Here is a 57671-nt window from a genome sequence, read left to right as displayed (position 1 = left end):
TCCGGCCTGGATGAGCCACGAGATGTACCAATCCTTACCGTTCGTGATCGAACTACGGGAGTTGCGATATACGGTCGAAGCTCCGGGCCGTAAATCAGGCCCGTTTATCATTGTGACAACATTGCTAGAGCACAAGGGTGACCAGGGTGTTAGCTATGAGGAGATATCCGATCTGTTTAGCTTTCGTTGGAATGCAGAACTTGACATCCGTTCTATCAAGACGTTTATGAATTTAAACTTTGTGAGATGCTTATCGCCCGAGATGGTCAGGCGAGAGTTATGGACGACGCTTCTTGCCTACAACTTGATTCGAACAACGATTTGCTCTGCCGCTTCGCTCTCTGGAAAGCGGCCGCGAGAGATCAGCTTCGTCTGTGCTAGCCAGTACATCCTAGCGAGTTGGCAGGAGGTGACGGCTCATCTTCGCGGCAAGCAACTTGAGCGTTACGCCAGATTTCTCCTCGAGCGGATTGCGAACTGTAAGGTTGGCAACCGTCCGGGGCGGATTGAACCGCGAGTTGTAAAGCGACGCCGCGACCAATACGCGCTGATGACCGAACCCAGAAAACAACTCCAAAAGCGACTCTATAAAGGCGATAACCGATTTGAATGAAACGACTTACGCAAATCGATTACAGTGCCATTCGTGGGTGCCTCTTATTATGCCCTTCCGAAAATGGGTGGGTGCCTGCTATCGGGAATGTTTCGTTGCGTCTTTGCGCCGTCGCGCGAAACCTCCCTCCAAAAGGTGGGTGCCTGCTATCAAAATGTGGGTGCCCCCTATTCCCTTTTTGACGCATGCGTTTCTTGCGTGGATAAGTGCGGCTGTTCTTTTCGCTTTTCCGGGACGACTCGTCAGCTAGAACACACAAAGACAGTTGCCTCAAAAATTACGGGTGCCTCCTATTCAACTCCCCCCTCAAAAGGTGGGTGCCTTCTATTCCCTTTTTGACGCATGCGTTTCTTGCGTGGATAAGTGCGGCTGTTCTTTTCGCTTTTCCGGGACGACTCGTCAGCTAGAACACACAAAGACAGTTGCCTCAAAAATTACGAGTGCCTCCTATTCAACTCCCCCCTCAAAAGGTGGATGCCTCTTATTTCCCCCTTATTTCCCCCATTAGGTGGGTGCCTCTTATTTCCCCCTCTCCAAAAAGTTCACCTATTTGGTTGCATCCCTTCCTTCAATCCCATAAGGTGATGGGATCTACGCCCCGAACTTCTTGGAGAGATCCACCATGTCCAGCACGCTCCGCTGTGAGCAGTTCGTCAGCGACGAAATCTGCCTTGTTCATTGCTACCATCGCTGTGTCCGTCGCGCCTTCCTCACAGGCATCGATGAGCTCACCCAGAAAGACTACACCCACCGCAGAGAATGGATTCGCCAGCGCCTGGAGTCCCTGGCCTCTGTCTTCGGTATCGACGTTCTCCAATATGCCGTCCTATCCAATCACCTCCATGTCATCCTCCGCAATCGCCCCGATGTCGTGAAGACTTGGTCCGACGTAGAAGTCGCCACCCGCTGGCTAAGACTCTTTCCAGGCACCCGAATCCTCGATGTCTTGGCAGAGCCCAACGAGGAGGATGTCCGAAGCGCTGTAGCCAATCCCGAGAAGATCCAAGAGTATCGCAGCCGACTCTCCGATATCTCTTGGTTCATGCGTTCTCTCGCAGAAGTCATCGCCAGGCGAGCCAATGCAGAAGATGAATGCAGTGGCTGCTTCTGGGATGGCCGATTCAAAGCGAAGCGGCTACTCGATGAAGCGGGTTTGCTGGCCTGCGCCATGTATGTGGATCTCAATGTCTTGCGCGCGAACCTGGCCGCAACAATCGAACTCTCGATGCACACGTCGGTGTTCGATCGAATCGAGGCTGCCAAGGGAGCGATGATCGAATCCTCGGCTCTGGATCGTATTCCCTTGTCCCGGGAGGAATCGATCGCGAGGAGGACCAAGATGACGCTCGAGGAGCAGAAGAAGGCTCGTAAGCAGACTGGCCCCCGTCCACTGGTCCCCCGAGACGCCTGGTTGGCCCCTTTGACGCTCGACCCCGAAGTGGACGCGTTTGATCCGCAGGCCAGCACCAATGGTCTGCGCGCCAGCAACCGAGGGTTCTTGACGATGAACCTGGAGGACTATGTGAAGTTGTTGCAATGGACAGCTAAGCAGCAGGATCATCCGCCAGGGAGCGTGTGTCCGGTTCCTGAATCCTTAGAGCCCTTGTTTACCGGCTTGGGAGTGGAACCGAGCATGTGGTGCGACTTGGTGTGGAACTACACCAAGTACTTTGGGACAAGCCGTTGTAGTGGGAATCCCAAGGCGATGATCGCCGACGCGGAGCGGACCCACAAGCGCTGGAGTCGCGGCCAGCGCCAAGCTGCCGCTTGCTTCGCCTAGCGGGGAGCGATTCGCGACAACTGGCCAGTAGCAAGGAGCCAGGAGCAAGTGGCTCCGCTAGCTCCGGTTCCCCACCTTGGAGCCTGAGCCAGAACACTCGCTCTTCAGTCTCCCACCCATCACCCTCCTTCATCTTCGGGGCCGGTTCGCCGCTGCGCCCATCCGAGCCCAATCCCTCCGAATTCCAGCCCCCCAGGCCAATCCCGCCCCCACTTCCATTTCAAAGCCCATGCTCCCCCCGTCCTCTCTCCATTCAAAAGATGGGTGCCCTCTATTGAGGTGCTCTCCAAAAGATGCGTGCCTTCTATTGGAGAAGACAAAAGGTGGGTGCCTACTATTTGATGAGTGGGTGCCTCGGATTTGGTGATCGCGTTTCATTGCGTCTTGGCGCCTTTGCGAGAAGCCTCCCCCCAAAAGGTGGGTGCCTGCTATCGGGAATGATCGGGAATGACTGGCAACTGGCAACGACATAAGGTGGGTGCCTACTATCGGGAATGATTTGAATAGGTGGGTGCCTGCTATTGGGAAATCGGAGAAGACAAAAGGTGGGTGCCTACTATTTGATGAGTGGGTGCCTCGGATTTGGTGATCGCGTTTCGTTGCGTCTTGGCGCCTTTGCGAGAAACCTCCCCCCCATTAGGTGGGTGCGTACTACCGCGCTATCGCGATTAGGTGGGTGCGTACTATCGCGATTTTCATTGGAACAGCAGTTCTTCTCTGCGCACCGGTAACGCTGTGGAGCCATTTATCGACAGACAAAAGGTGGGTGCCTACTATTTGATGAGTGGGTGCCTCGGATTTGGTGATCGCGTTTCATTGCGTCTTGGCGCCTTTGCGAGAAGCCTCCCCCCAAAAGGTGGGTGCCTGCTATTGGGAATGATCGGGAATGACTGGCAACTGGCAACGACATAAGGTGGGTGCCTACTATTTGATGAGTGGGTGCCTCGGATTTGGTGATCGCGTTTCGTTGCGTCTTGGCGCCTTTGCGAGAAACCTCCCCCCCATTAGGTGGGTGCGTACTATCGCGATCGCGCTATCGCGATTAGGTGGGTGCGTATTATCGCGATTTTCATTGGAACAGCAGTTCTTCTCTGCGCACCGGTAACGCTGTGGAGCCATTTATCGACGGCCGTGAGGATTGCGACGATTCCTATTTCCGCCTTACCGCAAAATCATTTGAGTCGCCCGACAATGCTTGTCGTGCGATCTTCGATTGCAATGATTGCGATACCCTCGCGAGCTAAATCAATCCAAAGGCAACCATCGCTTCTGCGACGCGTTTGAATCCAACTATGTTGGCACCCAGGACATAGTTCCCGGTAGCTCCAAACTCGGCAGATGTTTCATAACACGCACGATGTATTTCAATCATGATCTCATGCAATCGTCGCTCTGTGTGTTCGAAGGACCAAGCATCACGAGTTGCATTTTGCTGCATCTCCAGTGCCGAGGTTGCGACCCCACCTGCGTTAGCAGCCTTTCCTGGAGCGTACAACACACCCGATTCCTGGAAGACGCGTACCCCCTCTGGAGTCGTCGGCATATTCGCACCTTCGCTAACAGCAATGCATCCGTTGGAAACCAACTTCTTTGCCGCAGTCCCATCGAGCTCATTCTGCGTGGCCGAGGGCATCGCTACTTGGCAAGGAATATCCCAAATGCTGCCACTTGGGATGAATTTCGCATCATGGTGTATGTCGGCGTATACCGAAATACGTTTCCGTTCCACTTCCTTGATCTGTTTCAAGGTATCCAATTCGATCCCTCTCTCATGGTAAATCACACCTCCCGAGTCGGAGCACGCGACAACGGTCCCCCCCAGTTGCTGGATTTTCTCAATCGCGTAGATCGCGACATTACCAGCCCCTGACACGACGCAAACTTTGCCCGCCAGCGAATCTCCTTTCGTCTTGAGCATCTCTTCTGCGAAGTAAACAGCCCCATACCCCGTCGCTTCCCGACGCACCAAGGCCCCTCCCCAGTGCGGACTTTTCCCTGTAAGAACGCCCGATTCGTAGCGATTGGTCATTCGTTTGTATTGCCCGAATAAGTATCCGATTTCACGTGCACCTACCCCGATATCCCCTGCAGGTACATCGGTATGCTCCCCGAGGTGCCGATGCAACTCCGTCATAAAGCTTTGGCAAAACCGCATCACCTCCGCATCAGTCCTCCCCTTTGGATCAAAATCAGATCCACCCTTTCCCCCACCGATAGGCATACCGGTTAATGCATTCTTGAAGACCTGCTCAAACCCAAGAAACTTGATCGTTCCCAGCAGTACGGAGGGATGGAATCGCAATCCCCCTTTGTAAGGACCTAACACACTATTGAACTGCACACGAAACCCGCGGTTGATCTGCACTTCTCCACTATCATCTTGCCATGGCACACGAAAAATGATCTGCCGCTCAGGCTCGCAAATCCGCTCGATCACCTTGTGCTCCGCATAGTGTGGATATTTCTTGAGAACCGGTCCCAATGTATCGATCACTTCCTTCACCGCTTGATGGAACTCCAACTCCCCCGGATTGCGGCGAACGACTTGTTGATAGATTTCCTCGACCTTCTTCTGAACATCTGGCATGCAATTAACTCGATGGAATGAAACGGTAGATAGTCGCGTTGAAGCGAACTAAAAGATGAACACGAAAACCATTCTTCCTATAACACATCACGTAGAATTCAAAAGGTGATAAGTCACCGATATGACACAGGTTTTCAGAATCGTGCGAACGACCGCACCCTCATTGCCTAAAAACTGAAAACCTCAGTACCCATATGTCAACCGCGATTTCCGCTCGTGCCGCACTGGCGTCCCTACCTTTCATGCTGGCACCGTTAGCAAAGTGCTATCCCAGAAACGCCCTACACCAAAGCGTCCTCTCCGCTGCGAGATCCGACACCACGTCGACATCTGCCGGGGAATTAAACGATCTGCTACCCACGACTGCCTCGTAACAGATCGACTTACTCTCCTCCCACTTCCTAGGTGGGGTTCCGGCCACGGAATGGATTCAACCCATTAGTTGGGCTAGTATCTAGGACTCGATGCGGTTCGGACCTGGTCTCGATGCGACGTATAATGCAGCAATCCACTGATGGAGCCTTCGTCGGGCCTATCCAATTAAGTGGCAGATGACGCAACCTTTTATAGAACGACCTTGCGTATGACACGAATTTCCCAATGTGCCTTGATCCTGCTCGTCTTGAGCTCCATGCCACCTTGTGCCATGGCCCAGGAAGTAACACCGCCTCCCAAGGAACTGGGGCTCGATCCTTTTTACACCAAGTACGTCAATGCGGAGGGCTATCCCATCGTCTCTTCCGAAAAGGTCAATGACTATGCCTTAAAGGAAGCTGCTTACCTCGTCAACATGATGTTGCGTACGCGACCGGACGTTCGTAAGGCCTTGATAGAAGGCGGTTCGAGGCTGGTCGTTATGGCTCACAGTGAATTTACGACCGATTTGCCGGAGCAACGAACTATGACTCCGAAGGATTTCTGGGATGCACGCGCTCGAGGATTGGGCGGATCCCAAACCGACGCGATCTGCTCCTGTGGAGAAGAGAACCTGCTGGCGTTCCCTGGTGATCCCTACTCGAGCGAAAATCTCTTGATTCACGAATTTGCCCATAACATGCACTTACGCGGCTTAATACGCGTTGATCCAACCTTCGATAGCCGCCTCGAGGCATGCTACAAAAAAGCTATGAACGAAGGCTTGTGGAAGGGCAAATATGCATCCGTAAACCACATGGAGTATTTTGCAGAAGGCATTCAATCATGGTTCAACGACAATCGCGAGCCAGATCACGATCACAACCATGTGAACACACGAGCGGAGTTAATCGAGTACGATCCATGCCTCGCCGCTATATGTCGCGAAGTTCTGGGTGACGAAGAACTAAGCTATACCAAGCCACTCGTTCGTTTGACTGGTCACATGTCTGGATACGATCCGTCTACAGCACCAACGTTCGTTTGGCCGGAACGAGTAAAAAAAGCCAAACAAGAAATTCGCGATAAGGTGAAGGAGCAAGGGGATAATCGACGTCAAGTTTACGAGAAATAACCGCATGGAACACCGTCAGGTGCATGGGGCGATATGCAACTACCGACAGATCGACGATCCACTATCCGAGAAGTTGATTCTATTGGTTCCGTTATGGAGATCGTTTGCGCGAGCATGATAACTGAAATCGAAGATTACTTTTCCAAGGGATGCGGACGCTGCAACCGATTTGCGACTTTGGATTGTTCCACACAACGCTGGAGCCCAGGCCTTGAACAGCTCAGACAAATCTGCCTCAGTCTGAATCTGACGGAGACGGTCAAATGGGGACACCCTTGCTACATGCACAGCGGTCGCAATATTGTCATCATTGGGGCTCTTCGGAATGACTTCCGGCTGAGTTTTTTCAATGCTGCTTTGATGAAAGACCCCAAAGGGCTGCTAGAAAAACAGGGGCCGAACACCCAGTACCCCGACATGATCCGTTTTACGGACAACAACCAAGTCCTCGAGAAGAAGCCTGTCATAGAGGAATATTTAGCAGAGGCGATTGTCTACGCCGACCTGAACATTAAGCCCACAAAGCTGAAAACTGAGCTACAACTTCCAGACGATTTCATAGAGGCTCTTGGCGCTGATCCCGAGCTAGCAGATGCCTTCTACCGATTGACCGCCGGACGCCAACGCAGTTACTTGATCAACTTGAATTCCGCAAAGAAACCCGAAACGCGCATTTCGCGCATTGCGAAATACAGAGAGAAGATTCTCGCGGGAAAAGGCGCGACGGAACGTTGAGATCGCCCTTCTCACGCGACGTAGATTTCCACAAAGACACTGATGCTAGTGCGATGTCAAACTACTTGGTTGCTCCCGCTTCGGCAAACTTCGAGATGAAAGTCAGCTCCACGTGTGTCCGACACCATTTCGCCATACTCAGCGACTTGGGCTACTCAGCAACTTGACCTCATTGCGTTGGAAAGATCCTTGGAGGCGATCACGGACCTGACGCGTCAGTCGACCGAAGACGCCCGATACCAGCAGGCCTTTCCACGCATCGAAGGAAGAATCTACCGCATAAAAAAATGTTCATTCCCAGTGCCCATCCCGATTACGATCCAGCTTGAGGCTATGAGAAGGGCGATTTTATTTGGATTCAAGGCTTTACCGACAAAGTAGATGGACACGTCTATCCGGGCCACGGAAATCCGGATCGATTCGCCCTGTACTCGGAATGGCTCGCCAACTTGATCCACGATGCACGCAAGAATCTCTCTTCCCAAAGCTACCATTCGTGATTGGTGTCATGGGGTTCGGTGGTCTCAAAGACCGGTCGCCCGATGTGGTCGCTTTCCGAAAAGCGATGGCAGCACCCGCTGAAATGCGAGAATTCCAAGTCAAAGTCGTCGCGGTACATACAGCCCCTTTTGGTCGGACGAGCTCGGAGAGATCGGCGACATGCGTGACCGCATCAATCAAATGCGATACTCTCTTGAATCAAAACACAAAGATCACCCCAATGCCGACGACCGCATGACGGATGCACATAAGAGGGAGTATCTACCGAGTTTTGAAGACGAACTCATTTCGTCAGAGGAAGTCGCTTTATGGAAACGCGGAGCCTCGAACGCTGGTTACCACTACCCTGGCTGTGCAAAGACCTTCGCGTTATTGGGTACCCCCTTTGCGGAAGCAAGTCTCGATATGCACCCCGTAGATTGAAGGCATCTTCCAAATATCTTTCCCCAAATCGTCATCTCTGACTCCTCCAAACACAATCTTAATAATGCTCCGCCGCGACAATCGCTCACCGATCCACTCTCTACCTTGAAGTCTTACCATTGGGTCAGAACCAAGCCTTGGAGAGTGAATCTAATTGATCGTCATTCTCGCGTTGGATTATGTTTCCAATGATTCAGGATGGTACTTGTTCCCCAAGGACCGAAGCACATTCAATCTTCGCTGCATTAAACGCATCCGGCGCAACACGTTTCTCACTCGGATGTCTCCCGGTACTTGGTCCATTCCAAATATTACATCCACCGCGCCACCACCGTGAATGAAGGCAAACAACTCTTCGATACGCGATTCGATCGCCTTCACAATCGACTTATCCCTATTTCCACCTATCGCGAGCAATGTTCGATCCACAAAAGCTCGTACAGTATTTCTCGAAAGCGCGTTGACTTCGTCGTCGAAGACTTGCTGGACTTGTCCTTGGCACCCCATCCTCCTCGCGTGCTCGACCGAGAGCCTCCTCTTGATCTGCTTGCGCACCGTCATATGCCCCCTGACTTTCGTCACCACACACAGCACCGCCTCAGCAATCGACACTGCGACTTCGGGACAAATGGAAATCTCAAGTGCTACAGGCTTCGAGTTTGGAACGAACGCAAATTGCAGGGATTCAGCTCGCTTCCCGTGCAAAGAAACGAAATCCCTCACAAGCAAGGAACAAGATTCCCTCCATGCCTGAAGAGCGTCCGGTAAACCTAGCGACCTGCCATGTGTGAACGATACCAGGAGAACGGCCCTACCGCCTTGCAAGATTTGCTCTCTCGTCGTTTGTACGGAGGAAACGATATTTCTTACATCTCGAATTTCCTGAACAAACGAGCGACAAGACTCTATATACATTCCCGCTATTATCTTGATCTCTCCGAAAACAAGATTTGCATCAAGTAGTATCTCCGAAAGCTCGTGGTAGGCTGAGGGTCCGGCAAACGGATGATAACCTAAACGATAGAAAAGTTCTTGCCCGCGATGGGTGAGATCGTGATACGCAAATCCACCAACCGTGTTGAGGTACTCTTCGATTATTTCCTTAATGCGTACGCTCGCCCCATCGATCTTTCCGACCTCAATTATTTCATTCGAAAGCTCTATGACTTTGCATTCAAGATCGTTTTCTTCTATCCACCTATGCAGCGAGAGTATGAGGGACTTGAATTCGTCTATCATCACGGTGGTCCCTCCGAGACATGCTCGTCTGGGGAGCTCTCGCTCGCTACCAGAGGATGCCCCATCCCTTTGCTGCGAAGGCCCTCCATTCCGATAGCCATCCCGCCAATGGCCATCCCCGCATTGGAACGACCAGCACTTTCTTTTTCCGCTCCTTCTCCTCGCCCAGCGCCTGTTCCTTTGCCGGCAGAAACCGTCGGCCTAAGAGGTCCTTGATGTGGAATTCGCAGGTCCGGAGAGATAGGCTCCAGATCCAATGCGTCGCGTATGAAGCTTCGCAGCGACACGATGAGTTCCGACAAATGGACCTTGTTCCCCGCAACCATTTCACGAGCCGCATGGGCAGCGAGGTTCACTTGCTCCTCTGTACCCAATAAGATAACGTCCGAGAGCGCCGCCTCCACGGCATCGCGGATACGCCTTCGTCGTTCGGTGGTCACGGCCACCATCGACTGATCCACCTCGATTCCATCGCTACGCGGTTCGAGCATCGGAGCTTCATAGCCACCGTTCTGTCGAATCGATCGAAGATGGGTAGGATCGACACTTAGCTCACCGGTAAAGGACCCGCCCAAGATCTTGTATGCTGCAATGAGCGTTCGGAGACGCTCGTTGATCTGCCTATTCTCCCGCTCACGCCGCCGCTGGATGGTCTGCATCAGCAACAGTCGAATTCCTACCGCAACGACCGATACAAGAACCAACCCCAACAAGGTCGTGAATGCGCCATTCCAAGAACTAAAATCAAAATTTCGCATAGTGGTCCACTGCTCATCGGATCATCGGAACGAAGAATCTCAAAACGTATTCCGCATCAACACCGTCACAGGATTTCGAGGCAACCAACGCCGGTCTGCAATTCTAGCCTCCCAGGATCCATTACCAAGCCACGAGGAACATCGTTCTCATTCGATTCATTCCACGCATATTCTATCCACCCGCAGCGTATCGCATTTACGCTATCAACTCGGTGAACAACAGCCATTCGATCATACCGTTCTGAACAACCCAATGGATGAAAGCGGTAAAATCTCTGTCTGGCGATTATGATCTTTGGAGAAGTATTGAAGAGCACGCCCCGCGTACCTCCTGATCGACAAACCATGGGATTCCACGACTGGCACCACTCGCGGATCTGGAGTTTCTTGATCTGGTCGGAACACAAGTCAACGACGAACGACTGATCCATCTGTCCCAACTCAAAAACTTGAAGAGGTGCGCGCGGACGCACCTGTTTCAGCGGCGGGAATTGCCAAAGCGAAGCAAGCTCGCCCCGGCTGTGAGTTCATCCTTCCCAAACGCGTGGATAGTGGAAGATAGATTTAATCATCCGACGACCATCCATCATTGCCATCGTCAATCTAGCCCGATAGCTGTGAGAAACCGCACTTGGCAAATATCAGTGCACTGAATTTGCGATGTTCAGGTGCTCCCATTCTTGCGGCGGCACTGCAAGGGACTCGAGAGTTCCAACTTCTATGTCACGCCAAGGTTCAATCACCTTACCCATGCGAAGCCCCGATCCTACCACGGCGAGAACTAGTGCATTTTGCGGACTAGCCCCATCGCGGGACACGGGCTGTTTCTCTTCTTTAGGACGGCCGGATCGGCTCTGCAGAAAACCCAGGCTTTCTCCAATTTCGCGTGTGAAAAATCCAAGTTAGGAGAAGTCGCGATAAAAACCAAGGCACTGGCACAACTTTCGCGTTCACATTGGTGGAACCTAACGACGGGGAAGTTTCCCGCGACCAGACATAGCCAACGAGCAAGGTCCCGTCTGCGAAATGGTCACCGTTTTTGGAAGGGAACGCTCCAAGGAAAGGATTGTCGCACGTCACTGCCGATTGGTCACAACGCGCAACGTGGGTGTTGTCCCTGTCCGATTACTATCGCGGATAACTCCAAAACAGAAATCAGAATTACGAACAGACTCCATGAAGAACATTGTCGCAATCCTCCTCGTCACCACATTGTTGAACCATAGCTTAGCTCCATCATCACTCTCCTACGAGAATCGTCGTGAGCATCCCTATTTGGCATCCAGCTCTCATTCCAATTCGCCAGATAAAATCCCATCAAGCATTCATGATTTGACTCGCAAAGCGTATTTGTGGGGCTGGCCTCTGGTCTACCTGACCAATGTGCAACGCGCAGCCGCTTTGATCAAGCGACCAGGTATAAGTGGCGGTGCTCCCGTCGCTCCGGTCAATCGATTGAGCATGCTGACCGAACCTGTTTCGCCCGATTTCAAATCGGTTCCATGCCCTAATCCCGATGTCATCTACGGCTTCTCCATCCTCGATCTTTCTGAGGATGCTGTCGTCCTGCAGGTACCTGATCTATCGGACCGTTTCTGGATGGTCCAACTGGGAGACCATCGAACGGATTCCTTTGGCGAATTGGGATGCATGTACGGAAGCAAACCTGGTTTCTACATGATCGTAGGTCCGAACTGGCGGGGAGTCGCTCCCTCTTCGATTGTCCAAGTATTTCGATCCTCAACCTCGCTCGCTTACCTCATTCCGCGAGTGTTAACGCGATCGCAGAACGATGTGATCAGAGTCCAAAGTGCCCTAAGCGAGATCTCTGTTACTCCACTTTCTAAATGGAGCGGTCAATGGAAAAGGCACGACTGGACGAAACGAAAATGGTACCCAGCTATTGGAGAGTCAACCCGCAGTCGCTGCAAATCTGTCCATCCTGCCACATTCTTTGCCGATCTGTCCAACGTCCTCGATGCCGTGCCTCCACTCGAGGGTGAAGAAACTTTCTACGAAGAGATGCGGTCACTGCTCCACGCAGCACAGCACAACGATGCACTAATGGCAGAGCTTCAAGAGCGGGCTCGCGAGCTGGAATCCACGCTCATCGAACCCTTGTTTGATTTCTCACGAATCAGCAATCCACTCCCAACAGGCTGGACCAGCGTATCGAACGGCGCCGCATTTGGAACCGACTTTGTGACGCGAGCCGCAGTTGCAAAATCGAATATCTTCGTGAATCGAGCCAACGAGGCGAAGTATTTCTATTTGGAAGCAGATGGCCAGGGCGAATCCTTACAAGGTAGCCGAGACTATTCGATCACCTTCCCAAAGGGAGCCCTACCGCCCCATCAAGGCTTTTGGTCGCTGACCGCGTACAACTCCGATCACAGACTAGAGCCTAAGGACCATGCGCCCTACGCCTTGCTAGGATCACCAGACAATCTCTCGTACAACGAAGATGGCTCCCTCACCATCTCGATCTCGCAGCAAAAGAGGCCCTCCATACGGTCCAATTGGATAACGCCTCCTCCAGGACGATTCGTACTCTATTTAAGAATCTACGTTCCGGACGAGCCAGTCCTGAGCGGAGCGTGGGTTCCCCCTTCGGTGGCAGTCGAGCCTACCGTATCGAATCAAGGCCTTCTCGTCTCCGTGACTCCCAATATCGATTCAAACGATGCTCGATAGCCACAGCGAGTGGGCCACCAATCGGAAACCTTGCGAGTTGACTTCCCAACTCTTTCCCATATGTCATTGGAAAAACCCGACGCCGGCTTTATTCCTAGACGCGTAAGTATTCGAACGCGAAGCGTCAGTCCTTCGCGTTGCGATTCTGCGCCACACTCACTGCAATCGCGACATCCACTACGGACAATCCGAATCAATCGACTACTTGGAACCTCCTCGTTTTTGCTTTTCTCGCACCAAATCTATTTCCACTCCAATTCGATCAGCCTTTGCTTTCAGAATTTCGGCATCTGTCCCTCTCGCAGCAATCTTCCACTGTTGCATCACCAATTCAAATTGTTTAGCATTTTCAAGCTTTCGCTCCAACACTTCGATTCGCTCGGAAACGGTGGTTGCTATCTCTATTTCCGCATCCAACAATTCCTCGCGCGCTGCAAACAATTCCTCCGTGGTCTTTGTCGACCTCGCAACGAGCTTATCGATAATTTCAACACGCGCTGTCAAGGCATCGCGACGTGCCGCCAACAAGGACGTCAACTCAGAATCGCTGGAAACCGAACTCTGTGCAATCAAGGGTAAACAAGCAGCGACGCAAAGTATCACGCAGCCACTCGAAATGAAGAGGCCCTGAAATTGTTTCTTCTTGAACATCGACATCTCTAAAGCTCCTTAGTTTAAGTCTGGCACTCGACATAGGATCACGGTCACGAGTCTTGGTTCACCACCATTCGCAATCAAGTAGCCAACGGGTGCATTTGCTTTTATGGCACTTTTGCGGTGTGGTAATCATTGAGATTTCTGAGTTCTTTGACGCGCATCGGATTTCGGTCTTGGCGACTCGTCAAGTTTTGGGAGTGCTTGCTTTCGGTTCCGCTTCATTTCGTACTTGACCACCGCTCGGTCATCATCCCATCTGCCACTCAGTATCGATGATCGGATCGTAAGTATCTTCTCTGCCTTTTGAATTCGCCAAAACGTTCCGCTGTTCTTCATCCGAAGATTGATCACTCGACGTATCGCACTCTCAATCGATCCACTTCCAAGTGGGAGTCCCATCAGCTTGAACTTCGGATAGTCCAGGCGTCCTGCCTCCCCGTGGCTACGAATGTATTCGATGACTCGTTTGATTTCTGATCGATCGGCAGAGGATAGATCCTCGGCCTGACTTAGCCGAGCAGTGAGCACTTCGACAACCTGCGACCATTGACCATCTCGCAATCGACTTCGCAGTTCATTGGAATTCGATGGTTCACTTTCCCCAGCAGCATTCAAAGAACGATCCAAGGGCTGGAGGGCTTTGCCTAGGTTCTCTACGGCGTGGCACACGTCAAGCACTTGATTGACAACCACTGCGGATTCCACCTTCGCTTTAGCAAGTATCGAATCGATCCGTCCCCAGATCCAAGTCGCACCGTCGCTATTGAACGTAATCGTCTTTGCTTTATTGGCTCCCAAGCGATGGAGGTGCATGCTGATTAGTCGTTCCATATAGTCTGCGTCACCGAATGAGCCATCGATCAGAACTCGAACCGCTTCGTCTCTTCGTCCATTGTCATCGTGCGCGTAGATGATTAGCAGTTTTGGTTCTCGCCAATCGGCCTGAAAACGACTGGATCTACGCGTTTCCTTGGAGCGTCCCGCACTTAGCTCGCCTGTGACTTGCGATTGGGTTTTTCCAAAGTTTTCCACAGGATCGATCCATTCCAGGACGCCGCGTGTTCTCGTCCGGCCACCGTCAATTTGCACCGATACTCGCCTTCCAGTGAATTCGCAACCTTGCTTCATATCGCCGCGCTCAAATTGCTCCAGCATTCGTTCCCGGACGGTTAGGGATTCCGATCCTGCGCGAGAGACGATACGGTCGATCGTTGTTCGCGTTAACTGAATACCGTCTCGTTGCAATTCGACGTATGCTTGATCAAGCGATGGGGCCAACGCCACTGTCCGACACACTTTCGATACAAGCCAAGGAGAAACGTTCTCTGAAAAGCCATACTGGCTTAGATCGATATCGAGTCCCGGCGTATGATCTTCGCGACTTGCGGCTGGAGATTTCGGTTGACAGTAGAGGGTAGCTGCGTAGCTGATATGGCCAGCGCCGAGATGGACTTCGACTTGTCGTTCATGTCCAGCTCGCAGCGGTATTGCGTATCCCAATCGTGTTTCCTCGCAACGCTTATCGTGCTCCTTGGAATTCATGGAATTGGCAATCATCCCAGTAAGACACAGCCCCGCTCCGAGGTCGAACAATTCTTTGACCTGCTGTTCGACGAACTCCATTTGCATGGGGTCATTGTTGAGAATCACTTGTAGCTGGGCAATTTTTTGATACGCCTCGGCAAGAAACATCCCCATTGTTTGATTGGGATTATTGACTTCAGGTCCTACGCGGTCGAACACATTCCACCTTCGCATGATCGCCTCCATGTCGTTGGGAAGAAACCCCAATCATCACAGCACGGTAAGCGGTAGTGATCATTATAATGCGAAAGCCGTCGCAACACTGTTTGCTAGCATCAAACCAGGCGTGCTAGCTTTAAACCATAAACGCAAATGCACCCTGGACCAACATTGCACGAGGTACGGCCTTCGAGTGTGCCGCGATTCAGGATGTATTGGTGACGACTAGAGGGAGCAAGGTTCAGGATGATGCCACGATGAAAGCGATGCTGCACCGGATTGTGGCGATGCTGACTCGGATGGCGAGGAAATTCGATGGTGTGGCCTAGTTGGGCGCAACGTATGATGCCGAGATCGATTACGATAACGAGCACCGCTGCGCTGAGCACGAGCACGAATCTCAGACCGAAGAATTCCCAGAACCATGGGATGCAACGGAGCGGCGGTGAGCCTTCTCGTGAGCTCAACGTCAACTCCCGCCGCCCGCTGATCCTTTTCGTTCGCTGCAGATTCGGTTGAGAGGCGCTCCCATGATGGCCCGCATACGTGACATGAAGGCTGAAGCCGCCCTCAAGCGAATTGGCGCGATCATTTCCTACGAGCACGAGTGGGACCGGTCACGAGATTGCGGGTCAGGACTCCCGATGCCTGGTCCTCAATGGGCTCGGAGATTCCTCGGCGATTCGTTTTTCGCCAAGCCTTGCGGTTGCATTATCTATGACTACGTATACCCGATCGAGTACCTTCGCTGGTTGTCCTTCCTTCCAACGCTACGCGAGATTGCAATTATTCAATCGCCTATCGGAGACGCGCTTTGTGAAATCCTTCGCGATCTCCGCAGCCTAAAGAATATTAGCCTACATGGCACTTTGATATCGGATGCGGGGATTGCCCGATTGGAAGTACTGCAAAATCTGGAAACACTTATTGTTGGCGATACTGCCGTTACCCAGAACGGAAGGGACGCGTTAAGATGCCGATTGCCGAACTGCGAGATTGTTGACTCGGTTCCCGTCATGTTTCCGGCAGCATAGAATGCAGCGAACAAACGCTTGCAACCAAGCCCTCGATCAGGCGTTTTGACTTGCGTATAGTCACTTGCTCGGGCTGGATGAATCGACACGTTCGTCGTGATAGGATATTGTGATGAACACTGTTTATGTTGAAACTTCAATCGTCAGCTATTTGCGGCAGAGGCCAAGCTCGCAAGTGGTTGCCGCAGCGCGGCAAATCCTCACGCATCAGTGGTGGAATCAGCATCGAACCAGCTATGAATTGGTTGCGTCGCAATACGTTATTGACGAAGCATCTGCCGGAGACGTTTTGCTTGCGAAAGAGCGGCTCGAATCGCTCGATGGCATTCCATTGCTACCTATCACGCCCGAGGTTCCCCAGATCGCCCAGCGCATCATGGCTTTGGGGGTTTTGCCACCAAAGGCACAGGTGGACGCACTTCACATTTCCCTTGCTGCTCATCACCGGATATAACACTTGTTGACATGGAACTGCAAGCACATTGCAAACGCGAGAATCGTGCCACGAATCCATGATATTCTCACGAATATGGGGATTCCGATTCCGATAATTTGCACTCCCGAGGAGATGCTAGGCGATGAAACCGACGAAAGCTGACAAAACGATTGATGAAATTCACGAAATCCGTTTTGAGATTTCGGATCGGTTTGGAGGTGACGTGTTTGCCATCGCTCAGGATGCGGCTCGCCGACAATTGGAGTCCGATCGTCCTCTGTGGCGCCCCAAAACTACGAACAAACCGTTGCAGCCAAGCGGAGGATCAAGCGTTTCACCAATGGACACTTCCTCTCCCGCCGCTGGCTGAACGTTGGCGTTCTTTGAGGGAGTGGTAAACTGAGCAAGAAAGACCTACTTGAAGCCAAAGTGCTACTTGAAAAAAGCACAATTATCCATTCCGATCATTGCCACCATTACGATGTGTATCTGATGTCGCTGCCAATTGCTGTTGTGACTAGATCGACATACGGCATCGGATTTGGACTGTTGATTGGTCTGTCGCTTGGATTCGGATTTGCTTACGTCACTCGTTCCATTACCCAAGCTATACTTGTTATTCTTTCCCATTTGTCAGAGACTGATACAGACGATTGACCGAATGCAATCCGACACCTGAAACATTCAAAGAGCAATGGCATGCACACCAAGGGCACGGTCGCCCGTTTTTGGACGGTGCATTTTTCTACCTCTCGCCCTGGGAGATGCCGAGTATTGTCCGACAAACCTGTGCCTCACTATTTGAACATTGGCGGCCTCGTCGCGATTGGATTCGACCGTACCGGAGAATACATGTTGACGATCTCCCAGTCAGGTCGCGGCGTTTACCGAATAGGTACTTGGGAACGTCTTGCGCGAGACATCGAGCTTGTTTATGCAGCGGCTGGATCGGCTGCTGGCATCGGTCCGATTGCTGACCTGCAAATACCGGTTTCCGAAATCAACTAAGCAACTGGTGTGGTTGAACTGCCGACTCCTGACAACAAGTTCAATATCCACTACTCCGAAGGCACGGTTACAATTACGTGATCGAAGGGGTTGTTCTCCGATAAAGCTGATGCTGTCGTACCTCAAAGACTATTTTCGGCGCGTGAAACTGAATCGCCTTCGCAAAGTCCATCGGCCCGGCGAAACGATTTCCCGCTTCATTGCGCGAGATGTCAAACGCGAGGTTTTCGTATTGTCCGCTGATGAGATCGAGGCAGGGTTTGTTAGCGCGCGACTACGTACGATCAATGTGCTGTATCTCTCGATGGGCCTCGTGCAGGAAGAGGATTTCGGGCCTGCCGAACGAATCGAGGTCGAGAAACTTTGGGAATGGTCAGGGAAAACCTGGGGCGGACTTCCCGACGGCACATCGATCGTAGATCATACGGAGACTAACTCAACAGACTCCAACACCGTCGGACAACCAAGCGATGCACGCAAGTCGACGGTCGGACGCGAATTTGAATCATAGTCTTTTGGCGGCGACTGCGTGATCGACGACGTTCCACGCCCAGGTTCGCCGAATGTAAACGACTGCCAATTCCGTCAATTGGATCATTGCAGAAGCCGCGAAAACGTCAATTCAAATGAATGCCAAGATACGATACGCTCCTGAAATCTTGTTAGGCTTGCTTCTCGGCGGCTGGTTCCTATTCTGCCTGAACGCGACTTTCCCGGTTCCGGTTGAAACTTGGGTTACAATCTCGGGGATTGTAATTTTTTGCCTTGGGCTTCTATACGGACTCGTCGCGGGCATACAATCCATTGTCACAATACTGAGCAAAAAACGTCGTCAGGCTATCGGAATGGTCGCGCCGATCTTAACGTTACTGATTGTCGTCGTTGCCTGGACCGTCGTGGTCAACACAACTCTGAACGTAGTCCATACACTTCAACAAAGAGCAGAGGCTGAAGGGGCGGCTGTGTCTTCATTCTTGAACCCATGATGGCGAGGAACGAAGGAATGCACCCAAGACGCGTTGGCCGGTCGACTTTGCTAAACTAGATCACTCACGCGACTGGGATATTCCCAACGCAAGCGCAGAAATGTTGCGACACGTCTTTCGACATCTCACATGGATTTCCAATCAGTCGTGCACTCCACGAATGGAGTGCCCCAGTTTTCTGTACCAGGAGTTATGAAAGGTTTGGTTAGGTAGTTGGTAATGGCGTAGCCATCTCGTTGTGGTGGTTCGCTGGAGCGAGCGCAGCGAGCGAAGGCGAAGCTCCACAACGACGCGCGAACTCCGAGGGGGTTAAGTAGCCCAGCGAACTGTGCGGACGCTTCTCGTTGAAGTCGTTTTGCCAAGCCCTCGCCTTGAGTCGTGCATCTTGTTCGCTCAACAGTTCGGTCTGGCTCAGGTATTCATCTCGTAGTTTGCTGTTGAAGCTCTCGCAGACTCCGTTTTGCCAAGGTGAACCAGGCTCGATGTACAGCACCTCGATCCCCAGCGACGACAGCCAACGCTTGATCGCCGCTGATATGAACTCTGGGCCGTTATCACTTCGAATCCGCTTAGGTACTCCATGCATGGCGATTAGCTCCGCCAACGTGTCAATTGCATCCTCACTGGTAATGCTCCGGCTTGCCTTGATACTCAGGCACACCCGAGTGTATTCGTCAACGATGTTCAAGAAGCGAATCGTCTTGCCACCAACCGTCGAGGCTTGAACGAAGTCCCAGCTCCAAATGTCGTTCTTACAGCCCGCAGGCTGCAAGTGACAAGCGTTTGCCTTTTCCCCAGTGGCTCGCTTTAGTCTGCTTTTTCTTGGTACTTTCAAGCCTGCTGCTTTCCAAAGGCGATAGACTCGCTTCACATTGATCAGTTCACCACTGCGACGCAACAACTGTGTGATACGACGGTAACCCCAGCGTGGTCGCTCACGGACATAATCCAATATCTTCTTCGTCAGCCGCGCATCATCATCCTTGGGCTGCCCCACAAATCGCTGCGTCGATCGCGGTTGATCGAGCACTCGACAGGCACGACGTTCCGATACAGAGAACTTCGCTTGGAGCTGTTCCACGGCGGCTCGTCGTGACTCGGGGCTGGTCAGTTTCCCCTAGTGATCTCCTTCAGCATTTGGATGTCCAGTGCTTGCTCGGCAACCAACTTCTTCAGTCGTTGGTTTTCATCCTCAAGTTGCTTCAGCCGCTTGGCTTCCTCGCTCTTCATGCCCCCGTATTGGGATCTCCAACGCGACAAGGTCGGTTCGCTGATCTCGAGGGCCTGTAGTACCTCGCCGACACTCTTGCCCGCAGCGAGCATTGCATCAGCGTCTCGTAGTTTCTTCACAATCTGGTCGGCCGAATGCCGATTTCGCTTTCTCGTCATCAAAGTCCTCCTGCCGTTTGCGGCGATAGACTTTCATAACTCATGGATCAACTTTTGGGGAGCACTCCACGAACATGTAGTCGATAACCTATGGCTTGGTGACCAATCAATTCCTGGGATTGCATGGGATAAGAACACTAATCGTCACTAATCACCACTAATAAGGAGCAGCAATAAGATTGCCGCGGCTTTTGATTAGTGCGAATGAGTGGAGATTAATGTTCCTGCTTGCTCAAGACGCTGATCTTAACATTCTAGCAATGTCCATGTTTGTACTCTATGCGCTTGACTCACTTCTCCCGTTCCCCCTGGGTTCATGTGCGATCGATGAAATGATCTGATAGAATGCGGTCTAGGTTAGAGTTGGTCACTCACTCGTACATTTCGCTCATCATCTACCTGATGTTCCGCAGGGATCGATCCATACGGGAGCCTGTCAGTTCAGAGAAGGCATGAGCTAGCCAACGGATGCACTCAACGTCTCGATCAACCGGCCTCGGGCGGTCCATGCTTTCCTCGCTCGACATGAGTGATCTTTTTCTTTCGTCGCACCCAGCGCAACAGCTTTCCGTGGTAAGGAAATGTTAGAGCCAAGTCCTTGCTTTCCTGGCGAAGAAATGCTCGGCGAGGGAGTATCAATTGCACGAACGATTGGGAAATGATTGCGATACGCCGCGGTGTGGCCAAGGGGATGAATGCCACTGGTTTTGTTCGCGCCTTCTCTACAAACATGCATCTCATTGTCTTCGCAGTGCTCTGTCGTCGAGCTGGGGTCGAAGTGATCGCGAAGGAATAGAAATGATTTCTAGCGAATAGCTGTTTCAGCACCGCAACTTAGGTCGCTTTGTCGCAGCGTATCGATGACAATTGCAGGAGCTCCAGGTCGGTGGTATATTCACGACCGTGGAGAGCGGGCCTGGCCAGTTTGCTGATTCAGTGCTCGAACAAGAAATGACAGTTTGGTGAAAGGGTTTGCGCCAAAAGAGTTTTTAAACGCTTCGGGACGGAGGGTTGTTACTCTCCTTGTTCTGTTGTCTCTTTTTGTCATGTCTCTCCCGATCCCTGTTCCGACGGCTGGGCTCGCTGAGAAAGATTCTGCGCAGCCATTCCCCTGCCAAAACCGACCATGCGGATGCAAAACCGCTGAGCAATGCTGGACCGGTTGCTGTTGTTTCACACCATCTGAGAGGCTCGCTTGGGCCGAAGAAAACGGTGTTGCTCCACCTTCCTACGCCCAATTACCTGCGAGTGACGATACTGCCGGCCAAGGTGGTTTGATTGCTGCCAGTATGGGGCAGATGACTACGGGGTCGGAGGCCAGTTGCTGTGCGTCTCGCAGGCCCTGCTGCGAAAAGCAATCTCTTACCACTGTGCATAAGCCGAAGACGATTGGACTTAAAGTTGGCGATGTCGACAAGGTTGCCATTGCGAAACCCACTGGCGCGAAATCCGGTGGAACTTGTTGTGAAACGGCCAATGCGTATAAGGTTGGCGGCTCCAAGTCAAAGAACTCCTCCGCAAAGCGGAAAGTCGTTTTGGGAATGTTCGCGTTGAAGTGTCAGGGTAAAAGTTCGGTCTTTCATTCGTTACCGTGGGTGATTCTGGCACATGCGCCGAACGAAGTCCTGCTGGGGCCCGAAGCGAGACCAGCTTATCATCCGGCGCCCGTAGAACCTGCACCGGTATACTCCAAGCCGGACACCCCACCACCCAGGCAGATGTTCTCCTGAATTCTTTACGCGCTTTTTAATGCTTTGCGCTACTCGTCTGGCATCGCGCATACCGGCATGGGATTGATCTCGTCTCGGTACGGCATTGCTTTTGTGAAAGACATTTTGCTGCACGCGACATACCTCGCCTTTAGGTTGCTGGTGTCTCGTCGGTGAAGCGCTCTGCGCGCAAGCATTGGATGGATGCGATTCAGCACGGCGCACTTGCGCGGTCACGGGTCCGCTCTCCACAAGACGGTTTCGTATCGCCGCATCAAGTGCGCCGTCTTGAGTCGCTCATCCAGTCTGAAAAGTTTCCCATTCCTAAACAACTTCAAGTTGAGGCGAACTCGACATGCGAATATTTCTTGGGCTAATGATAGGAATCGCGATCGTATTTAGCCGTCGCGATGCGTGGGGCGAGTCTCCATCGGAGATTTACCAAAGACTCGTGATCCCGTTGATTCAATCGTCCAAAGCGAGCAGTTGCTCTGAATGCCATTTTCAGGGCGTCAAGCTGGATGATTTTTTAACCTCTGATCCAAGAGCTTCCTTTGCTTCGCTTAGGTCTCGTGGATGGATTGATATTGAACGACCCTCTGAATCCAAGTTGTTGGAATTCATTGCGAAGAAGCCAGTGCACTCAACAACCATCATGGATCAAGTCCGAAACTCGGAGCTTGAAGCGATCGGCAAATGGATTCAAGCATCCGTAGAGGATCCTGAGTCGCTGAATACTCCTTTACCCGCGAGGAACGATCTGAAACTCGACGACCAATTGATTCGGCACGGAAGGAGGGATCAAGTTCTTTCACGATTCATCGATGTCATCTGGTCACAGCTTGAGCGATGTGCCAATTGCCATTCTCCAGATCGAAATGCGAAGCAAGTGGAAAAAAATGGCGAGACGATGAGCTGGATCGTTCCCAATTCACCTTGGGAAACGCTTCAGTTGCTTGAGGAGTGGAAGTTGGTCGATTTGGAAAAACCGATGGCCAGTTTATTGAAAACAAAGGCATTGGGGCTGGATGAACATGGAGGTGGCGTGAAGTTTCCGTTCGATGGTCAAACAGACCGAGAGTGGGGCAAATTTTTGGAGGACTACGCCGTCATCCGGCGAGGTGGTTACAAAAAGTCAATCGAGATCCCCGCATTTGAGTCCATTCGAACTTGGCGTACGGGGCTTCATTTGCGAATCAAGGAACTACCCTCGCTTTCTGCGGGGCAGTATGCCGTGATCCTGATGCACCGTATCCATTCAGGTGAAAACCTCGATCCTGAGCCGATTGCAATCGGCGAGGGACGGGTATCTCAAGACGGGACCAGTTGGGGGACTTCCATGATTCTCCTGGAACCCACACCCACGGTAAAGCGAAACACCCGTTCAACTGTCGCATGGGACACTCTTTTGTCCGAAGGCAGATACAGGCTGAGTTGGATCGTTTTGGAAAGCTCGCGCAGTTCGCTCCAAGAAATCCTTGCGATGAAACCCACCATGCAAACGGAAATCGGTTCGCTTTGGAAGTCGGGACATAGCAATGCAAAAACGATCTCATTCAAGGAGTTCGACTCGTTAGATGGCGAGAAGTAGTAGCGATTGGCTCAGACAGAAAAAGAACTCCTTGATCATTTACTTAATCGATAGAAATTGAAATGAAACGCATTCAACATAGTCCTAACCCTACACTCCGAACTGCATTTACTCTCGTGGAATTGCTGGTCGTAATCGCGATCATCGGTATTCTGGTAGGTCTGCTTCTTCCTGCCGTGCAGGCTGCCCGCGAGGCGGCCCGTCGCATGCAGTGCAGCAACAGTATCAAACAAATCGCGCTGGCCACCATGAACTACGAATCTGCGTATCGCAAGTTTCCGATGACGGGGACCGTGGATGTCGACTTCTCGGTCCAGGCTCGCATCCTTGCCTTCATCGAGCAGGGAAACTTGAGCAATTTGCTCGACTACTCGAAGCCCGCCTTCTCTGGACCTTTTAACGCGAAGGTTCCCAATCCCCTCTTCGCTCAAGCGTTCGCAACACCGGTTCCCATCTTTCTTTGCCCTAGCGATCCCGCCCCCTCGACAACGACGATGCAAGTAAACGGTTCAACGGTTGCCTATGGTGGGTTGAACTATATGTTTAGCAATGGAAGCGGAACTGGAACCAACTACGACTGGCGCTGGGTAACGGATGGAATCGTATGCCAAAATACATCGCGAGCTTTTCGCGATATTACGGACGGAGCTTCCAACACAGCGATCCTCAGCGAAACTGCCCGTAGCGTTGGAAATGATATGACGCTTCCTGCTGGCATATTACCTAGGTTTCCCTACCAATACACGCTCAATGGTTCGAACGGAGTGAGCTCGGCACTTCAGTCGAGTCGCGGCTTAAAGGCCACGGGTAGCCCGTGGAGTGCATTCGTCGATGCGAGCGGCAATATTTCCAACCCGCAAACCGACGCGATTTGGTCAAGCTTTGGCGGTTGGCGAGGTGGCAACAGCACGGCGATTCGGGGACGTGGAATCTCTTGGGCATTCAATGGCTCGATCAATTCCTTGACGAATGGTTACTACACACCGAACAGTCGCACGCCGGACCTAGTTATCCACCATACAGGTTTCTTTGGTCCGAGAAGCTACCACACCGGCGGTGCCAATGTTGGTCTAGCCGATGGTTCGGTGCACTTTTTGGCGAATGGTATTGATACTGCAACCCACCGAGCTTTGCACAGTTGCAACGGCGGTGAAGTTGTTGGCGAATTCTAGCCATTGATGCCTCCACCCGGGGAAGCAATCGAGGAACAACGCGAAGGTTAGTCCGAAGCGAAGAAGGTCTTTTTCGCTTCCATATGCGGTTATACTCTGAAGACAAAGCGATCCTGTGGTGGCGATCGTAAGAAGGCTATGCTCGATCCCAGAGTTACGACGAGCTTGCTATGAGCGAAAGGTTTGATTGGATGGTTACCCCAGGACAGAGTGCTGCGATCGAGAAAATCGTTCGTGCCCTGCAAAAGTCACAGAGTCTCTTATTCATCACGGGCGCGGGTATTTCTGCTGAGTCGGGGATACCCACCTACCGAGGTATTGGTGGGCTCTACAATGCAGATACCACCGAGGATGGTGTGGCGATTGAAGAAGCGCTTTCCGCTTCCATGCTGGCGAAGAATCCTGCTTTGACCTGGAAGTATTTGGCGCAAATCGGGCTGGCGGTTCAAGGTGCAAAGCATAACCGAGCCCATGAACTGATCGCGGAGATCGATAGAAGCTTTCCGAGGGTTTGGACACTCACCCAAAACGTGGATGGATTCCACCGTGCTGCTGGCTCCAAGAATTTCATCGAAGCCCACGGTAACATGCATTCTCTATTTTGTACGAAGTGTAGCTACACGGAGTCGGTGGAAAAGTTCGATGGGATCGATATCCCACCCAGTTGCCCCCATTGTGCCGCTTTGGTGCGGCCCGACGTCGTCCTGTTTGGTGAGCTGATTGATGGTCCCGGAATAGAACAGCTTCAAAGCGAGCTTGAGAAGGGATTCGATATGGTTTTTAGTATCGGGACAACAAGCGTTTTCCCCTACATTCAGGCACCAGTCTTCATGGCTAAATCGGTGGGGAATGTCACTGTGGAGATCAACCCGAGCGAGACGACTATTTCCCACATCGTCGATTATCGACTAGCCATGCCAGCCGGCGTGGCACTCCATGAAATATGGAACCGCTACTTTGCATCAAACCGATCATGAATTCTTCATCAAAAAGCATCACATCCACAAGCAAGTTCCTCAGCCTCGTACTTCGGCATCAGCCCGATGTTGTAGGCATGAAGCTTGATCCCGAGGGGTGGCTACCGATCGACGAGCTGATTGAGAACGCCAATCGCCAAGGGAAGCAATGGACGCTGTCGCTATTGCATGAAGTAGTTGCGTCCTGTGAGAAGAAGCGTTTTACTCTCAGCGAAGACGGACTGAAGATTCGCGCCAACCAAGGACATTCGGTCCCAAACGTGGAGCTCAATCTTGAACCGATCGCGCCACCCGAGGTTCTTTACCACGGAACGGTTTTCGCATTTTTGGATAGTATCCGCGAACAAGGGTTGCTCAAACGCTCTCGCAATCATGTCCATTTGTCAGCGGATATCGAAACGGCCATGAAGGTCGGAGCTCGGCGAGGGAAGCCCGTCATCTTGACCATTCACTCTGACGCTATGCACGAATCGGGACATGTCTTCTACCTGTCGGCCAATGGCGTTTGGCTAACAGACACTGTTCCTGTTTCGTTTATTGATTTCCCAGAACAAACTTGAGAGGCGACTCTCGCATGGCAGCAGTCGAATCGGTTACCGGTGACTTGCTCGATCAGGAGGTCGAGGTGATTGTCAACGCCTGGAATCGCAATATCATTCCATGGTGGCTCTTGCTGCCGCAAGGCGTTTCGGGTGCGATCAAGAAGCGAGCAGGATACCAGCCCTTTCGCGAGGTTGCTAAGCATGGCCCCATTCCATTGGGCGGTGCGGTTCTGACCGGCGCTGGCCGGTTGCCATTCAAGGGAATCATCCATGTGGCTGGCATCAGCATGTGGTGGCGCTCGTCCGAGTTTTCGATTCGAGAGTCTTGTCGGAACGCAATGGGCATTGCTCGCGAGCAAGGCTACCAATCGATAGCGTTTCCTCTCATTGGGGCTGGTACAGGGGGCGGGGCCATGGAGAGAGTGGAGAAGCTGATGATGGATCAGCTCGGCATGGAAGAGTTTACAGGGAGGGTTGTTATTGTTCGGTACGAGACATAATCCATTCGGAATGGATTTCCTCGTAAATGACCGCTATCGGCGTGAAGATCTTCTTCCTCGACTTCGAACCCTCTGGTACAGCAGCTTGTTCTTTGTTCGAACGATTTCGATCAGAAATCTTACTCAACTCGAGAATTGTAAATCGGCGACGAAATTTCGATCTCGCACATGAGTTGTTCCACTTGTTGACCTGGAACGTATTCCGGGTTCCCGTTTCAGAGAATGCGTTGACTTCGTTAAAGCGTGAGGAGCTATTATCTCGGGGGGGGACGATGGCGAAGCTGAATCACGTGCGTACTTGTTTGATAAAAAGAGCGACCTCTTTATTTCTTCAGCCGACAAGATCTTCTATCGCGTTCTTGGCATCCTGCATCGAGCTGATCAAGGAAATTCGCTTGAAGAGATACTTAGCAAGATCGGACTGACTGCATCGAAACTACCGCCACAGGGTTGTATCGAATTCCGCAAGCGTTGGACCCATGCAGGATTCGAAGAACGACTCAATGGACTTGGCTTCAAGTCATAGTCTGCCACTAAGGGCGTTTGGTGCCGAGCGATCTGCCTGAGGCATCGTAGAAGCGGGTGGTACCGCTGTTGGATTTCTGAGCACGTCCTTGAAAAGCCCCGGAAGAGCTGTAAAAGCGTGTTGAGCTCCCCGAGGTTCTGCTCGTTCCGATACTTCGACCGGATTTGTCATAGAACCTTGCGAGATCGCCGCTTGTTGTCGATCGCTCGACAATGCTACCGCTGCTGCTATAGAAGCGAGTCGAACCGTTTCGACTTTCCACGCGGCCAGTCGATCGTCCTGACGCGTCGTAAACTCTTGCGGAGCCATTGCGAGATTCGATTCTGCCAATCGAGCTTCCACGCTCGTTGTAGAATCGACCTGAACTCGTGTTGCTTTGGCGGAGCATACCATCCGCGGGGTTCTTGCTTTTGTCCTGAGCCTGCAACCGAGTTGGAACGCTTGATAGTGCCGCAAGCACAAAGGCGAGTGCAAACGCGGCGGATCGAACGGCGGCGGGCATCTTTGACTTCTCCGAGTAGAGCAAGAGGGCGGGAATGGAATTGGCGAGCGATGAAGGCGCCGGTGGATAAACAAGATTCTACTCGCTGAACTTCTTAAAACGGTCCACGAGTAGCACCTAGTTTCTGAGATCAGCTTGATTGCTTCCCAGCAACGATGGCAACTGACCGAGAGCGATGGCCCCGAGGCATCTCCACTGTTTTCGAAATTATTCCTCCCACCATCCGCAAAAAATTGGGAAAACGGGACGTATTTCTCGGCAATACAGCAAGGACTCGGCAAGCCAGTGAACGAGGACTCAGGGCACTTTCTGGGCAAATTATAGTTGTCGAGACTCACCTTATAATCCGGTTTGGTGATGGCTCGTCACCGGCAAGGTGATATGGCTGTAATCTCGATGTTGCCCAAATGCCATCCCTCGGTTAGTCTCTTCAGCGGCTTGATTTCTGAGGCGAAACCTATTGTTTATGAATCACACACTCCAGATTGTTCCATCATCTGTCACTCCGCCTTGATGCTGATGCTGATGCTGTTGCGCGTTGAGTGTTCGTGTGTCTTGTTCGTCTGTCACGGCTCTGAACCTGGGAAGTATTGTTCCAGCGAGAGCGGTTTCCATTTGATTGTGAAGGTTTTTTCGTTCGATGCTTGATCTCTTTCGTACCCAACCTAAAAACCTCAAAAATGAACTCCTTTCGGGTTTGACTGTCGCGTTAGCGCTGGTATCCGAGGCGATTGCATTCGCCTTTGTCGCGGGAGTCTCGCCGATCATAGGCCTTTACTCTGCAATCATGATTGGCCTGATCTGTGCTCTTTGCGGTGGACGGCCTGGAATGATCTCCGGCGCAACCGGTGCGATGGCTGTCGTCGTTGTGAGTCTCGTTGCTATCTATGGCATCGAGTACTTGTTTCCGACGGTGATCCTATGTGGATTGCTTCAATTGATCGTCGGATTCGCTCGGCTCGGCGTACTCATTCGCATGGTGCCGCATTCGGTGATGCTTGGCTTTGTCAACGGGCTTGCCGTTGTGATCTGCATGGCACAGTTTGGGAGTTTTAAGACAGTGAGCTCGATTGGTTCCCTGCAATTTATGCGTGGGCCTGCGTTATGGATCATGGTCGCACTTGCGGCGCTCACCATGGCGATCATTTGGCTGCTTCCGAAGCTTACCAAAGCAGTCCCCGCATCGCTAGTCGCCATTCTCGTTGTGTCCGCAATTGGTATCGCCTCCAATCGCTTGCTTCCTGCCTATTTAGCTGCCGAAAATCAAAGTCATGTCGTTACAACCGTAGGTGATATGTTGGCTACGAACTCGAAGGTCGCTGCTGCAAAGGCCGTCTTATCGGAAGGGCAGCATTCGAGAACCAGCTCGCATGACACGGTAGAGATTGCAGCGTTGATGCCGGAGCAAGCGGCTGCAGTTACTTCGGCGATGAACAATATCGACCCTAAGTCAACAAGCATTAGCGCCGGACTACCGACACTGTTTTTTCAATCATTTGCCTTGCCGCCAATGACCCTTGCGACGTTATGGATCATCTTCCCATTTGCCGCTGTGCTTGCCGCCGTTGGACTTGTCGAGTCGCTAATGACCTTGACGCTGATTGACGAGATTACGGAGACGCAAGGAAACAGCAATCGTGAATGCCTCGGTCAGGGGATCGCAAACATCGTCTGCGGTTTGTTTGGTGGTATGGGCGGTTGTGCCATGATTGGCCAATCGCTAATCAATGTAGAGTCAGGCGGACGCGGCAGAACATCGGGTGCATTCGCGGCTTGCTGCTTACTGGCCTTTGTGATGTTCTTCTCGCAGTGGATTGAGATGATTCCTATGGCAGCACTCGTCGGAGTGATGTTCATGGTGATGATCGGAACATTCGAATGGGCCTCGCTGAAGCTCTATCGAAAGGTTCCCTTTATCGACTTCCTGGTGATGGTCATCGTCACGCTGTACACGGCCATCATGCACGACCTTGCTTCCGCTGTCATCCTCGGGGTCATCGTTTCATCGTTGGCTTTTACGTTCAAGCATGCCAAGAACGTGAACGCGGATATCAAGTGCAACGAACATGGTGCCAAGGTCTATCAGCTTCACGGACCGTTGTTCTTCGCCTCGACGACACAATTCAAGGAGTTATTCGATGCCCGGAAAGATCCAGACACGGTTGTCATCGACTTCTACTTTACGCGAGTCTATGACCACTCGGCGATGGAAGCGATCCAGGTCGTGGCGAAGAAGTACCAGCAACTTGGAAAGACAGTACACCTGACGCATCTCAGTGAGGAATGTCGACAGATGATTCGCAAAGCCAAAGACTTGATCACGGTTTCATTCTCCGAAGAGCCGCAATATCACCTGACGACCGATAAGTTTCTGCCACCATCCGAAACCGTTCGAGGCGTGTAAACTGCTGTAAGTTTGGCTCGCAAAGCATGTTGATCCCACGAACAATTCCCATTTGGTATCGCGTGATGCCAAGGGATGAAAGACGGAGACCTGGAAATCACGACGTTCTGAAAGATCAACAGCAGTGTGGGTGTCGTCGATTTGACAAACCGAGCAAGCTCTGCGAACAAAGAGGTACGAGAAAGACAATTTTGTAAGTTTTTTGTGCAATGAGTAGGGGGAAGTGGCGATCTCGCTCGCGGTTTAGGGAGAGTTTCGTTGCTCAACTTCTCTGATACGCTGGGGATCGGACCGCAGTAGGTTATTCGATCAAGCCGGTGTTTAGCCGAGTCGCAAAACACCGGTTTTTTCGCATGCTCAGCGAATTTCGAGCTCTCTCCCCTCGCCCATCATCGGCCTCTAGTAGCTTCTTCACAATCTGGTCGGCCGAATGCCGATTTCGCTTTCTCGCATCAAAGTCCTCCTGCCGTTTGCGGCGATAGAATTTCATAACGCCTGGATCAACTTTTGGGGAGCACTCCACTGGTCCGCTGGCGGTACATACGGATTAGAGGTTGCGTTTCGCTTCCTTATCGCGACTCAAATGGGGTGGTCGTTGCGAGACGGAACGCCTCCATTGTTGCGGTGCGAGATATCGTTGCCATCGGTTGTGAATGTAGTTTTAGCAAAGTGTTTCATTGTCCATTGTTCGATCGCAGTGAACCGTGGCCGATGGATCACCCGATCGTATTGGGTTTCCTGTCGCTGTTTGGTTCGTCGATGTTGGTGGCGCTCAAGCACGAGCGGGAATCTCTGCCAAGCCGTTCGAATATACCCAGGAAGTCGTCAAAGGATACGTCAAGCGATTGCACATCATCGGGTGCAATTAGTGCAATAGAGCCCGACCATGCGTCGGGCGAGCCCGGGAAGTACACAACGATCCATCCATTCGCCAAGCAGTCCGCTTGAAATGCGAGGACACGACCACCGTCCCTTCGGACCATCACGGGACGCAGCGATGGCACGTTTTCATTGCCACCAATCTTGTCCGCTAAGAGATCCTTGAAAATCCCGTATTTGGGAAAAACCTTCATCAGTTGTTTCTCGATCTTCTCCGAGAAACGAGCTCCGATCGCTCGACGGGCCAGCAATCCGGCAACAAAGCATGCGACGAGTAGAAATAGAATTGCGAGGCTATAAAGCACCGCAAATCCGACAACCGAATCAAATGGATTCCACGGTTCGAGGTATTTGTGAACGGTGACGACGACTTGGTAGGTATAAGCCAGCAACACCGCCACGACGGCAAGAGGAAGCAGGAATAGTAATCCGCCCACCGCCGTGGTCTTTGTGAAGTTAAGCGAATTGTTGACCCGGCTTTTCATCCTCGAAGATCCCATGGTTTGAAAAATTGCACATCGGTTGATGCGGAAGTGAAATGGATGGCACCATTCTGATCTAGACTCCAACAACACGGCGTCCATTTCGGACGAAAAGAAAGTAGATTCGCTTCGAGTCTTCGGTTGGCTTTCATCCGCATTGAAGGATCAGCCAAGCGTGCTCGAACTTACTGTCCCGCAGATCACCCTCGAGAATCCAGAAGTAGATTGTGCCGACGTCTCCCCACATCATGGAGGCCGCGTCGTCCGAATCAATCTGAAGCAGAAGTTTCCAATCTTTCGCGGTTTCCTCCAGCGATGCCCGACGAGGCTCTTCATACCCAGTCGAGTTACCACAATATAGGCCGTGAGTGACTAGCTGACACTCGAGTTCCATCGGAGTCTGTACGCAGTCCGCGTGACCACCGATGCGATGATTTGGCCCAATTGATTTTGAATGATACGCTGCGAAGTACTCAAAGAGCTTATCTCGCTCTGAATCGGACAACTCGGGTTGGTAGTGAATCGACCAAGCATCTGGAAGATTCATGGAAGGTTCAAACTCAATACGGCAGCAATCAAACAGCCCCATTTCCGGGGTATCCGTCGGTGCCTTAGTTCGAATCAGTTTGTCAGGCGGTAATTCGGTGAAGAAAACCAAGGCACTGCCCCGATCTTGTGGATCAAATCCCCAAGTGCGTTGTTCGCTATCGTAGAAGAATAGTAAACTTCCCCTGGGAGGAAGTGGAAGATCAATCATCCCGAAAGGGACTTCTTCCAATTGAAGTTGAGCAATATAAGAGAGCGGCGAGCCTTTGTAGCGGGGCCAACTAAAATCGGGGGGAACATCAGGAACGCCTCCTATGCGACTAGCGCCAATGGGAAGCGTATCCATCTCGGATCGCGTCGATTTCATTCGCAAGGAACGGCGAACCTGCGCTTTCACCCTGTCGGGAAGCTTATTGAATGCGTTTTCGTCCACTATGAGTTCTTTCAAAACGGCTGTATGCCGCCCTTGAGGCAGCGGAATCAAGTGAATCGTTCGTCAGGCAACCGTCGATATGTTGCGGGGGCGCAATACTTGGAGAACGCCCTGCGTCCGTGTTGGATTATATGTTTCAAGCCCCCTACGCGCGCTAGGACATTTGAGAAAGTCAGTTTACCACATGGCGACTTTGAGGAGCATGGACATGCTGGACAGGAAGGGGGCGGCAGTTGGGGGTCCTGACTCGATTACACGCAACGTCTCCATTTGAGCCCGTCGGGGAGTTCGTTTGGCCCAAATAGGAAATGAAGAACGCGACGATTCGCTGTAATACGGGATCTTGAGGAAGCGTGAAGCAAGAGAGGACGCATGGCTATAACACCGCCCTTTCGCACCGTTAGTTCTGTGTCTTGTGATGTGAGGCGGAGGTTGTCGATCTGTTCGGGCATGAGTGTTCCTGCGCCGTGCGAGTCGGAAATGACTCTGAGTGGACCATTGTCTGAGGTCGAATCGTCAACGTGAAAACGAATGGCGATCATATTCGCCAGCAAGTCGTCAGGACCGTGAACATAGGTTTGGCCTTCCTTACGCGACCAACCTGGCAAACCTTTTATTGATTCGGATGATGCAACGGGAATGCTTCGGTCTTGGTGGTGCGAGACAAACCAATTGTTCATAGCCGATTTGTTGAAAAACGTACATTGGACGGCAGCCAAATCGCGTATGTCAGGAATGGTTACCGCCAATCGTTCCCTCAGGGTCATGGCAAGAGTTTGGCACCAATCGATGTCCAGTAGACAGCGAGTACCCGCACCGGTAACTGTCTTGAGACGGGCAGCTATGTCGTCGCACTCGGCATGCGAGCAGCAGTTCTCCATTACCGTGAAACCATGAACGAGCGAGGTCATATCTATATCAGTGTTAAAGTTGACTGTCGCCGTGAAAATGGTCGCGTTAACCGCGGTCGTCACAAGCGACCATCCAATGCCAATATGGAACACCGGTGCCCCAGGTCCATCGCGTTGTTTGGGCTATCTTCAGTTCTGAACAAAGCGTAACGAAGGAGTTAGCTGATTGCAAACATCTCAGGCGAGATCACATCAACAATCCATTCGTATGAAGACACACCAATCGCCTTCGACAGCAGAAGCCATTTCGAGTGGGGCGTTTGCCACATGGTGATCGATGCAGCTACGAGCCGTTCTGATTGCCTTCAAGAGTCCATTGAAGACTTTGTCGCAACCTGATGGGGGATGCGACAAGGATCGTTGCAAAACCCAAAAGAGCAGTGAACTCCGACCATTTGGCGACCGACTCGAAAATGGCAAAGTCCCACCACATTTGTCTGTAACACCAAGAAATTGCAACCGAGGCAATGAGGGCAATTGCTACCGTTGATTTTAGCCAAATCAATCCACGACATAGGACCGCGCAGTGCATGAGCAACGCGATGCCGCCAACCAATCCAAACGCGAATCCATTTCGCCAAACAATTTCAAGCGCCCACCTCCATTCGATCAGTCGTAGCGATTCCGTGATTGCTGCACAAAGAAAGGTGATGAAAAAAAGGTGCCTCAGCGAGAACTTGAAATCACTCTCTTTCCGCGGAAATTGTGACTTGGCGGGCGAAAAAGGGGGGCAAATCCGATGCGTTAGAATAGAACCTACTAAAACAACCAGTGAAACAAGGATGGTGTAGGTCGTGATTGCGTTCACCATCCATCCCTGTTCGGCCTGGAGTCGGATTGCCAAAAACGAGACAGCTACGAAAATGAACGAAGGTAGTACTTTGAAAAAGGCACTGTGTTTCGTGTACAGAGTTTGATGCACGACAAGAGTGCCAGATGCAATATGCAATGCCGTCGCGCACTTCCATGCGATCCGATCGTAATCTTCGTGGCAGCCGGCCAGTGTGATCCGCCACCACAGAAATAGATAAGAGATCGTCAGAATAACCGCGAGATCAAGCCAGTAGGGAATGCCTATCCGGGCTGAGAATCTTATCCAACATACTGCCCAAGCCACTGCAAACATCCCCACGACTGCGGCAATGATTGGGATCCAAAAGCGAGGCCATATAACTCGCGAAATCTTGCCCGAGCTCTTGTTCACATAAAGTACTCGGCCATCTTGGGTGATGAAAATGATCTCATGTCCATCAGGCGTATGTTGGATGTTACCCATAGGTGTCCATCCGAATGCTATGAGGTGGTCTGGTACTTTCCAAGAGTGTAACACTTGACCGCTTTGACTACTTCGACCTTCCAGAAATCCAGGCCACGAATCGGGTGGAGTTTTGAGCAACAATGTCCAGTACTCTTCATCATGGACACCCATAACCAGTCCGTAGAAAGAATTGCTTGTGTCGTACGATGCACCGGTGTCGCTGTTGATCGAAATGTATCCCCCGGCACCATCGTCCAGCGTTATAAAGGATCCATACGTACGCCATTTCAAATTTCGCCATCCCGAATTGATCGCTGTTTGGGGGACGTTGATTTGCAGCCGAATACGGCCTGTGAGGGCGTCGTGGATGTTGATGAATCGGCCATCCAAACTGAAGCAACCGATGCACCCATCGCCAACATAGCAGGTCGCATTGCCACTCCCACCGATGACTGGCCAGCGAGCAATTTCGTAAGGTCCTTCCGGAGTCATGCCCATGAGTACGAGCGTTTCGTCGGGATACTGTGTCGGGGGACCTATATCCTCCGATTCGAGCATTTCCAATAGTACTGAATCAGAGACCTCTGTCGTCTCTGCAATGGTTTCGTCTTCTTCGACTGGTTGGGAGGGTTGTGGAACTTCGTTATCGATCCAATAGAAACTGTTCGACTTCGGTATGGGGACAAGATGGTTCCCGATGGGATTGTCCTGTTGTTTTTGATGTGGAGGACTACCCGGTTCGTCAAGGTCATGCCAAGCAAACGCGTACATCTCATTCGCTCGTGACAAGAATCGCTGTCCTATCAAGACTGTGTCGGTAAAGTCTGTCGAGCTGATCAGGCGTGCCTCGCCAGATCTCGGGTTACAGCAATAGTATTCGTAGCCACGATCCGATCGAGTTCGGCAAATCACATTCCCATGAATATCGATACCAACCGCGTCGTGCCACATCGGTACGACATTGGAGGGGCACACGATCTCCTCCATGGACTCTTTTTCCAAGTCGATTGAGAAGACTCGGATGTAACTATACCGACGCCAAGAGTCGTAGGTTTCGATGAAATAAGCTAGTTTCCCAGGTTCAACATGGCCCGCGTAGGTCCATGCATCCAGTACCGATGTCGGGAATTTGGTCGCGACCCACCGCATTGCAAAAAGGAGCGGGAGGAGCGTCACCAACAGAAGCAGAATTGCTCGTCGCGGACTATCTGACTGATTCATCGATGCTTCCACTTTGCATACTTTTTCATTAGCATCCCCCGCGTCAACTTCTTAACCACTTTCCATCGAACTATTCTACCCGTCGATCCTGCGGAAAAAAGTTCCCAACCAGAATCTCTCCTTGTTCTCAGATTTCCTTATTCGAGTCTCGCCTAAAAGGACCGATCTTGAGTCAACAATCGTCAAAGCGATTAAGGATTAAATTGCTCTGGCATGATCAGAATAAAACCTAGGGCATTAAGGCCGAGCTTTGGAGTGATGTCAAAACGCCCCTTTCGCCACTCAATCTCTGCATGTGCAGTCCGTACACTTTCTATTCTTCCGGACTCATGAAAGACGCTAAATCCGATCCCAGCAGCCGCCGGTTGCCCATTAATCACGATATCTCCTTCCGAATCGGAAACGTCTGCAAAGGCGTGATCCAACACTAGGCTCAGATTGAAAACGGGTGTTATCGTACCTTTACGGAGTTGCGATAATCGGAGGAACACCGATCGAGGAGGATACGATGGAGCGTCACAGATGAACCGATTTGCAATGGGAACGCATCGAGGAACTGTTTCCGTCTCCGAAATCGCCAGGTAAGCCTCCAACGGATTGGCGGAAGGCGTTTGATGCTATTCTTTGGATTCTGCGCACCGGATCACCTTGGCGTGATCTCCCCGAAGAAATTGGAAAGAGGGGAACCATCTACGACCTTTACGATAGATGGAACGGCGATGGAACGCTTCACGCTGTTCTGAATAAGATTCGTTTTGTTCGCATTGATGGTGGTGCAACCGATAGTGAACTGTGATGCGTCGGTGGATGTGTCGTCCGAGTCGATCGATGTGATTATGGTGGTGGAAAAACAGGGAGCCCGGCGAGCCAACTGATCATGCACTAGGCCGTTCTCGCAGAGGGTATTCAACAAAAATCCATTTTCTCGTGGATGGTATGGGCGATACTTTGGCATTCACCATTACGGTAGGACAAGCTCACGAGAAACGGCACCTTCGAAGGATGCTCATTGTGCTAGAAATGAGCAAGCTTCTCAGGTGCCGTGTTAAGTCTCTCGAAAGGCTCGTACAACCTTGAATCAAGGTGCGGTAAGAGTACAGGCCTAGCGATCTTTAAGTTCGGTGTTCAATTTGTTGATCACGCTGGACAACCGCAGTTCGGGATATTCGTCCGCTGTGACCTTCTGAGCACCCTCGATCGCGGATTTCGTCATGTTGGCACGAACCGTAGCTTTCTCTTTGTCGATGGCAAACGAAAGCTTCGCGAATGGCAGAGCAACGAAGTTCTTACCGACACCCGCGACACCGCCGGTTCCAATGACGACCGCAGGTACTTTACCAGTTCGTTGCTCGATCATAAACTCATCGAGAACCCCTGCATCCAGATTGTCGCTCGATTTCACCGTCGCATTGATGAAATGCGAAGTGCAAACGCCATCCTGAACCGGCACAACAGAAGCCGGAACGTTATAGAATTTTGCATTTTCTGCGACCCATTGAGCATCGGTTAACTCCGTGTACTGGCGTGCTCGCAAACGCTTGGCGGTCACGAGTTCTTTACCAACCACTGCGACCTTGGGATGACATGTCATTTCATCCCCCTTCATCTTGCATTCGCAGCTGAACGCGGCCCACGGAACAGCGACCTCTTCTTCACCAATCCCTAGTACTCCGCCCTTACCGACGATCACGAACATCGCTTCGCCTTGCTTGTTGAAAACAAACGAGGAAACGGTCCCACAGTCATCGCCGTTTTTGTCTTTCAGCGTCGCGCCGATGAGCTTGCTCGTCGGCATCAAGATGGTGCGTTGTGTTTCCTCGTTTCGCGGAGCCTGGATCGTGTTGGATGGTTTGCTAGGTGTCAATTCTTTCTCTTGAGCCATCGCAGCCGACGAAACAACGAGAATCATCGGAACGGTTAAAAATTTTTTCATGATTCATCCTTTTCATTTGAAAATAAGAAGCTAGCCGTGATTACGGATGGATTACTCGTCTCCAACTTTTGCACCAGAAGATCCATCCGCTTTGAGTACGTCACCAACTGCCCCGGATGTTGACGTCGCTGCTTCGGTTGAGCCGCCTATTGGCGTGCTATTGATTTGGGCATCGCCCGATGTGCGACCGAGAGGGGTGTTTCCGTCGAAGCTGCCATTTCCGTTTATGGAGGCTGGTGGCTGCGTTTGTGCAGGGTTGGTGGGTAGTGGTGGAACAGTTGCTCTACCCGACCCATTCGCATCGGTATTGAGCGGCACTGCACTACCTGAAGTGTTGGGTCTTCCGTTTACGTCGGAGCGAGTATCCGTTTGCGAATTCGGCTGAAGATATTGCGGGGAGGATATTTCCGAAGCTTGCACCACGGAACCGCAGCCACATCCTGATGACGAGGCCGTCACCACTTGGCTTCCCGATATCTGTTGACCGCCATAAGAAGGACCTGTTTGATAAACGTTCGAACCAGCAACGGTATAGTCCGAGGATTGCAAAGGTATGCGGTAAGATTGAACAGTTTGAGAAGGGTAGGCGTATCCGTTGGGAGAGATGTATCCCGTCGAGTTAGGCTGCGCGTAAACGTGCGAGCTGTAGGAGTTACTTGGGTAGTAGGTCCTAACGCTTGCATTGGACAGCGTACGAACTCCAGCCACATTTCCTGCAATACGAGCATTGCGGTTGAACAGCCGACCTCGTCCGATTTCGAACGCCTCGGTCACGCTTGTGAGTGATGCACCCCCGATCAAGAGAGCCCCAATGTACTTAGACAAAAACTGCATCTTCATGATTCCCTCATCGTGTAAGCATTGTATGGCGTGATAGCAATAAGCCTGTCAGGACTGACTTGATGCAATCGTCAGACCAATCTGGAACGATGAGCCTTAGAAACCCAAGATTGAGTCAAGAATCTGTGCGAATGTTCAAAGCGCTGTTCACCGATCAGTCGTTGTGATCGATTTCGCAGCAGGACGATAGGGAACCATTCACATCGTGTCTTCCAAGGCTTCTTAGCTGTCGTAACGAGCTTTACTGCGCGTCGGCACCTTGTTTCCGTTGTACTCGCCTCCCATAGTTCTCTTGCATTCGTCGCATGCGTTTACGGCAGAATTGGATTCAGGAGTATGAAACCGTAGGCTTGGGATCCTAAAGCTGCGATTTCCTGTGAATGGTCGATCGACCGCTGAGCTTTTTGCGTGGCGATCGTAGCTTGGAATTGTTCTGTTGGGATCGCCAACCAAGCCATCTTCATTCCGAGTGCGGAAAGAGCGGACTGATGATTGGAAACGGCGTAAAGCCTGTCCTTACCTCTGAGATTTCGAATCACAGTCGCTGCAATTGGTGGATGCCATCCGGCGAAGATAAGGGGCTTTTCCGAAGAGGAGCGTGCAGCGATCGTCCTTTTCTTATTCCGCTGCCGTTTGGAAGACATCGTCCCATTTGGCCGATTACGCTTGATTATGCTGCTGTTTTCTTGAGTCTTCCGCGGATTCGACTATCCTTAGGGAAGGACGCTTCCTAGAACGATTTCTGAGATTTGGTTTTGTCATTGGTACCCCCTATCTTGAAGACCACAAACGTCGTTTCCGACAATATCACGCGGGACGTTTCTCAGTTTGTAGCGTTCCGGATTGAGGATCAAACGTATGCTTTTCCGATCGGTCAGATCCAGGAGATTGTGATACTCGGTCACGTCACCAGAACGCCGCAAGTTCCCGACTATGTTGAGGGCGTTGCAAATCTCCGCGGTTCGATCATTCCCGTGATCAATCTACGCAAATTGTTTGGTCTGGCACCCAAACCGGCGGATGCTGATACGCGCACCATGGTGGTGAACGTCGGTAAACGAGTCATCGGTTGTACCGTCGACACGGTAACCCAAGTCATACGGATCGCTCACGATGCTGTGCATATGGCGCCAGATACGGTCACAGGACAAGGCTCCAGTTATATTTCCGGCTTCGCACGTGTCGGTGAGCAACTGATCGTTCTTCTCGATGTCATTGAACTTCTTTCCCCCCAGAAGCTGGAGCGAGTGAGTTCTCTGATGGTTCCTGAAATACCCCGACATTCCCCTGACTGAGTTAAGTCGTTCGCTCGTTCATCGATTTGAACCTTCATCTTCCCGTTCCTTCGTTTGGTTGACCTGCCATGGCTGAAAGCAACAAATCCAAAACCAATAGCATTCGTCGAAAGCCGGTGAAAAAGACAGCTTCTCCCAAACCAAACGCTACGAACTCTCAAGCGTCGAAGAGCGACATGTTCGATGCGTTTTGTCGTTCCATGGCAATGATCGAGTTCACGGTTGATGGGACCATTCTCTGGGCGAATGACAATTTTCTTCAAACCATCGGCTATAGCCTCGATGAGGTCAAGGGGCGTCATCACAGCTTGTTCGTCGACCCCGAATTTCGAACGACGTCGGCCTATCGAGATTTCTGGTTCGAGCTTGGCCAGGGCGTTCCCAAGGTTGGAAGATTCAAGCGTTATGGAAAGGGAGGAAAGGAAATATTTCTGCAAGCCGCTTATAGTCCCGTCATCGACGTAAATGGAACCACGACCAAAGTTGTGAAGTTAGCCGCAGATGTCACGTCGGACGCACTTCGAGAGTTTAGATCCAAAGAGAGGGAAGAGGCTGTTCAAGCGTCCCAATCGGAAGAAAAGCGCATCCTAGAGGAAAAAGTGAACGAGCTTTCCATCGCGGTCGATGCGGCATCCAAGGGGGACTTGACTCAAAAAGTGACGGTCGGCGGCAGCGATGACATGGGCCGGCTGGGAAGCAGCCTCAGCAAAATGATCTGTGATCTTCGATCGATCATCGGCGAGGTGATGGCTGCAGCACAACAACAAAACGAAGGAGCAAGAACGATCGCCGAAAGCAGCGTGAATTTGAGTGATGGGGCTCAATCCCAAGCCGCTTCGGTGGAAGAGATGACTGCCAGCGTCGAACAAATCATCGAAGCAATCGAGATCATTTCAAAAAACGCGAACACAGCAACAACGAAGGCTACGGAGACATCCAAGCTTGCAAAAGGGAGTGGCGTCACGGTCGACGAAGCCGTGAACGCAATGAAGCTTATTCAGAAATCCAGTGAACAGATCAACGAGATCATCCAAGTGATGAGCGAGATTGCGAGTCAAACCAATTTGCTGGCGCTCAATGCGGCGATCGAAGCTGCACGCGCCGGCGAGCATGGCCTTGGGTTTGCCGTGGTTGCCGACGAGGTTCGGAAATTGGCAGAGCGATCGAGCGAAGCCGCGAAAGAGATTACAAAACTGATCAAGGAATCATCGAGACGGGTCGAAGAAGGGGCTAGCCTCTCGCAAAAAGTCGGCGACTCCTTGAATAAAATCTTGAAGTCCGTCGACGACACCGCAGAGGGTATCGGTCAGATCGCGTCATCCACCGAGGCGCTGGCAGCCAATGCACAGGAAGTGAAGATTGCCATTCGCAGTGTATCGGAAACGACCGAGTCCAATGCAGCAGCGTCAGAAGAGATGGCCGCCAGTGCTGAGCAATTGGGAGCCCAAGCTCAGAGTTTAAGAGACTTGATCGCGAAGTTTCGCATTTAGCATCCCAGGCATTCGCCATGAACGAATTGGAACGACTTACGCCTCAACAATTCGAGTTGTTTCAGGAGTTCATCTATAGCCGATGCGGCATCAAAATTGATTTATCGAAGATCACCTTGGTAAGTAATCGAATACGCCGTCGTTTGCAGCCATCAAATTGCGAGGATTTCGATGCTTACTACCGCTTCATTCGATCCAAAGCGGGCAAATCGGAATTGGTTGAGTTCTTTAACGCAATCACGACCAATGAAACCTCTTTTTTCCGGACGGCTAGCAACTTTGCATGGTTAAAGAATGAGTATCTGCCACAGCTACTGAGGGAGAAGAGCGAAGGGAAGAGATCCCCAGTACTCCGCATTTGGTCCGCTGCCTGTAGCTCCGGCGAAGAACCATACTCCATCGCCATGTGCTTAAGCGAAGAGGCAAGAATCGTTCGAGAGTGGGATGTGCAAATCGTCGGCACGGATATCAGCGAAACCTCGCTAGGGCGGGCTCGCGAAGCTGTCTATACCGAGCGAACAATGCAGGAGCTTGATTCCAATCGAATATCGAAGCACTTCTCAGAAGAATCTTCTAACCAATATCGATTACGTCCCGCGATCGCTCGGATGGTATCGTTCTCGAATCATAATTTAATGGAACCATTCCCTGCGAAGCCATTCGATTGCATCTGGATTCGCAACGTTTTGATTTACTTTGATCGTGTATCCAAAGCAAAGGTGATTGAAAACCTCGTTCAATCGCTTGTAAGTGGAGGTTACTTGGTCGTAGGTCCATCCGAGGGGATATACGACATGCTCGGAATGCTCCAAAAGCGAAACACTTTTCTTTATCAAAAGCAATGAGCTGATTCCATCGTGAGTGACGACTTTAACTTCTCTACCGGTATGCCGTCCGATGAAATGACGGAGTATATCCAGATGTTCGTGGATGAGACATCCGAGCAGCTCGATAGTTTGGTAGAGGTATTGTTGATTCTGGAGAGTGAACCGGAGAGCACGGAGCAGCTTACCGAATCGTTCCGATTGGTTCACTCGATCAAAGGTGCTTCGGCCATGATGGGTCTCGATAGCATCACCTTGCTGACACACCATCTCGAAAATCATTTTGAGAATCTTCGATCTGGATCGCGGAAGCTCGACAAAACGCTGATGAATTTGATTTTGAAGTGTGTCGACTTTCTTCGCAATGCAGTCGAATTGGTTCGAGAAGGGCGCCCTCTCGTCAGTAATCCGGAACTCATCGAACAGCTTGCAAGCTTCGATTCTATGTCGCCTCTCCCGGAGCCAAAGGTATCGACGGTTGGGCTGCATTCCTCAGCGGCGGAGGACGAGTCAGTTGTCGTCTCGCTTACCGAGTCACGGCAAGATAGGCGATTCAGGAGGCTTACGATATACTTCGACCAGTCGATTGAGCTCCCCGAACTCAAAGCAGAGTTGATCTTGGCTAGGCTAAGCGACGTGGCGGTTATTCATCGCTCAAGTCCGGATATCGATGAATTGGGTGCAGTCGCAGAATTGAGAACCTTGCAGGTCTGGTTGGCATCAACTCAAGAGGATGATGTATTGCAATCGGCCGCGGATATCGTCGGTGTCGATTTCATTGAATTGGATCTTGTCGAGTCGGTCTCCGAGGAGTCTTCAAATTTACAGCAACACGTCTCTTTACAGTCGCTGGACGAAAAACCAACAGATGAGCCCGAAGTCGTTTCGGTGGTTGCGGATTCAAGCGAACGATCGGAGCAGAGGCCGTCTGTCGACGGGACAAAAGAAGTGTCCACGAAGGGGACGGAAACACTTCGAGTGGACATCCAACGTCTCGACCGACTGATGAACTTAGCAGGGGAACTCGTCGTCAATCGTGCACGTCTCGTTCAACTGGCCTCCCAGATGAATGAGACATTCAAAAAGTCGGGATTGCTTTCGCAGTTGCGCGACTTGTGCGATTTGTTGCGACACTCTCCCCTGACGATTCCAGCAACCATTGAGGCAGGTGGATGTGCGGACGTCGAAGATTCTTCGCTCGAATCGGATCTTGGCGAGCGTCAAGCGAAGGTTCCGTCGATTGTATCTGCGATCGAAGACCAGTTGCATACGCTCGAGCAAGGCCGCCGCAGTTTCATGCAGATGAAAGAGGCCATCGATCAGTTCTCGCAAATCTCAGACGGCTTGCAGCGAGGTGTGCTAGATACTCGCATGGTTCCGATAGGACCTCTATTCAGCCGGTTCAAACGGACCGTTCGGGATATCTCATCGGAGCTCGGCAAGAAAGTCCATTTCGTTATCCGAGGTGAAAAGACCGAGCTTGATAAGCGAATGATCGATGAACTGGGAGACCCTCTCGTTCACTTGGTACGAAACGCGATCGACCATGGATTGGAACCCGAGGCTGTGCGTCTCGAACAATCGAAACCCGAAGCTGGTACATTAATCTTGGAGGCAGCACACAGCGGAAACCAAGTTCAAATCACGATTTCCGATGATGGGGGAGGAATCAATACGGACAAAGTGAAACACCGCGCAATGGAAAGAGGACTTATCACAGCACTGGAAGCCGAGAGCATGTCCGAACACGAAATCTCGCAGTTCATTTGGTCTCCCGGTTTCAGCACGGCTGATGTTGTATCAGACATATCGGGACGCGGGGTCGGGATGGACATTGTAAAAACCCGAATCCACGAATTGAATGGAACGATCGAGGTCTCGTCCGAGCTGAACAAGGGGACTAGGTTTATCATTCGTTTACCACTCACCTTGGCAATCATAAGAAGCCTCTTGTTTCAGCTTCAGCAAGGGATCTTCGCTGCGCCGATCGAGAATGTTCGCGAGATCGTTTCTATTCGTGAAAGGGACATTGTGACCGTGCACGGACGGGACTCGATCGAGATTCGAGGGGAGTTTCTCCCACTCGTTCGCATCGAGGACATCTTCGATTGGCATGAGATGGGGTATCCGAGTGTGATAGACTCCACGGAGGAAGCTGACTCAAGCGGAGAGGGCAGAAGTGTACTCATATTGACCTCAGGAGCCAAATCAATGGGATTGGTGGTAAGGGAGCTCAAGGGATCGCAACACATCGTCGTGAAATCATTGGAGGAGAATTTTGTTCCAATCCGAGGTCTGGCAGGTGCGAGTATATTGGGGGATGGGTCGGTATGCCTGCTGCTCGATGTTGCTTCTTGTGTCGAGCTAGCTCGACAACGACTTCGAGATAAAGCGTTTCGGCGATCGATGGCGAACACATGAATTCCGATCTTACCGAACAATTGGATTTGTTGAGCCCATTTCTGCGACGCGGCTTCTTGGATGCTTCGGCGGCGTTTTCGAAGTGGTTGGATCGACGAGTAGACGTGGTTTTGGAACAGGTGAAACTATTCCAGTTGGAGAGTGCGATCGAGTCTTTGGGCCCTGCCGATGAGATTCAATGCGCATGTTGCCTTCGGTTTACAGGAGGGTTTACCGGCCAGTTAGCTCTGACTTTTGACGATGCTAGCGGTTTGAAACTCAGCGATATCCTTTTTCAACGAGAACACCCTTCGGCGGAGTGGGGTGAGTTGGAGATTTCTGCGTTGCTGGAAACGATGAATATCCTCGGATGCTCGTTATTGAATTCGCTGGCTCTCGCATCGCAAGCGGCCGAATTCACCTGTCCGTGGATCGCATCTGAAGACGATACTTTATGGATGCCAATTGCACCTCCGGTTTTTGTCCGTGATTTTACAGGTTCGATTATGGAGAGCATTCTTGTAAACCAAGGTTCCACGTTGGAGTGTTTGGTCATCGCTAAGACCAAGTGGGAGGTAGAAAGCCATGAAACCGATTTGCAGCTATTGCTCCTCCCCGACAGTGTGATTTTCCAAAGGAATGCGAGGATTGCCAATTGAGCAACGTACCGGATTCGGAAGGGAAATTCATCAAGATGGCTCAGATCGGAGTCTTGCAAACTCAAGGCAAACTGAGGACCCTCTTGGGATCATGTGTGGGCATTGCTTTGTTCGATAAGAAACTAAAGTTGATTGGGTTGGCCCATGTCGTCATGCCTTGTTCGATGGGCACAAGCGACTCGCCTGGGAAGTATGCAGACACTGCGATTCCAGAGATGATTCGACGGATGAACAAACTTGCTTGCGGCTCCAAGCTTTTCTTGACGGCAAAAATTGCAGGAGGCGCAAACATGTTTTCCTACACAACCGCCAGTCCATCTGCGACCATCGGAGAACAGAATATTCTCGCTGTCGAGGAGTCGTTGGCGAAGGAACAAATACCTGTGCTGGGAAGGCATTTAGGTGGGAGTTTTGGTCGTCGCATGGTCGTCGACGCCGAGTCGGGGATTGCGCACATTCATGTTGTTGGCTATGCGACGGTTCAGTTTTGAAAGGGCCAGCGAACATGACCAAACGAGTACTCATTGTGGATGATGCCATGATCATGCGGATGCGCATTCGAGAAGCGGCCATCGAAGCAGGGTGGGAGGTTGCCGCGGAAGCGGCGGATGGTTTTCAAGCGATCGAGCTTTATCGCCTGCATCGCCCCGACCTCGTCACCATGGACATCGTCATGCCAATTGCCGACGGGGTAGAAGCATTGCGTACGATTCGCATCGACGACACAAACGCACGCGTCTGCATGATCAGCGCTGTAAATCAACAGAGCAAATTGTCCGAATGCATCCGGTTGGGAGCGATCGATTTCCTAATCAAACCTGTTGATAAGAAGCAGCTGGCAAGCCTATTCGAGAAGCAAGGACGATAGCCATGACAACCAAAATCATGATTGTCGATGACTCGAGTCTCTATCAACAACTTGTGAAAAATGTTCTTCGAAGTTTGGAGGATGTCGAGATTGTCGGCCAAGCGAAGACGGGACGCGAAGCTCTGGCGAAGATCCCCGATCTGCAACCAGATCTTTTAACTCTCGATGTTCAAATGCCGGATATGAATGGGCTTGAGCTTTTAAAAGAGATTCGGCGTCGTCGCATGCCAGTCAAAGCGATTATGCTGAGCAGTTTAACGGCTCAAGGGACGCAAGTTACAACAGATGCATTGCTTGCAGGCGCTTTTGATTTCATACACAAGCCGAATTCTTCGGACGCAACCGCCAGCCGCCAGGAGCTTCACAATCTGCTTAACGAGAAGATTGTGGCTTTCCAGCAGAGTCGAAAGACTTCGATGCCGGCCCGTCGTAGCAACACACCTGTGGCTACATGGGATAAAGCGAAAGCGTCGAACGTAGACGTTCCTCAAACGCTGGAATCACTGGAAACGAATGCTGGAAGCGGTGCGATCACGAGTTCGGTTGAAGCGGCGCAACAGCCTAATCGAATCGACGCGGTGGTGATCGGTACATCTACCGGAGGGCCTATGGCATTGCGAGAGTTGATTCCCAAACTTCCAAGCGATCTTGGTGTTCCCGTTTTCGTCGTCCAGCATATGCCTCCCAAGTACACACAGTCCCTGGCCTTGAGATTGAGCGAGGCAAGTACATTGCCTGTCCTTGAGGCTGTTGATGGAATGCGTGTTGAACCCAATCAAGTATATATTGCACCAGGAGGGTTACATATGGGGATTGAGACTGTCATGGGAAAGCCAGTCATTCGCACCTCGAACGAAGCGCACGAGCACAATTGCCGACCAGCTGTCGACTACACGCTTCGATCAGCTTGCAATTTCTACAGGGGGAATTTGCTTGGAGTGATATTAACGGGCATGGGACGCGATGGAACCGCCGGATGTAGAAATGTCAAGGAGTCGGGTGGAACTGTCTTTGCACAGCATCCTGAAGGATGCACGGTGTACGGAATGCCCAAAGTCATTGTCGAAGAGCAATTGGCCGATCGCGTAATTCCGTTAGAGAAGATGGCGTCATGGATTATTCGATTCGTAGAGAAATCTCGATGCTAACGTTCCCTAGAGTTCACCCTTTCCAATACTGTCACCCTTTGAGAATTGTTGCAGCATGAATTCGCCCCTCCCCATCATTGTTATTGCGGAAGATAGTCGCGTTCAGGGCAGAATTCTGCAACAGCGACTGAATGCAGCAGGCTACGAAGCGCATATCGGCGAGAACGGAGTGATTGCTCTCCAATTAGTGCAGACGCTCAAACCAGTGGTCGTTGTCTCGGATATTGAAATGCCCAAGATGAATGGATATGAGTTGTGCAGCGAGATCAAGAAGTGCAAAGAGCTAAGACACATACCCGTGATTCTGTTGTCGACTCTCAGTGACGCAGAGGACATCATCCGGGGGCTTGCAGCGGGCGCCGACAATTACATTACCAAACCCTATGATGTTCAGTTCTTGATCACAAGGATCGAAGATCTGCGATCCCAACCTGTTCAAGAGTACGAAGAAGAGGGAGCGGCTTCGACTCCGGTCGCTCTCGGAGGTCAGATCTACGAAGTGCGTGCAGGTAGGCAGCAGACTCTGAATCTTCTGGTATCCGTGTTTGAGAACGCGGTGGAGAAAAACAAGGAGTTGCACCGCAGCAATGAACACCTTGTTTTGGCCAAGGAGAAGTTGTCCGCATGGAATTATGAGCTGGCGGCACTCAACGGGCAACTCAACGATCTCAACGGTCGCATGCAGAGAGATTTGCGAGCCGCTGCGAGGATGCAGCAATCGTTGCTTCCCAACGAACCGCTAGCCGTGTCGGGTATTCAAGTTGCTTGGGACTATACTCCGTGCGAAGAGTTGGCGGGCGATTTTCTGAATTTTGCGAAGCTCGACGAGAATACATTGGGATTGTACGTTGTTGATGTGTGTGGACATGGGGCAGCTTCCGCGTTGTTAGCGGTTGCGATTGGTAGGGTTTTAACGCCGACCGCATCTGCGACATCGCTTCTAGTCCGATTCGATCCGTTAACTGGTCGGAAGGTAGTAACACCTCCGGCGACGGTTATTGAGGAATTGAATCGTCGATTTCCGATGGACAGTCAGGGAGGACTGCATTTCACGATTTTGTATGGGTTGCTTGATCTTCGCACCAATATTTTTCGCTATTCATGCGGAGGTCATCCGCAGCCGGTGCATGTTCCATCGGGGCAATCGCCGAGGCTCTTGCCCGGTGAAGGGTTAGCGGTTGGATGGGTAGAAGATGCCACGTTTGATGAGTATACGATTGAGTTGGAGTCAGGTGATCGACTCTTTTTATACTCCGACGGAGTACCTGAAGCGATGGATGCGAACCTCGATCAGTTTACGGATCAGAAGATGCTCAACGCGCTCCAAGCGAGTCGGAGTTCATCGGTGCAAGAGCAGGTAGCCCACATGAAGAGTGTCGTCGAGCAATGGTGCCAACCGAAGGGCCCTCTGGACGATGTGTCCATGTTGCTTATCGAAGTTGGATGCAGAGACTGACCTAGAGTATCATCGACTATCCTAGCAGCCAGTGGAAAAGTGCTGATTCTCGCTACCTTATAGCTGTCAATGCAATTGCCATGGAGGAGAGCACCATGGCCTTTGGTCCTCGCAAATCGGTTCAGCAACAAGATCTCTTCATTGCAGGCCAAGATCTTGGCCGCTCGGACGGGCGTGTATTCTATGCGAAGCTAAATCGACTTCTCGATGAAGCTGGCTTCGATCCCTGGATCGAGAAGCTCTGCGGTCCGTACTACAACCAATCTCACGGTCGACCCCGTATTCCACCCGCAGTTTACTACCGCATGCTCTTGGTAGGCTACTTCGAGGGGATCCAATCGCAGCATGGAATTGCTTGGCGATGCGCCGATCAGTTTGTCGATTCGTCAGTTCCTTGGGCTCAAGTTGACCGACCACTCCCCGGATCATTCCTCGTTGACCATTATTCGAGAACGCTTGCCCGACACGGTTCACGAATCGGTTTTCGAATGGGTATTGGGGTTGGCCTCCGAGAAGAAGCTTCTCGGAGGCAAGACCGTAGCTGTCGACTCGACGACGCTCGAAGCCCATGCTGCTATGAAGGGCATCATTTGTCGTGATGCCGGCGAAGACTGGCGATCGTATGTCATTTGTCTGATGCGAGCTGAAGGCGTTATGAAGGACAACGAATTGCCTTCGGATGAAGTGATCCGGCGATTCGATAGGAAACGCCGAAGAAAAAAGTATCCACCACGATTGAGTACGCGGACTCGATCCAGAAGCCAAAATCGCAAGGATGAAAGATGGAACAACCCTCTTGGCATATAGAGCTGAGCATGCAGTCGTATTCGATTCGGGAATGATCGTCGGCGCGGAGATCACTCCGGCCGATACGCCAGACACGCAATCGCTGGAGGAGAGCCTTCACAAGGCCCAAAGTCACCTGGAAGCTGCTGTCAGCGCAACCGAGATTCGCGATGTTGCCGCGGACAAAGGCTACCATGCGCCCAACACATTGAATGAGTTGGACGAACACACGAACTACCGAACGTACATCCCTGAGCCCAAGTTGCTTGGCGGACGCAATTGGAGCAAGGTCACTCGCAAGGAACGCAAAACGGTTCAGGCGAACCGACGAATAAAGAAAGGGAATAAGGGACGCAATCTTCAGAGGCTGGAAAGCGAGAAAGTGGAAAGAACTTTCGCGCTTGTGCTGAAGACCGGAGGAGGACGTCGATGTCGATTGCGTGGCATCGAGAAGGTTCAAAAGCGTTACTTCTTGATGACAGCGGCTTGCAATCTGGGGGTGGTCATGCGCATGCTGTTCGGAATCGGCACATCGAGGGGCTTACAGGGGATGATGCGGGCGGCTTTTGTTATTACACGGCCTTCCAAGAGCTCATGGAGGTATTCAAAATCGTTCCTGGTGCTTCAGATCGCCACTTCCAACATATGAAGAGTCGATTGCAAAATTGGGAACGCGCGCTTCGACAAACGAACAAGTCACTCGAAATTGCGATATCTTCAACGGGCTGCTAAGCCGCCAGCGCCGTGGCCGTTTCATTGGGCCTGGCGTAGAGAACAGCCATTTGGTTGGAGTGTGTTAGGCAGTATAAACGTAAACATCAAGAACTAACGGATAACTGATCGCAATTCAAATCGGTCTCGCGATGGCTTGACATGCGCAATCTTGTGTATAGCCGGCGCGGGTGTTGGTTGATGGGTTTCAAGTCCCACGTTTGAGATAGGATACTTGAAAATATCAGTATACCAGATGACGATTACGACAGTGTAAGTACCTAATGATGTGGGAAGGGTGGGGGTGGAACAAACATCCTTGCCAACTCCGCGTGTTTTCATTATTCGCGTAAACTCGGCAAGGCGTTTCTTGCTTCACGTTCACGGTAAAAAGTCTGAATCGCAGTGGCAACGGACTCCAGTGAATCTTGGAAAGCAGCGTCACGAAACGCAACAGTCTTGCCGGCTTATGTGTTGGTATATGGGGATCAATCTCCCAATTGCGAGATGGGGGCTTGAGAAGACTGTATACTAAACGACAAGGGCGAGAGTGCACGCACTCGATGGAATCGGGAGGGGGCACGGTAGTGGGCATCGTTACACCGAGTTTCTGTCCTACTTAAACCGACGCACGCAGCAATAGCAGCCAGTGCAGGCCTGCAACGACTGTTGTCCCCAACAGCATGTTTGCCAGTGTGAATTGAATTCGACACCAGTACGCTGTCGAAACGAGCGCGAACGTGGTGGCTATCGCAACCCAAACCGGAATGAACATGACAAGGAACGGTCCTGGCCGTGAACTGGACTGCCAAGCACCCTTCCAGTAGCCGAAGCCAGCGACCGTTGCACCTTCACAACCCACTCTATCGAGCATCGACATCCAGTTCTTTAGCGTCGCTTTTCCACCACCGTCTCCGGTCTCCCACATGTTTTTGCCACGCACGTAGGTCGTCCATTGTGTAGACGGCTTCTCACTCGGGGCCAGTCGCACGAGCGGGATCTGCAGCGACAACAGCCCTTCGTCTGTGCAAACTGTCACGTCAATCCAGGTCAGTGAGTCGCTATGCGTATAGCTACGCCACGTTGCAAGAACGGAGCAAATGACGATGGTCGCACACAAGCAGATGGCATGCCGGACGCTTGGCAATCGGCGATTCCGAGTTGTTCGCGTGGCGTCACTCATCGAACACCCAGCGACAAATGCAGTCGTCAACCCATTCGGGTCTCGTTGATAGTGTTTTCTGGAACCGCCTTATCCGCCGACTTGGGTGCAGCGGATTGCGCAGGACCGGATCCGGGTATGGTGAATGGATTTGACGTCTCTTTTGGCAAATAAGTGCAGTGAATGAACTGAGTATATCAAATGGCAATTGCATGAGTGAGAAATCCACGGGGGCGAGAGAGGGGCAAGGCAATGGGTCATCTCATCCAAGTCTGGGCTTTCGTCGTTCGCCCGCCCAGCTTTCCATTGCTCGAATACCCCTCCGCAACGGTCTTGGACCGTAGAAACCATTGCAAGCTGATAGTCTTTGAGCTGTTGGTGTCTTAGATTGGATCGTTCAACCGTGTTCTTGCGAGTCGGAGCAAGTGCAAGAGAAAGAAACGGAGGACCTGGACGAAGGAAATGCTGGTGCGGAGTGCGATTGGCTATTTGGGAACATACCGCATGGCGACCACACCTGACTTGAATTCCTGTCGGCCCTCCAGTTTCAAATCAACATACTTGGAAAGTCCTTCGAATAGAGTTGGACCATGACCCGCAACCCTGGGGTGAATCACGAATTGGTATTCATCGATTAGACCAAGGTTCGCGATCGCGAGCGCAAGGGTGACACCTCCTAAAAGAATTCCGCTGCCCGTTCCTTGTTTGAGCTGCTCCAGAGCGGTTCGCAGATCACCCTGCAAGAGTTCTGCGTTCCAATCTACCTGCTGCAGTTTGCTCGACACGACATACTTCTTTGCTACATCAATGGAGCGTGCGAAAGGTACCATCCAGTCGGCCATCCAGTCCGGAAACTCTCCCGTGGCAGAGGGACGCCACGCAGATTCCATCATTTCATAGGTGACTCGACCGAAAAGCAATGCATCGAATTGGGCAAGGTAGCCGGCATAAAACCGGTGTAATTCTTCGTCGTTGATTCCCGCACGGTGATCGCAGCAGCCATCCAAGGTAATGTTGATCGAATACCGAATGGGTCGCATGGCTGGGGTACTTCCTTCTTAAAATCGAATGTCACAATCCGCCTTGGCGGCCGGCTGTATTCATTGTCGGTTGTAAGGCGAGCCGATCGACAAGAATAGGATCTTTCGGTTCAAAAAACATAGTGTGTTCGTTCTCTCGACCGCGTGACTCGCGATTCGTGCCGACTTCGAAGGCCAGTTTCGAACGTCGCACGAGTCTAACCATCAACAAACCGAGTCATCTTTTACCGCTCCATCCTGCAGACAGGAAGCCTCCCTGCAAGTATCCGTTCTTCCTAGATCGAAGAGGTCAAACAAGGGGCTTTCCTCGCAACCGCGATATTGTCTTAAGCAGGCAATTTGCTGATGTCAGTCTTTAGTGAGCTTTATGGACGGGTTTCGCCATCAGGGGGCGATTTTTGCCTTGTAGCCTACTTTCAGCACCGAGCAGTTCGATGGATCTGGACGCGATCTGACTTGTGAATCCCCCCGGGAGTACCATTCAGATGGCAATCACAATGCTGCCGCAACATCCTGTCTCTCCAGCTTGGCATTTTTGCTTTATCAATCGGGCACGACATTGCCATTCGGGTCGATCAAGAAAGTTCGTCCTTCAACCGTAACTCTTGAGGTACCGCGGTCGAAAGGATTAGCGTATTCGTAATGAACAGGGATGACAAGATTGGCGCGTTCATCCACAAATCCGAAACGTTCGTCTTTATAGACTCGAATTCTTTGGACCTCTGGGTCGTAGTAGCCAACATTGTCGAATATTAGATCGGTAATCCGATTCCCATCGAGGTCTACAAAGCCGCTCTTCCACTTTCCATCTACCCTGCTGGTCACTTGCCAGCACCATGGACTTTGAACAGACGCTTGATCGTACTCGAGAACTTTGACTACCGTCCCGTCCGGTTTGATGATTTGGAATCGCTCACCGTTCTTGACCAGGGCTCGATCCAGATGGAAAGGTTCAGCCCAATCGAATGACTCTTCTGAAACCCGCGTCCCATCTTCTTTGATATAGAACCACAGGTCCTGGAGGACCACCATCGCCACACCGCAGCGGTAAGGGGTCGCATACTGAAATCCATCGACCTCAGAGAGCTCCTTGTATGAGTAAGGACCATCCTCAAGGGGTACGAACAGGAATTTGTTTTCCAGTCCAATCAACGCCATGCTATCGGTAATGTCGTGAACGAGGAGCTTGGTGGAAGGAACGATCACTTCCTGTCGTTGGGCATCGAGGACCCCTTCCTGATAGTTCTCGCCGTTGCGAATGGAGATCTTGCTAAAGCCGAACTCATTTGGCGGATCGACCTGTGTCTTGTCATTGATATGTACGAGATCGATTTTGGACTCACTCGGAGAGTAGTTAGGATTATCGTTGCTCCCACAACCCGCGCCTACGAGTAGTGCGGACGAGAGCCAAATCGTGATTGTCGAACGAATCATAGTTCCTCTGCCGGGGATCGGATAGCAATCTGGGCTGTGTTTGATAACGCTTTTCCTGGACGCGATTTGCATTGGTCCAAGCCAATTGTCGCATTACGACAACCGATATACCAAAATGGAATCGGCGTGATCATACGTTCGACTCGCCTGCCTCAGAAGATTTCAATCGGATGCGTACCATAGAAAGGCTTCTCCCCGGTTGGTGATCGCTTTTGGATTTTGTGGACTACGACGTTCATTTCTTCTTCATTGTCGGCTAAAGCCCGCGCCGTTCGCAGACGCTTTTTACAGCATAAATACCAGAGCGATGCGGTAGGAAGTGCGGTAATAACCGCAACCATGACAGGTTCAGCGCGGTAAAACTTATGTTGACCTGCTAACCAAAGCCTCACTGCCGTGACCACAAGTTGCCCGGTCAGGCCCCCCTTCTGCCCAGCGATCTACCGCCGAGCGATCAGCGGCGAGTTGGAGTTCTTTGATTAAGGTTTCGGATGCTGTCCGCAGCGCATTGGTAGTCCAGTTCTCGTCCGCGTCCGTGTGATGCTCCATCGAACCTCACGGCAATTGGAGGTAGAGGCAATGTCGTGGGAAGCGACGCTATCGCCGCATAAGGGGGGATTCGGAGCGAAACAACCTGGAAGGAATCTTTCTTCGAATACTTGCTTTGTCTTCACCAGACGCACATACTGAACGGTTGTTCGCATCCTCCCGGGTACTTTATGACGTTCTCTCCACCGCTCACTTCCACGTTTCGCCAGCTGTTGCTCGCCTTATTGGTGACAACCTGTATGGGCGTTTTTTGTGGCCAGCGAGTTAGCGCTAGCTGCGGTGATTATCTCCAGCACAGTCTTTCCATGGAAAAGTTAGCTGGGATGGAGTGGCCGAGCGATCACGAAGGAAGTCAAATTCCAAGTGGCGAGTGTCGAACCGGAACGTGTGGAGGGCGCGTCCCCGTCGTTCCTTCTGATCCCGTGTCGCCGAGCGTTCAAGTTCGCAAGGTACTCGGGTCAGGTATGGTGGAGCCAGTGGTCGTGGATTGCTTTAAATCCCATTGGCTCTTCGCATCGCAATCAGCCTTGGTTTCTATTTCTAGGTCGCCCCTCTTGCGACCCCCGATTGTTGTTGAATAGTTCGGTTTTTCGTTCGCCACCTGCTAGCGACGACCCTTGGTTTTCCTTTGGTGTCATGCACACGTTGGGATGCTAGGTCTGTGATTCGCTCCTGCAGTTTGAGCATGCAACCGTCGTACTGCGGTCTTACTCGACCGTCTTGCATTTTGGGACTTCGAACACTTTTGTTTGCAATTCTCGATCCTCAAAACTATTCAAGTTCATCTTTTCCGGGAATATCTTTGTGTCATTATCATTTCGCAAAAATCGAAGAATCGGCTTCACGCTTGTTGAGCTACTCGTAGTCATCGCCATTATCGGAATCTTGGTCGGTTTGCTATTGCCTGCCGTTCAAGCGGCTCGAGAAGCTGCTCGACGTATGCAATGCAGCAACAATTTGAAGCAGCTGGGGCTCGCCATGCTGAATTATGAGTCTGCCACCAAGCTTCTCCCCCAAGGTCGGACGGCAGGACCTGCCAGCCAATCGGTCTTTGGTGCACTCCTACCCTATATGGAGCAAGTGTCTGTCTACAATCTCATTGATTTTAATGTTTCGGCAACGCATGCAAACAACACCGCAGCGCGGGCCGTTCAAATCCCCACGTTGCGATGTCCGAGTGACCCAACTGGGCAGAGCCCGGTAGCAGGGTGGGGAGTTACGAATTACCGAAGCAATCAAGGATCGGGGATTCTCAACGGACAACCCTCCACAGTCGTTGGAAATTCAAACTATGGATTTCCCGCCCCAAACGGGCCGCTGGTCCCATCTCTGAATATTAAGATCGGTTCCATCACAGACGGTCTTTCCAACACGGCCGCATTCAGTGAGCATCCAATCGGAGACTTCAGCAATGCCATCTCAACCTGGACCGATACGTTCCAACCGGGAACCTATCCAGCCACTCCTGACGAAGCCATCCAGATGTGCTATGCCATTACAGTTACAGACCTCACTAAGCAAGGTAACAGCAATGTTGGAGGGCCATGGCTCCAAAGTGGACATACTCAAGGAAGTTATTATCACGTAGATGTTCCTGGTCGACGGTCCTGCATGTACCCACCGGGGCGTGTATATACAACCGCGAAGAGCTTGCATACAGGAGGAGTCAATGTCACTCGTTGCGATGGATCCGTACAGTTCATTCCCAACACGATCGATCTGGTAGCCTGGCGAGCATTCGGCACGCGAGACGGCGGCGAAACAACCTTGAGTGGGATTGACCAATAATGCAGCGTCGAAGTTTTGTTGGTTTTTGCGCAATGACCATGCTATGGGTTGGATGCGGTGCTCCCAAAGCACCGCTTGCCGACAAGGAGCAGGCGTTGCAGATTGCGAAGCGTGTTATGGAACATTGGAAATCCGGTGGTTCCATGGACGACCTCGCGAAAGAACAGCCTGCCATTTTGGTACGTGAAGACCTTTGGAAAAAAGGTGCAAAACTGACCTCCTACGAATTCGCAGGCGAAGGAGAGGACTTTGGTCCGAGTATTCGATTTCTGATTCGATTGAAGACTACAACTGCGGATGGGAAGACTGCTGAGCGTCAGTTTGGCTACCTTACCACGACGGCCCCTGTGATCACTTTCTTTCGCGAGGAAGGATGACGCCGTCGTCTTTCGCTGTTCGTTTGCATATTTAAATTCTTGGGGAAAGGCATACTGCCTGTCTTTTTCATGACGGGCAATAGGCCTTTCCTGCGCCGATTCCAAAATTGTTGAAGACAACAATTCAATATGACTCAATCGAATCCCGGCTTCACTGCACGGCGCCGTTTGGATCGATTGGCGTATCTCCATCAAATCATTTAAGGTTGCTATTATGCATCGTACTTTCTTTCGTAATTTATTGGCGTTCTCGCTAACGATCGCGTTCAGTTCTTCGTCGTTCGTTCATTCAGAAGACGGGCTCGAAGGCATTCGGCCCACTCCCTTAACGCGTCCCGAGATGAAGCGTTTGCTTGAGGACGTCAAAAGGCGAACACCGCGGATTCCTCTGCCGGAATTAACCGACGAGGATCGAGAAAAACTTGGTGAACGAAGCGATAGTTACGAAAGCCGACTTCGATATCACTACTTGAACGGAATCGAGTCATCGCGAAACCCACGCCCTGGCAGTCGAGGGGACCGAGGATCCCGTGACACCGCGTCTACCCGTGAGGGAATTCCCGACGGTCGAACTTCTAACCCAACAACGAATCCAGTTAACTCCTCGGGGGGCGGTGGGGCATTGGGTGGACGGCAACAAGATCCTCTCTACACGCTCGACGCAGCCTTGAAGGTCGAGTTGTTTTGGATTGTGTCGCGCGTCAACAATTGCCAGTACTGTATTGGTCACCAAGAGAGCAAGCTCCTGGGCCTTGGTCGGACCGAAGACCAGATCGCGATGCTAGACAGCCAATGGGACAGATTCGAACCGAGTTCGCAGGCCGCTTTTGCTTTTGGTCGTCGGTTTACTCTTGAGCCGCACTTGCTCAGCGACGCGGACATTCAGAATGTACGGAAGTATTTCAGCGATGATCAAATTCTAGAGATGATCCTCTCGATGGCGGGCAATAACTCGATCAATCGATGGAAAGAGGCTGTGGCAGTCCCTCAAAATGCGAATGGAGGTGGGCTCAGCATGGGATTTGGTGGTCGACAGGGATCGGAAACAGTTGATGCCAGCCGACCTTCGGGAACGTACGAGACGCCAACCTCTCCTGAGTTTGCTAAGCAGCTGAGCAAGATCGTATTGGTAAACAACCCAGAACCTGAATCGATTGCGACGGCTACGTTTAGCAATCGGCCACGC

At 51.6% G+C, this 57671-nt stretch carries 54 protein-coding genes and 1 pseudogene (2 of these 55 only partly in view); 36 read left to right on the top strand and 19 right to left on the bottom strand.

Features of this window, described 5'->3' with window-relative positions; all coding sequences use genetic code 11:
• Together VN12_RS24020 and VN12_RS24015 are read left to right on the top strand one after the other, a co-directional pair.
• Positions 1-613, top strand: partial view of an IS4 family transposase gene (locus tag VN12_RS24020; protein WP_146675080.1) — the final stretch only. It extends 818 nt beyond the left edge of the window; only the last 613 of its 1431 coding nucleotides appear in the window; the start codon falls outside the window, past its left edge; the stop codon is at positions 611-613.
• A gap of 622 nt (positions 614-1235) precedes the next feature.
• Positions 1236-2393 carry a hypothetical protein gene (locus VN12_RS24015; protein ID WP_146679385.1) on the top strand — a complete coding sequence of 386 codons (1158 nt, stop codon included), beginning with the start codon at positions 1236-1238 and terminating at the stop codon, positions 2391-2393.
• A 1240-nt stretch (positions 2394-3633) separates the two neighbouring features.
• Here the strand turns inward: VN12_RS24015 and gdhA are convergent.
• A complete protein-coding gene (gene gdhA / locus VN12_RS24010) occupies positions 3634-4980 on the bottom strand; it encodes an NADP-specific glutamate dehydrogenase (protein ID WP_146679383.1) in 1347 nt (448 codons plus the stop codon).
• A gap of 583 nt (positions 4981-5563) precedes the next feature.
• Between gdhA and VN12_RS24005 the strand changes: the two genes are divergently transcribed.
• From VN12_RS24005 to VN12_RS23995, 3 genes are all read left to right on the top strand, one after another.
• Positions 5564-6469 carry a hypothetical protein gene (locus VN12_RS24005; RefSeq protein ID WP_146679381.1) on the top strand — a complete coding sequence of 302 codons (906 nt, stop codon included), beginning with the start codon at positions 5564-5566 and terminating at the stop codon, positions 6467-6469.
• Positions 6470-6583: 114 nt separating this feature from the next.
• Entirely contained in the window at positions 6584-7204 is a 621-nt protein-coding gene (locus VN12_RS24000; RefSeq protein ID WP_146679379.1) for a YdeI/OmpD-associated family protein, read from the top strand.
• Positions 7205-7640: 436 nt separating this feature from the next.
• Positions 7641-7943 carry a hypothetical protein gene (locus VN12_RS23995; protein WP_146679377.1) on the top strand — a complete coding sequence of 101 codons (303 nt, stop codon included), beginning with the start codon at positions 7641-7643 and terminating at the stop codon, positions 7941-7943.
• 362 nt (positions 7944-8305) lie between these two features.
• Here VN12_RS23995 and VN12_RS26295 read toward each other — a convergent pair whose 3' ends face one another.
• Positions 8306-8740, bottom strand: coding sequence for a hypothetical protein (locus VN12_RS26295; RefSeq protein WP_205855141.1), 435 nt, complete (start codon positions 8738-8740; stop codon positions 8306-8308).
• A 626-nt stretch (positions 8741-9366) separates the two neighbouring features.
• A complete protein-coding gene (locus VN12_RS23985) occupies positions 9367-10125 on the bottom strand; it encodes a hypothetical protein (protein ID WP_205855140.1) in 759 nt (252 codons plus the stop codon).
• Positions 10126-11301: 1176 nt separating this feature from the next.
• Between VN12_RS23985 and VN12_RS23980 the strand changes: the two genes are divergently transcribed.
• Complete coding sequence (locus VN12_RS23980) at positions 11302-12819, top strand: DUF1254 domain-containing protein (protein WP_168164615.1); 1518 nt, start codon at positions 11302-11304, stop codon at positions 12817-12819.
• Between the two features lie 201 nt (positions 12820-13020).
• Here the strand turns inward: VN12_RS23980 and VN12_RS23975 are convergent, their stop codons facing one another.
• Positions 13021-13476: a hypothetical protein gene (locus VN12_RS23975; protein WP_146679372.1), complete on the bottom strand. Its 456-nt coding sequence runs from the start codon at positions 13474-13476 to the stop codon at positions 13021-13023.
• Positions 13477-13605: 129 nt separating this feature from the next.
• Positions 13606-15234, bottom strand: coding sequence for a hypothetical protein (locus tag VN12_RS23970; protein ID WP_146679270.1), 1629 nt, complete (start codon positions 15232-15234; stop codon positions 13606-13608).
• 515 nt (positions 15235-15749) lie between these two features.
• Here VN12_RS23970 and VN12_RS23965 point away from each other — a divergent pair.
• The 5 genes from VN12_RS23965 (at position 15750) to VN12_RS23945 (ending at position 18208) form a co-directional block, all read left to right on the top strand.
• Positions 15750-16253: a hypothetical protein gene (locus VN12_RS23965; RefSeq protein WP_146679370.1), complete on the top strand. Its 504-nt coding sequence runs from the start codon at positions 15750-15752 to the stop codon at positions 16251-16253.
• Between the two features lie 112 nt (positions 16254-16365).
• Entirely contained in the window at positions 16366-16707 is a 342-nt protein-coding gene (locus VN12_RS23960; protein WP_146679368.1) for a type II toxin-antitoxin system VapC family toxin, read from the top strand.
• Between the two features lie 124 nt (positions 16708-16831).
• On the top strand, positions 16832-17059 hold the full coding sequence (locus VN12_RS23955; protein ID WP_146679366.1) for a hypothetical protein: 228 nt from the start codon (positions 16832-16834) through the stop codon (positions 17057-17059).
• Between the two features lie 329 nt (positions 17060-17388).
• Complete coding sequence (locus tag VN12_RS23950) at positions 17389-17697, top strand: hypothetical protein (protein ID WP_205855139.1); 309 nt, start codon at positions 17389-17391, stop codon at positions 17695-17697.
• A 109-nt stretch (positions 17698-17806) separates the two neighbouring features.
• A complete protein-coding gene (locus tag VN12_RS23945; protein WP_146679362.1) occupies positions 17807-18208 on the top strand; it encodes a hypothetical protein in 402 nt (133 codons plus the stop codon).
• Between the two features lie 680 nt (positions 18209-18888).
• Here VN12_RS23945 and VN12_RS23940 read toward each other — a convergent pair.
• Together VN12_RS23940 and VN12_RS26550 are read right to left on the bottom strand one after the other, a co-directional pair.
• Entirely contained in the window at positions 18889-19764 is an 876-nt protein-coding gene (locus VN12_RS23940) for an IS3 family transposase (protein WP_240491253.1), read from the bottom strand.
• A gap of 26 nt (positions 19765-19790) precedes the next feature.
• Complete coding sequence (locus tag VN12_RS26550; RefSeq protein WP_240491252.1) at positions 19791-20072, bottom strand: transposase; 282 nt, start codon at positions 20070-20072, stop codon at positions 19791-19793.
• A 658-nt stretch (positions 20073-20730) separates the two neighbouring features.
• Here VN12_RS26550 and VN12_RS26100 point away from each other — a divergent pair.
• The 9 genes and pseudogenes from VN12_RS26100 to VN12_RS23905 all read left to right on the top strand — a co-directional run bounded on the left by VN12_RS26100 (position 20731) and on the right by VN12_RS23905 (position 27089).
• Positions 20731-20868: a hypothetical protein gene (locus tag VN12_RS26100; protein ID WP_168164614.1), complete on the top strand. Its 138-nt coding sequence runs from the start codon at positions 20731-20733 to the stop codon at positions 20866-20868.
• A 250-nt stretch (positions 20869-21118) separates the two neighbouring features.
• On the top strand, positions 21119-21802 hold the full coding sequence (locus VN12_RS23935) for a hypothetical protein (RefSeq protein WP_146679360.1): 684 nt from the start codon (positions 21119-21121) through the stop codon (positions 21800-21802).
• A 334-nt stretch (positions 21803-22136) separates the two neighbouring features.
• A complete protein-coding gene (locus VN12_RS23930) occupies positions 22137-23372 on the top strand; it encodes a hypothetical protein (protein ID WP_146679357.1) in 1236 nt (411 codons plus the stop codon).
• 62 nt (positions 23373-23434) lie between these two features.
• Positions 23435-24544, top strand: a complete 1110-nt coding sequence (locus VN12_RS23925) for a DUF1559 domain-containing protein (protein ID WP_146679354.1) — start codon at positions 23435-23437, stop codon at positions 24542-24544.
• Positions 24545-24714: 170 nt separating this feature from the next.
• Positions 24715-25521: an NAD-dependent protein deacylase gene (locus tag VN12_RS23920; protein WP_205855138.1), complete on the top strand. Its 807-nt coding sequence runs from the start codon at positions 24715-24717 to the stop codon at positions 25519-25521.
• Positions 25518-26081 carry an RNA 2'-phosphotransferase gene (locus VN12_RS23915; protein WP_146679352.1) on the top strand — a complete coding sequence of 188 codons (564 nt, stop codon included), beginning with the start codon at positions 25518-25520 and terminating at the stop codon, positions 26079-26081. Before VN12_RS23920 ends, VN12_RS23915 begins: the two co-directional genes overlap by 4 nt.
• 14 nt (positions 26082-26095) lie before the next feature.
• Positions 26096-26563 (top strand): macro domain-containing protein, encoded by a 468-nt coding sequence (locus VN12_RS23910; RefSeq protein WP_146679351.1) that lies wholly within the window; start codon positions 26096-26098, stop codon positions 26561-26563.
• 26 nt (positions 26564-26589) lie between these two features.
• Positions 26590-26739, top strand: a pseudogene (locus tag VN12_RS26940) (hypothetical protein); the annotation flags it as partial.
• 122 nt (positions 26740-26861) lie between these two features.
• Positions 26862-27089, top strand: coding sequence for a hypothetical protein (locus VN12_RS23905; protein ID WP_146679348.1), 228 nt, complete (start codon positions 26862-26864; stop codon positions 27087-27089).
• 7 nt (positions 27090-27096) lie between these two features.
• On the opposite strand, the gene VN12_RS23900 is transcribed toward VN12_RS23905, so the two are convergent.
• Complete coding sequence (locus VN12_RS23900) at positions 27097-27591, bottom strand: hypothetical protein (RefSeq protein WP_146679347.1); 495 nt, start codon at positions 27589-27591, stop codon at positions 27097-27099.
• 640 nt (positions 27592-28231) lie between these two features.
• On the opposite strand from VN12_RS23900, the gene VN12_RS23895 reads away from it, so the two are divergent.
• Entirely contained in the window at positions 28232-29995 is a 1764-nt protein-coding gene (locus VN12_RS23895; protein ID WP_146679345.1) for a SulP family inorganic anion transporter, read from the top strand.
• Between the two features lie 301 nt (positions 29996-30296).
• On the opposite strand, the gene VN12_RS23890 is transcribed toward VN12_RS23895, so the two are convergent.
• The 5 genes from VN12_RS23890 to VN12_RS23870 all read right to left on the bottom strand — a co-directional run bounded on the left by VN12_RS23890 (position 30297) and on the right by VN12_RS23870 (position 35725).
• Complete coding sequence (locus VN12_RS23890) at positions 30297-30485, bottom strand: hypothetical protein (RefSeq protein ID WP_146679343.1); 189 nt, start codon at positions 30483-30485, stop codon at positions 30297-30299.
• A 226-nt stretch (positions 30486-30711) separates the two neighbouring features.
• A complete protein-coding gene (locus VN12_RS23885) occupies positions 30712-31359 on the bottom strand; it encodes a hypothetical protein (RefSeq protein WP_146679341.1) in 648 nt (215 codons plus the stop codon).
• A 145-nt stretch (positions 31360-31504) separates the two neighbouring features.
• Positions 31505-32248: a YwqG family protein gene (locus tag VN12_RS23880; RefSeq protein ID WP_240491457.1), complete on the bottom strand. Its 744-nt coding sequence runs from the start codon at positions 32246-32248 to the stop codon at positions 31505-31507.
• Positions 32249-32586: 338 nt separating this feature from the next.
• Positions 32587-33309, bottom strand: coding sequence for a phytanoyl-CoA dioxygenase family protein (locus VN12_RS23875; protein ID WP_205855137.1), 723 nt, complete (start codon positions 33307-33309; stop codon positions 32587-32589).
• Positions 33310-33529: 220 nt separating this feature from the next.
• The gene (locus VN12_RS23870) at positions 33530-35725 is read right to left on the bottom strand and encodes a hypothetical protein (protein WP_146679334.1); all 2196 of its coding nucleotides are present in this window, start codon (positions 35723-35725) and stop codon (positions 33530-33532) included.
• Positions 35726-36257: 532 nt separating this feature from the next.
• Here VN12_RS23870 and VN12_RS26935 point away from each other — a divergent pair.
• Positions 36258-36521, top strand: a complete 264-nt coding sequence (locus VN12_RS26935) for a transposase (RefSeq protein ID WP_146679332.1) — start codon at positions 36258-36260, stop codon at positions 36519-36521.
• A gap of 306 nt (positions 36522-36827) precedes the next feature.
• On the opposite strand, the gene VN12_RS23860 is transcribed toward VN12_RS26935, so the two are convergent.
• The 3 genes from VN12_RS23860 to VN12_RS23850 form a co-directional block, all read right to left on the bottom strand.
• Positions 36828-37658 carry a PRC-barrel domain-containing protein gene (locus VN12_RS23860; protein WP_146679329.1) on the bottom strand — a complete coding sequence of 277 codons (831 nt, stop codon included), beginning with the start codon at positions 37656-37658 and terminating at the stop codon, positions 36828-36830.
• Between the two features lie 51 nt (positions 37659-37709).
• Complete coding sequence (locus VN12_RS23855) at positions 37710-38498, bottom strand: hypothetical protein (protein WP_146679327.1); 789 nt, start codon at positions 38496-38498, stop codon at positions 37710-37712.
• A 311-nt stretch (positions 38499-38809) separates the two neighbouring features.
• Positions 38810-39037 carry an XRE family transcriptional regulator gene (locus VN12_RS23850; protein ID WP_146679325.1) on the bottom strand — a complete coding sequence of 76 codons (228 nt, stop codon included), beginning with the start codon at positions 39035-39037 and terminating at the stop codon, positions 38810-38812.
• 237 nt (positions 39038-39274) lie between these two features.
• On the opposite strand from VN12_RS23850, the gene VN12_RS23845 reads away from it, so the two are divergent.
• The 11 genes from VN12_RS23845 (at position 39275) to VN12_RS23795 (ending at position 50073) form a co-directional block, all read left to right on the top strand.
• The gene (locus VN12_RS23845) at positions 39275-39793 is read left to right on the top strand and encodes a chemotaxis protein CheW (RefSeq protein ID WP_205855136.1); all 519 of its coding nucleotides are present in this window, start codon (positions 39275-39277) and stop codon (positions 39791-39793) included.
• A gap of 68 nt (positions 39794-39861) precedes the next feature.
• A complete protein-coding gene (locus VN12_RS23840; RefSeq protein WP_205855135.1) occupies positions 39862-41283 on the top strand; it encodes a methyl-accepting chemotaxis protein in 1422 nt (473 codons plus the stop codon).
• Positions 41284-41300: 17 nt separating this feature from the next.
• Positions 41301-42128, top strand: coding sequence for a CheR family methyltransferase (locus tag VN12_RS23835; RefSeq protein WP_146679323.1), 828 nt, complete (start codon positions 41301-41303; stop codon positions 42126-42128).
• A gap of 12 nt (positions 42129-42140) precedes the next feature.
• Positions 42141-44528 carry a chemotaxis protein CheA gene (locus tag VN12_RS23830; protein ID WP_146679321.1) on the top strand — a complete coding sequence of 796 codons (2388 nt, stop codon included), beginning with the start codon at positions 42141-42143 and terminating at the stop codon, positions 44526-44528.
• Positions 44525-45166, top strand: coding sequence for a hypothetical protein (locus VN12_RS23825; protein WP_146679319.1), 642 nt, complete (start codon positions 44525-44527; stop codon positions 45164-45166). The genes VN12_RS23830 and VN12_RS23825 overlap by 4 nt, the downstream gene beginning before the upstream one ends.
• Positions 45163-45657: a chemotaxis protein CheD gene (locus tag VN12_RS23820; RefSeq protein WP_205855134.1), complete on the top strand. Its 495-nt coding sequence runs from the start codon at positions 45163-45165 to the stop codon at positions 45655-45657. The genes VN12_RS23825 and VN12_RS23820 overlap by 4 nt, the downstream gene beginning before the upstream one ends.
• 14 nt (positions 45658-45671) lie before the next feature.
• A complete protein-coding gene (locus VN12_RS23815; RefSeq protein WP_146679317.1) occupies positions 45672-46034 on the top strand; it encodes a response regulator in 363 nt (120 codons plus the stop codon).
• Between the two features lie 2 nt (positions 46035-46036).
• Entirely contained in the window at positions 46037-47182 is a 1146-nt protein-coding gene (locus tag VN12_RS23810; protein WP_146679315.1) for a chemotaxis response regulator protein-glutamate methylesterase, read from the top strand.
• Positions 47183-47237: 55 nt separating this feature from the next.
• A complete protein-coding gene (locus VN12_RS23805) occupies positions 47238-48638 on the top strand; it encodes a fused response regulator/phosphatase (protein ID WP_146679313.1) in 1401 nt (466 codons plus the stop codon).
• A gap of 345 nt (positions 48639-48983) precedes the next feature.
• Complete coding sequence (locus tag VN12_RS23800) at positions 48984-49445, top strand: transposase (protein ID WP_146679311.1); 462 nt, start codon at positions 48984-48986, stop codon at positions 49443-49445.
• Complete coding sequence (locus VN12_RS23795; protein ID WP_168164612.1) at positions 49435-50073, top strand: transposase; 639 nt, start codon at positions 49435-49437, stop codon at positions 50071-50073. The genes VN12_RS23800 and VN12_RS23795 overlap by 11 nt, the downstream gene beginning before the upstream one ends.
• 681 nt (positions 50074-50754) lie before the next feature.
• On the opposite strand, the gene VN12_RS23790 is transcribed toward VN12_RS23795, so the two are convergent.
• From VN12_RS23790 to VN12_RS23780, 3 genes are all read right to left on the bottom strand, one after another.
• Positions 50755-51318: a hypothetical protein gene (locus VN12_RS23790; protein WP_146679307.1), complete on the bottom strand. Its 564-nt coding sequence runs from the start codon at positions 51316-51318 to the stop codon at positions 50755-50757.
• A 464-nt stretch (positions 51319-51782) separates the two neighbouring features.
• Entirely contained in the window at positions 51783-52337 is a 555-nt protein-coding gene (locus tag VN12_RS23785; RefSeq protein WP_146679305.1) for a dihydrofolate reductase family protein, read from the bottom strand.
• A 543-nt stretch (positions 52338-52880) separates the two neighbouring features.
• Positions 52881-53771 carry a WG repeat-containing protein gene (locus VN12_RS23780; RefSeq protein WP_168164611.1) on the bottom strand — a complete coding sequence of 297 codons (891 nt, stop codon included), beginning with the start codon at positions 53769-53771 and terminating at the stop codon, positions 52881-52883.
• 1353 nt (positions 53772-55124) lie between these two features.
• Between VN12_RS23780 and VN12_RS23775 the strand changes: the two genes are divergently transcribed.
• The 3 genes from VN12_RS23775 to VN12_RS26290 form a co-directional block, all read left to right on the top strand.
• Positions 55125-56108, top strand: coding sequence for a DUF1559 domain-containing protein (locus VN12_RS23775; RefSeq protein ID WP_205855133.1), 984 nt, complete (start codon positions 55125-55127; stop codon positions 56106-56108).
• 32 nt (positions 56109-56140) lie between these two features.
• Complete coding sequence (locus VN12_RS23770; RefSeq protein WP_146679301.1) at positions 56141-56485, top strand: hypothetical protein; 345 nt, start codon at positions 56141-56143, stop codon at positions 56483-56485.
• Positions 56486-56699: 214 nt separating this feature from the next.
• Positions 56700-57671 carry the beginning of a hypothetical protein gene (locus VN12_RS26290; RefSeq protein ID WP_205855132.1) on the top strand. The gene runs 1920 nt beyond the window's last position, so 972 of the gene's 2892 nt are visible here — the first part of the coding sequence; its start codon is at positions 56700-56702; the stop codon falls past the right edge of the window.

It is taken from the genome of Pirellula sp. SH-Sr6A (genome assembly GCF_001610875.1).
Taxonomy (GTDB): Bacteria; Planctomycetota; Planctomycetia; order Pirellulales; family Pirellulaceae; genus JBKCUI01.
The sequence above is the reverse complement of the archived record's forward strand: the minus strand, read 5'-3'. Positions and strand labels throughout refer to the sequence as shown.

What these genes read in the sequence shown, in the direction of transcription:
- VN12_RS23880 (WP_240491457.1), bottom strand. Translation starts at nt 32,248, where the DNA reads ATGGATACGCTTCCCATTGGCGCTAGTCGCATAGGAGGCGTTCCTGAT.
- VN12_RS24000 (WP_146679379.1), top strand. Translation starts at nt 6,584, where the DNA reads ATGATAACTGAAATCGAAGATTACTTTTCCAAGGGATGCGGACGCTGC.
- VN12_RS23945 (WP_146679362.1), top strand. Translation starts at nt 17,807, where the DNA reads ATGCTGTCGTACCTCAAAGACTATTTTCGGCGCGTGAAACTGAATCGC.
- VN12_RS23930 (WP_146679357.1), top strand. Translation starts at nt 22,137, where the DNA reads ATGCGAATATTTCTTGGGCTAATGATAGGAATCGCGATCGTATTTAGC.
- VN12_RS23870 (WP_146679334.1), bottom strand. Translation starts at nt 35,725, where the DNA reads ATGAATCAGTCAGATAGTCCGCGACGAGCAATTCTGCTTCTGTTGGTG.
- VN12_RS24015 (WP_146679385.1), top strand. Translation starts at nt 1,236, where the DNA reads ATGTCCAGCACGCTCCGCTGTGAGCAGTTCGTCAGCGACGAAATCTGC.
- VN12_RS23950 (WP_205855139.1), top strand. Translation starts at nt 17,389, where the DNA reads ATGCACACCAAGGGCACGGTCGCCCGTTTTTGGACGGTGCATTTTTCT.
- VN12_RS23810 (WP_146679315.1), top strand. Translation starts at nt 46,037, where the DNA reads ATGACAACCAAAATCATGATTGTCGATGACTCGAGTCTCTATCAACAA.
- VN12_RS23995 (WP_146679377.1), top strand. Translation starts at nt 7,641, where the DNA reads ATGGCTCGCCAACTTGATCCACGATGCACGCAAGAATCTCTCTTCCCA.
- VN12_RS23825 (WP_146679319.1), top strand. Translation starts at nt 44,525, where the DNA reads ATGAATTCCGATCTTACCGAACAATTGGATTTGTTGAGCCCATTTCTG.
- VN12_RS23965 (WP_146679370.1), top strand. Translation starts at nt 15,750, where the DNA reads ATGATGGCCCGCATACGTGACATGAAGGCTGAAGCCGCCCTCAAGCGA.
- VN12_RS23915 (WP_146679352.1), top strand. Translation starts at nt 25,518, where the DNA reads ATGAATTCTTCATCAAAAAGCATCACATCCACAAGCAAGTTCCTCAGC.
- VN12_RS23895 (WP_146679345.1), top strand. Translation starts at nt 28,232, where the DNA reads ATGCTTGATCTCTTTCGTACCCAACCTAAAAACCTCAAAAATGAACTC.
- VN12_RS23785 (WP_146679305.1), bottom strand. Translation starts at nt 52,337, where the DNA reads ATGCGACCCATTCGGTATTCGATCAACATTACCTTGGATGGCTGCTGC.
- VN12_RS23835 (WP_146679323.1), top strand. Translation starts at nt 41,301, where the DNA reads ATGAACGAATTGGAACGACTTACGCCTCAACAATTCGAGTTGTTTCAG.
- VN12_RS23935 (WP_146679360.1), top strand. Translation starts at nt 21,119, where the DNA reads ATGTCTCTCCCGATCCCTGTTCCGACGGCTGGGCTCGCTGAGAAAGAT.
- VN12_RS23855 (WP_146679327.1), bottom strand. Translation starts at nt 38,498, where the DNA reads ATGAAGATGCAGTTTTTGTCTAAGTACATTGGGGCTCTCTTGATCGGG.
- VN12_RS23800 (WP_146679311.1), top strand. Translation starts at nt 48,984, where the DNA reads ATGGAATTGCTTGGCGATGCGCCGATCAGTTTGTCGATTCGTCAGTTC.
- VN12_RS23910 (WP_146679351.1), top strand. Translation starts at nt 26,096, where the DNA reads ATGGCAGCAGTCGAATCGGTTACCGGTGACTTGCTCGATCAGGAGGTC.
- VN12_RS23980 (WP_168164615.1), top strand. Translation starts at nt 11,302, where the DNA reads ATGAAGAACATTGTCGCAATCCTCCTCGTCACCACATTGTTGAACCAT.
- VN12_RS23970 (WP_146679270.1), bottom strand. Translation starts at nt 15,234, where the DNA reads ATGCGAAGGTGGAATGTGTTCGACCGCGTAGGACCTGAAGTCAATAAT.
- VN12_RS23770 (WP_146679301.1), top strand. Translation starts at nt 56,141, where the DNA reads ATGACCATGCTATGGGTTGGATGCGGTGCTCCCAAAGCACCGCTTGCC.
- VN12_RS23840 (WP_205855135.1), top strand. Translation starts at nt 39,862, where the DNA reads ATGGCTGAAAGCAACAAATCCAAAACCAATAGCATTCGTCGAAAGCCG.
- VN12_RS24005 (WP_146679381.1), top strand. Translation starts at nt 5,564, where the DNA reads ATGACACGAATTTCCCAATGTGCCTTGATCCTGCTCGTCTTGAGCTCC.
- VN12_RS23960 (WP_146679368.1), top strand. Translation starts at nt 16,366, where the DNA reads ATGAACACTGTTTATGTTGAAACTTCAATCGTCAGCTATTTGCGGCAG.
- VN12_RS23885 (WP_146679341.1), bottom strand. Translation starts at nt 31,359, where the DNA reads ATGAAAAGCCGGGTCAACAATTCGCTTAACTTCACAAAGACCACGGCG.
- VN12_RS23955 (WP_146679366.1), top strand. Translation starts at nt 16,832, where the DNA reads ATGAAACCGACGAAAGCTGACAAAACGATTGATGAAATTCACGAAATC.
- VN12_RS23790 (WP_146679307.1), bottom strand. Translation starts at nt 51,318, where the DNA reads ATGAGTGACGCCACGCGAACAACTCGGAATCGCCGATTGCCAAGCGTC.
- VN12_RS23920 (WP_205855138.1), top strand. Translation starts at nt 24,715, where the DNA reads ATGAGCGAAAGGTTTGATTGGATGGTTACCCCAGGACAGAGTGCTGCG.
- VN12_RS26100 (WP_168164614.1), top strand. Translation starts at nt 20,731, where the DNA reads ATGATTGCGATACGCCGCGGTGTGGCCAAGGGGATGAATGCCACTGGT.
- VN12_RS23815 (WP_146679317.1), top strand. Translation starts at nt 45,672, where the DNA reads ATGACCAAACGAGTACTCATTGTGGATGATGCCATGATCATGCGGATG.
- VN12_RS23985 (WP_205855140.1), bottom strand. Translation starts at nt 10,125, where the DNA reads ATGCGAAATTTTGATTTTAGTTCTTGGAATGGCGCATTCACGACCTTG.
- VN12_RS23975 (WP_146679372.1), bottom strand. Translation starts at nt 13,476, where the DNA reads ATGTCGATGTTCAAGAAGAAACAATTTCAGGGCCTCTTCATTTCGAGT.
- VN12_RS23805 (WP_146679313.1), top strand. Translation starts at nt 47,238, where the DNA reads ATGAATTCGCCCCTCCCCATCATTGTTATTGCGGAAGATAGTCGCGTT.
- gdhA (WP_146679383.1), bottom strand. Translation starts at nt 4,980, where the DNA reads ATGCCAGATGTTCAGAAGAAGGTCGAGGAAATCTATCAACAAGTCGTT.
- VN12_RS23860 (WP_146679329.1), bottom strand. Translation starts at nt 37,658, where the DNA reads ATGAAAAAATTTTTAACCGTTCCGATGATTCTCGTTGTTTCGTCGGCT.
- VN12_RS23925 (WP_146679354.1), top strand. Translation starts at nt 23,435, where the DNA reads ATGAAACGCATTCAACATAGTCCTAACCCTACACTCCGAACTGCATTT.
- VN12_RS23780 (WP_168164611.1), bottom strand. Translation starts at nt 53,771, where the DNA reads ATGATTCGTTCGACAATCACGATTTGGCTCTCGTCCGCACTACTCGTA.
- VN12_RS26550 (WP_240491252.1), bottom strand. Translation starts at nt 20,072, where the DNA reads ATGACGAGAAAGCGAAATCGGCATTCGGCCGACCAGATTGTGAAGAAA.
- VN12_RS23900 (WP_146679347.1), bottom strand. Translation starts at nt 27,591, where the DNA reads ATGCCCGCCGCCGTTCGATCCGCCGCGTTTGCACTCGCCTTTGTGCTT.
- VN12_RS23890 (WP_146679343.1), bottom strand. Translation starts at nt 30,485, where the DNA reads ATGAAATTCTATCGCCGCAAACGGCAGGAGGACTTTGATGCGAGAAAG.